Annotated in this window: 59 protein-coding genes and 2 pseudogenes (1 of these 61 cut by a window edge); 31 read left to right on the top strand and 30 right to left on the bottom strand. The window is 53.6% G+C overall.

Features of this window, described 5'->3' with window-relative positions; translation table 11 throughout:
* From cheW to otsB, 8 genes are all read right to left on the bottom strand, one after another.
* A protein-coding gene (gene cheW / locus EKL29_RS20230) for a chemotaxis protein CheW (protein ID WP_120453794.1) crosses the window boundary here: on the bottom strand, positions 1-388 show its 5' portion. The gene continues 110 nt to the left of window position 1, outside the view; 388 of the gene's 498 nt are visible here — the first part of the coding sequence; the start codon lies at positions 386-388; its stop codon lies beyond the left edge, outside the window.
* Between the two features lie 22 nt (positions 389-410).
* On the bottom strand, positions 411-2405 hold the full coding sequence (cheA, locus tag EKL29_RS20225; RefSeq protein WP_311779050.1) for a chemotaxis protein CheA: 1995 nt from the start codon (positions 2403-2405) through the stop codon (positions 411-413).
* A gap of 10 nt (positions 2406-2415) precedes the next feature.
* Positions 2416-3363, bottom strand: coding sequence for a flagellar motor protein MotB (gene motB / locus EKL29_RS20220; protein WP_120453791.1), 948 nt, complete (start codon positions 3361-3363; stop codon positions 2416-2418).
* Complete coding sequence (gene motA, locus EKL29_RS20215) at positions 3360-4247, bottom strand: flagellar motor stator protein MotA (RefSeq protein WP_120453789.1); 888 nt, start codon at positions 4245-4247, stop codon at positions 3360-3362. The genes motB and motA overlap by 4 nt, the downstream gene beginning before the upstream one ends.
* A 133-nt stretch (positions 4248-4380) precedes the next feature.
* Positions 4381-4959, bottom strand: coding sequence for a flagellar transcriptional regulator FlhC (gene flhC, locus EKL29_RS20210; protein ID WP_120453787.1), 579 nt, complete (start codon positions 4957-4959; stop codon positions 4381-4383).
* Positions 4960-5310 carry a flagellar transcriptional regulator FlhD gene (gene flhD / locus EKL29_RS20205; protein ID WP_120453785.1) on the bottom strand — a complete coding sequence of 117 codons (351 nt, stop codon included), beginning with the start codon at positions 5308-5310 and terminating at the stop codon, positions 4960-4962.
* Between the two features lie 972 nt (positions 5311-6282).
* On the bottom strand, positions 6283-7719 hold the full coding sequence (gene otsA / locus EKL29_RS20200) for an alpha,alpha-trehalose-phosphate synthase (protein ID WP_126690516.1): 1437 nt from the start codon (positions 7717-7719) through the stop codon (positions 6283-6285).
* A gap of 5 nt (positions 7720-7724) precedes the next feature.
* Positions 7725-8504 (bottom strand): trehalose-phosphatase, encoded by a 780-nt coding sequence (otsB, locus tag EKL29_RS20195; protein WP_120453781.1) that lies wholly within the window; start codon positions 8502-8504, stop codon positions 7725-7727.
* A 492-nt stretch (positions 8505-8996) separates the two neighbouring features.
* On the opposite strand from otsB, the gene pdxK reads away from it, so the two are divergent.
* Together pdxK and EKL29_RS20185 are read left to right on the top strand one after the other, a co-directional pair.
* Positions 8997-9839, top strand: a complete 843-nt coding sequence (gene pdxK, locus EKL29_RS20190) for a pyridoxine/pyridoxal/pyridoxamine kinase (RefSeq protein WP_126690515.1) — start codon at positions 8997-8999, stop codon at positions 9837-9839.
* A gap of 60 nt (positions 9840-9899) precedes the next feature.
* The gene (locus tag EKL29_RS20185) at positions 9900-10721 is read left to right on the top strand and encodes a substrate-binding domain-containing protein (RefSeq protein ID WP_126690514.1); all 822 of its coding nucleotides are present in this window, start codon (positions 9900-9902) and stop codon (positions 10719-10721) included.
* 60 nt (positions 10722-10781) lie between these two features.
* On the opposite strand, the gene EKL29_RS20180 is transcribed toward EKL29_RS20185, so the two are convergent.
* On the bottom strand, positions 10782-11342 hold the full coding sequence (locus EKL29_RS20180) for an NlpC/P60 family protein (protein WP_371315478.1): 561 nt from the start codon (positions 11340-11342) through the stop codon (positions 10782-10784).
* Positions 11343-11494: 152 nt separating this feature from the next.
* On the bottom strand, positions 11495-12406 hold the full coding sequence (locus EKL29_RS20175; protein ID WP_120453776.1) for a LysR family transcriptional regulator: 912 nt from the start codon (positions 12404-12406) through the stop codon (positions 11495-11497).
* Positions 12407-12521: 115 nt separating this feature from the next.
* Here EKL29_RS20175 and hpxD point away from each other — a divergent pair, with 115 nt between their 5' ends.
* The 4 genes from hpxD (at position 12522) to msrA (ending at position 15766) form a co-directional block, all read left to right on the top strand.
* Positions 12522-13553 (top strand): molybdenum cofactor-independent xanthine hydroxylase subunit HpxD, encoded by a 1032-nt coding sequence (gene hpxD, locus EKL29_RS20170; RefSeq protein ID WP_126690513.1) that lies wholly within the window; start codon positions 12522-12524, stop codon positions 13551-13553.
* A gap of 13 nt (positions 13554-13566) precedes the next feature.
* Complete coding sequence (locus tag EKL29_RS20165) at positions 13567-14532, top strand: PDR/VanB family oxidoreductase (RefSeq protein ID WP_126690512.1); 966 nt, start codon at positions 13567-13569, stop codon at positions 14530-14532.
* 41 nt (positions 14533-14573) lie between these two features.
* Positions 14574-15140, top strand: coding sequence for a flavin reductase family protein (locus tag EKL29_RS20160; protein ID WP_269950154.1), 567 nt, complete (start codon positions 14574-14576; stop codon positions 15138-15140).
* A gap of 92 nt (positions 15141-15232) precedes the next feature.
* Positions 15233-15766 carry a peptide-methionine (S)-S-oxide reductase MsrA gene (msrA, locus tag EKL29_RS20155; RefSeq protein ID WP_120453771.1) on the top strand — a complete coding sequence of 178 codons (534 nt, stop codon included), beginning with the start codon at positions 15233-15235 and terminating at the stop codon, positions 15764-15766.
* A gap of 67 nt (positions 15767-15833) precedes the next feature.
* Here the strand turns inward: msrA and EKL29_RS20150 are convergent, their stop codons facing one another.
* The 9 genes from EKL29_RS20150 to EKL29_RS20110 form a co-directional block, all read right to left on the bottom strand.
* Positions 15834-16916 carry an acyltransferase family protein gene (locus tag EKL29_RS20150; protein WP_126690511.1) on the bottom strand — a complete coding sequence of 361 codons (1083 nt, stop codon included), beginning with the start codon at positions 16914-16916 and terminating at the stop codon, positions 15834-15836.
* Between the two features lie 534 nt (positions 16917-17450).
* Positions 17451-18203 (bottom strand): L-cystine ABC transporter ATP-binding protein TcyN, encoded by a 753-nt coding sequence (gene tcyN, locus EKL29_RS20145; RefSeq protein ID WP_120453768.1) that lies wholly within the window; start codon positions 18201-18203, stop codon positions 17451-17453.
* Positions 18200-18868, bottom strand: coding sequence for a cystine ABC transporter permease (tcyL, locus tag EKL29_RS20140; protein ID WP_120453766.1), 669 nt, complete (start codon positions 18866-18868; stop codon positions 18200-18202). The genes tcyN and tcyL overlap by 4 nt, the downstream gene beginning before the upstream one ends.
* A complete protein-coding gene (tcyJ, locus tag EKL29_RS20135; RefSeq protein WP_126690510.1) occupies positions 18868-19668 on the bottom strand; it encodes a cystine ABC transporter substrate-binding protein in 801 nt (266 codons plus the stop codon). The genes tcyL and tcyJ overlap by 1 nt, the downstream gene beginning before the upstream one ends.
* Positions 19669-19775: 107 nt before the next feature.
* Positions 19776-20762: a D-cysteine desulfhydrase gene (locus tag EKL29_RS20130; RefSeq protein ID WP_126690509.1), complete on the bottom strand. Its 987-nt coding sequence runs from the start codon at positions 20760-20762 to the stop codon at positions 19776-19778.
* Positions 20763-21085: 323 nt separating this feature from the next.
* Entirely contained in the window at positions 21086-21589 is a 504-nt protein-coding gene (fliZ, locus tag EKL29_RS20125) for a flagella biosynthesis regulatory protein FliZ (RefSeq protein ID WP_048785856.1), read from the bottom strand.
* A 49-nt stretch (positions 21590-21638) separates the two neighbouring features.
* Positions 21639-22361, bottom strand: a complete 723-nt coding sequence (locus EKL29_RS20120; protein WP_120453761.1) for an RNA polymerase sigma factor FliA — start codon at positions 22359-22361, stop codon at positions 21639-21641.
* Positions 22362-22505: 144 nt separating this feature from the next.
* On the bottom strand, positions 22506-23471 hold the full coding sequence (locus tag EKL29_RS20115) for an HNH endonuclease signature motif containing protein (RefSeq protein WP_126690508.1): 966 nt from the start codon (positions 23469-23471) through the stop codon (positions 22506-22508).
* Positions 23472-23637: 166 nt separating this feature from the next.
* Positions 23638-24921 carry a FliC/FljB family flagellin gene (locus EKL29_RS20110; RefSeq protein WP_120453757.1) on the bottom strand — a complete coding sequence of 428 codons (1284 nt, stop codon included), beginning with the start codon at positions 24919-24921 and terminating at the stop codon, positions 23638-23640.
* Between the two features lie 338 nt (positions 24922-25259).
* Between EKL29_RS20110 and fliD the strand changes: the two genes are divergently transcribed.
* The 4 genes from fliD (at position 25260) to amyA (ending at position 29060) form a co-directional block, all read left to right on the top strand.
* The gene (gene fliD / locus EKL29_RS20105) at positions 25260-26681 is read left to right on the top strand and encodes a flagellar filament capping protein FliD (protein WP_120453755.1); all 1422 of its coding nucleotides are present in this window, start codon (positions 25260-25262) and stop codon (positions 26679-26681) included.
* Between the two features lie 18 nt (positions 26682-26699).
* Complete coding sequence (gene fliS / locus EKL29_RS20100) at positions 26700-27110, top strand: flagellar export chaperone FliS (RefSeq protein ID WP_120453753.1); 411 nt, start codon at positions 26700-26702, stop codon at positions 27108-27110.
* Complete coding sequence (gene fliT / locus EKL29_RS20095) at positions 27110-27478, top strand: flagella biosynthesis regulatory protein FliT (protein ID WP_120453751.1); 369 nt, start codon at positions 27110-27112, stop codon at positions 27476-27478. Before fliS ends, fliT begins: the two co-directional genes overlap by 1 nt.
* Positions 27479-27578: 100 nt before the next feature.
* Positions 27579-29060, top strand: a complete 1482-nt coding sequence (amyA, locus tag EKL29_RS20090) for an alpha-amylase (protein WP_126690507.1) — start codon at positions 27579-27581, stop codon at positions 29058-29060.
* 49 nt (positions 29061-29109) lie between these two features.
* Here amyA and yedD read toward each other — a convergent pair whose 3' ends face one another.
* Positions 29110-29586 (bottom strand): lipoprotein YedD, encoded by a 477-nt coding sequence (yedD, locus tag EKL29_RS20085; protein WP_120453747.1) that lies wholly within the window; start codon positions 29584-29586, stop codon positions 29110-29112.
* A 194-nt stretch (positions 29587-29780) separates the two neighbouring features.
* Between yedD and EKL29_RS20080 the strand changes: the two genes are divergently transcribed.
* Complete coding sequence (locus tag EKL29_RS20080) at positions 29781-30104, top strand: DUF6388 family protein (RefSeq protein ID WP_033749791.1); 324 nt, start codon at positions 29781-29783, stop codon at positions 30102-30104.
* Between the two features lie 342 nt (positions 30105-30446).
* Positions 30447-30686 (top strand): DinI-like family protein, encoded by a 240-nt coding sequence (locus EKL29_RS20075; RefSeq protein ID WP_120453746.1) that lies wholly within the window; start codon positions 30447-30449, stop codon positions 30684-30686.
* Positions 30687-30713: 27 nt separating this feature from the next.
* On the opposite strand, the gene EKL29_RS20070 is transcribed toward EKL29_RS20075, so the two are convergent.
* The 4 genes from EKL29_RS20070 to EKL29_RS20055 form a co-directional block, all read right to left on the bottom strand.
* Positions 30714-30980, bottom strand: a complete 267-nt coding sequence (locus EKL29_RS20070; protein WP_120453744.1) for a hypothetical protein — start codon at positions 30978-30980, stop codon at positions 30714-30716.
* A gap of 403 nt (positions 30981-31383) precedes the next feature.
* Positions 31384-32208, bottom strand: a complete 825-nt coding sequence (locus EKL29_RS20065) for a hypothetical protein (protein ID WP_126690506.1) — start codon at positions 32206-32208, stop codon at positions 31384-31386.
* A gap of 84 nt (positions 32209-32292) precedes the next feature.
* On the bottom strand, positions 32293-32568 hold the full coding sequence (locus tag EKL29_RS20060; protein WP_269950148.1) for a hypothetical protein: 276 nt from the start codon (positions 32566-32568) through the stop codon (positions 32293-32295).
* Between the two features lie 31 nt (positions 32569-32599).
* Positions 32600-32989, bottom strand: coding sequence for a hypothetical protein (locus tag EKL29_RS20055; RefSeq protein ID WP_120453738.1), 390 nt, complete (start codon positions 32987-32989; stop codon positions 32600-32602).
* A 139-nt stretch (positions 32990-33128) separates the two neighbouring features.
* On the opposite strand from EKL29_RS20055, the gene EKL29_RS20050 reads away from it, so the two are divergent.
* Positions 33129-33755, top strand: a complete 627-nt coding sequence (locus tag EKL29_RS20050) for a helix-turn-helix domain-containing protein (RefSeq protein ID WP_120453736.1) — start codon at positions 33129-33131, stop codon at positions 33753-33755.
* 333 nt (positions 33756-34088) lie between these two features.
* On the opposite strand, the gene EKL29_RS23145 is transcribed toward EKL29_RS20050, so the two are convergent.
* The 3 genes from EKL29_RS23145 to EKL29_RS20040 all read right to left on the bottom strand — a co-directional run bounded on the left by EKL29_RS23145 (position 34089) and on the right by EKL29_RS20040 (position 35851).
* On the bottom strand, positions 34089-34259 hold the full coding sequence (locus tag EKL29_RS23145; RefSeq protein ID WP_158618941.1) for a hypothetical protein: 171 nt from the start codon (positions 34257-34259) through the stop codon (positions 34089-34091).
* A gap of 515 nt (positions 34260-34774) precedes the next feature.
* Complete coding sequence (zinT, locus tag EKL29_RS20045) at positions 34775-35425, bottom strand: metal-binding protein ZinT (RefSeq protein WP_120453734.1); 651 nt, start codon at positions 35423-35425, stop codon at positions 34775-34777.
* Between the two features lie 108 nt (positions 35426-35533).
* Positions 35534-35851: a hypothetical protein gene (locus EKL29_RS20040; protein ID WP_126690505.1), complete on the bottom strand. Its 318-nt coding sequence runs from the start codon at positions 35849-35851 to the stop codon at positions 35534-35536.
* A 448-nt stretch (positions 35852-36299) separates the two neighbouring features.
* Here EKL29_RS20040 and EKL29_RS20035 point away from each other — a divergent pair, with 448 nt between their 5' ends.
* Entirely contained in the window at positions 36300-37304 is a 1005-nt protein-coding gene (locus EKL29_RS20035; RefSeq protein WP_126690504.1) for an acyltransferase, read from the top strand.
* Positions 37305-37727: 423 nt separating this feature from the next.
* Entirely contained in the window at positions 37728-38378 is a 651-nt protein-coding gene (locus tag EKL29_RS20030) for a hypothetical protein (RefSeq protein ID WP_311779049.1), read from the top strand.
* A 16-nt stretch (positions 38379-38394) separates the two neighbouring features.
* Here EKL29_RS20030 and EKL29_RS20025 read toward each other — a convergent pair whose 3' ends face one another.
* On the bottom strand, positions 38395-39204 hold the full coding sequence (locus tag EKL29_RS20025) for a polysaccharide pyruvyl transferase family protein (RefSeq protein WP_126690503.1): 810 nt from the start codon (positions 39202-39204) through the stop codon (positions 38395-38397).
* Between the two features lie 110 nt (positions 39205-39314).
* Here EKL29_RS20025 and EKL29_RS20020 point away from each other — a divergent pair.
* Positions 39315-41369, top strand: a pseudogene (locus EKL29_RS20020) (glycosyltransferase); the annotation flags it as partial.
* 2347 nt (positions 41370-43716) lie between these two features.
* The gene (locus tag EKL29_RS23585; RefSeq protein WP_148104578.1) at positions 43717-44067 is read left to right on the top strand and encodes a tyrosine-type recombinase/integrase; all 351 of its coding nucleotides are present in this window, start codon (positions 43717-43719) and stop codon (positions 44065-44067) included.
* Between the two features lie 35 nt (positions 44068-44102).
* Here EKL29_RS23585 and fliE read toward each other — a convergent pair whose 3' ends face one another.
* Positions 44103-44414: a flagellar hook-basal body complex protein FliE gene (gene fliE, locus EKL29_RS20010; protein ID WP_120453591.1), complete on the bottom strand. Its 312-nt coding sequence runs from the start codon at positions 44412-44414 to the stop codon at positions 44103-44105.
* A 233-nt stretch (positions 44415-44647) separates the two neighbouring features.
* Between fliE and fliF the strand changes: the two genes are divergently transcribed.
* The 14 genes and pseudogenes from fliF to rcsA form a co-directional block, all read left to right on the top strand.
* Positions 44648-46354, top strand: coding sequence for a flagellar basal-body MS-ring/collar protein FliF (gene fliF / locus EKL29_RS20005; RefSeq protein ID WP_126690502.1), 1707 nt, complete (start codon positions 44648-44650; stop codon positions 46352-46354).
* The gene (fliG, locus tag EKL29_RS20000; RefSeq protein WP_120453587.1) at positions 46351-47343 is read left to right on the top strand and encodes a flagellar motor switch protein FliG; all 993 of its coding nucleotides are present in this window, start codon (positions 46351-46353) and stop codon (positions 47341-47343) included. The genes fliF and fliG overlap by 4 nt, the downstream gene beginning before the upstream one ends.
* Positions 47336-48028 (top strand): flagellar assembly protein FliH, encoded by a 693-nt coding sequence (gene fliH, locus EKL29_RS19995; protein WP_126690501.1) that lies wholly within the window; start codon positions 47336-47338, stop codon positions 48026-48028. The genes fliG and fliH overlap by 8 nt, the downstream gene beginning before the upstream one ends.
* Positions 48028-49380 carry a flagellar protein export ATPase FliI gene (gene fliI / locus EKL29_RS19990; RefSeq protein WP_120453583.1) on the top strand — a complete coding sequence of 451 codons (1353 nt, stop codon included), beginning with the start codon at positions 48028-48030 and terminating at the stop codon, positions 49378-49380. Before fliH ends, fliI begins: the two co-directional genes overlap by 1 nt.
* Positions 49381-49406: 26 nt before the next feature.
* Positions 49407-49850, top strand: a complete 444-nt coding sequence (gene fliJ / locus EKL29_RS19985) for a flagellar export protein FliJ (protein WP_120453581.1) — start codon at positions 49407-49409, stop codon at positions 49848-49850.
* Complete coding sequence (locus EKL29_RS19980) at positions 49847-51118, top strand: flagellar hook-length control protein FliK (protein WP_126690500.1); 1272 nt, start codon at positions 49847-49849, stop codon at positions 51116-51118. The genes fliJ and EKL29_RS19980 overlap by 4 nt, the downstream gene beginning before the upstream one ends.
* Positions 51119-51247: 129 nt before the next feature.
* Positions 51248-51733, top strand: a complete 486-nt coding sequence (gene fliL, locus EKL29_RS19975) for a flagellar basal body-associated protein FliL (protein ID WP_120453578.1) — start codon at positions 51248-51250, stop codon at positions 51731-51733.
* 4 nt (positions 51734-51737) lie between these two features.
* On the top strand, positions 51738-52745 hold the full coding sequence (gene fliM / locus EKL29_RS19970; protein ID WP_033749825.1) for a flagellar motor switch protein FliM: 1008 nt from the start codon (positions 51738-51740) through the stop codon (positions 52743-52745).
* Positions 52738-53142 (top strand): flagellar motor switch protein FliN, encoded by a 405-nt coding sequence (gene fliN / locus EKL29_RS19965; RefSeq protein ID WP_120453576.1) that lies wholly within the window; start codon positions 52738-52740, stop codon positions 53140-53142. The genes fliM and fliN overlap by 8 nt, the downstream gene beginning before the upstream one ends.
* A gap of 5 nt (positions 53143-53147) precedes the next feature.
* The gene (fliO, locus tag EKL29_RS19960) at positions 53148-53546 is read left to right on the top strand and encodes a flagellar biosynthetic protein FliO (protein WP_120454200.1); all 399 of its coding nucleotides are present in this window, start codon (positions 53148-53150) and stop codon (positions 53544-53546) included.
* Entirely contained in the window at positions 53546-54277 is a 732-nt protein-coding gene (gene fliP / locus EKL29_RS19955; protein WP_126690519.1) for a flagellar type III secretion system pore protein FliP, read from the top strand. Before fliO ends, fliP begins: the two co-directional genes overlap by 1 nt.
* Before the next feature lie 26 nt (positions 54278-54303).
* A complete protein-coding gene (fliQ, locus tag EKL29_RS19950; protein ID WP_120453574.1) occupies positions 54304-54573 on the top strand; it encodes a flagellar biosynthesis protein FliQ in 270 nt (89 codons plus the stop codon).
* Complete coding sequence (fliR, locus tag EKL29_RS19945) at positions 54573-55358, top strand: flagellar biosynthetic protein FliR (RefSeq protein WP_120453572.1); 786 nt, start codon at positions 54573-54575, stop codon at positions 55356-55358. The genes fliQ and fliR overlap by 1 nt, the downstream gene beginning before the upstream one ends.
* A 635-nt stretch (positions 55359-55993) precedes the next feature.
* Positions 55994-56569, top strand: a pseudogene (gene rcsA, locus EKL29_RS19940) (transcriptional regulator RcsA); the annotation flags it as partial.
* A gap of 75 nt (positions 56570-56644) precedes the next feature.
* Here the strand turns inward: rcsA and EKL29_RS19935 are convergent.
* The coding region (locus EKL29_RS19935) for an IS1 family transposase (RefSeq protein WP_000675026.1) at positions 56645-56893 on the bottom strand (249 nt) is incomplete at its 5' end.

The following is a 56893-nucleotide window of genomic DNA, read 5'->3' as shown; positions in this document are numbered from 1 at the left end:
ATTCGGTAGACATGGTGACGGCGAACTCCGGCGCAGGACGGATCTGATCCTGCGTCAGCGACAGCACGTCAGAGACGCCGTCTACCACAATGCCGACCACGCGCTGTACCAGATTCAGCACGATAACCACGGTGTTATCGTTGTACTCGACGTCCGGCTGGGAAAACTTCACGCGCAGGTCGATAATCGGCACGATAACGCCGCGCAGATTGGTGACGCCTTTAATAAATTCCGGCGTATTGGCGATGCGCGTGACCTGATCGTAGCCACGGATCTCCTGCACCTTAAGAATATCGATTCCGTACTCTTCGTCTCCCAGCGTAAATACCAGGAACTCCTGGCCGACGGTTTCGCCGGCGATTTTGGTCACGGTTGCCATTCCAGTCATTTTTCTACCCTTTTGTTATCAGTCAGGCGGCCGCGCCGGCCACACGTTTTTCACGGTTGAGCGATTGCAGCGCCGACACGTCAACGATCAGCGCGACGCTGCCGTCGCCGAGGATGGTGGCGGCGGAGATGCCAGGCACCTTGCGATAGTTGCTCTCCAGGTTTTTCACGACGACCTGGTGCTGGCCAATGAGCTGATCGACCAGCAGCGCGTAACGCTTGCCCGCGCTCTGCAGAATAACGACGATACCTTGCGTCGCTTCGGTTTTCGCGCCCTGGACGTCAAACACATTCCACAGCTCGACCAGCGGCAGGTATTCGCCGCGCACTTCCAGCACGCACTCGCCGCCCGCCAGCGGCTTCAGCTCTTCGCTGCGCGGCTGCAGAGATTCCATTACCGCGTTGAGCGGCAGGATAAAGACTTCGTCCGCGACGCGTACTGACATACCGTCGAGGATCGCCAGCGTCAGCGGCAGCAGGATACGGATAGTGGTGCCTTTGCCCTGCTTCGAGGCAATTTCCACATGGCCGCCCATCTCCTGAATGTTTCGCTTTACCACATCCATACCAACGCCGCGGCCCGATACGTCGGTAACCTGTTCAGCGGTTGAGAAGCCCGGCGCGAAGATCAGCATACCGACCTCTTCGTCGCTCATGTTTTCGCTGACCGGCAGGCCAGACGAGAGCGCTTTGGCAAGGATGCGCTCGCGGTTCAGGCCAGCGCCGTCGTCAGAGACTTCGATACAGATGTTGCCGCCCTGATGTTCCGCCGACAGCGTCAGATTGCCGGTCGCCACTTTGCCCGCCGCCAGACGTTTTTCCGGCGACTCGATGCCGTGATCCAGACTGTTGCGCACCAGGTGCGTTAAGGGGTCGATAATACGTTCGATCAGGCTCTTATCGAGTTCGGTCGAGCTGCCGAGCAGCGTCAGTTCCACCTCTTTGCCCAGCTTGCTCGCCAGATCGCGCACCAGACGCGGGAAGCGGCTGAATACATACTCCATCGGCATCATACGAATCGACATAACCGATTCCTGCAGATCGCGCGCGTTGCGCTCCAGCTGGCCCATGCTGTTCAGCAGATCGCCGTGAGCGACCGGATCGAGTTCGCCGGAGCGCTGCGCCAGCATTGACTGGGTAATAACCAGTTCGCCGACCAGGTTAATCAGCTGATCAACCTTTTCCACTGCGACGCGGATGCTGCTCGATTCGCTGCTTTTCGCTGGCGCGGCGGCGCGTTTGGCTTCGCGCTTCGCAACCGGCAGTTCGCTGACGCTGGCGCTCTGAACCGGCGCGGCTTCAACGACCGGCGCAGGAGCGACCGGCGCAGGTTCAGCGACCGGCGCGGCTTCAGCGGCGTCCGCTTGCGGGAAGCGGATCTGCCCTTCTTCGATAACGAAGCAGAGTACCGCCACGATGTCGTCTTTACCGACGCCGTCGATAGTCGCTTCGAGAGAGTCGTTGCCCTTCACCACGTTGCTTAAGCTGCCGAGATTGCTCAGCTCTTCCAGCATCAGGTCGACCTCTTTCTCTTTGAGGTTGACCAGCTGCACGCGCAGGCCGCTGCTGGCCGGCGCTTCTGGCGCGGCAGCTGCAGCAGGCGCGGCGGCAGGTGTCGCGACCGGCAGGCCTTTCGCTTCTAACGCCAGCTGGCGCAGCGCTTCGCAGATGTAGTTAAAGCTTTCCGCGTTCGGCTCCTGCGCGGTTTTATAGGCATCGAGCTGTTCCTGCATAATATCTTTAGTTTCCAAAAACAGGTTGATGATGTCGGTGCTGAGCTGCATCTCGCCGCGACGAGCACCATCCAGAATGTTTTCCAGAATGTGGGTGGTTTCCTGTAATACCGTAAAACCGAAGGTTCCGGCTCCGCCCTTTATCGAGTGGGCGGCGCGGAAGATGGCATTAAGCTGCTCGGAGTCTGGCTCCTGGGGATCGAGCCCCAGCAGATGCTGCTCCATATCAGCTAATAGCTCATCGGCCTCATCGAAAAACGTCTGGTAAAAATCGCTGATGTCCATGCTCACGGGATCACCTCGGCTGTGAGGGGGCTGCTGTGTTTACCGGGCTGCTGCTTTGCGGCACAGGCGGCGCGGTAATCTTTTCAATGGCCGCCGGATCGCTCACCTGTACGGCGTCGCTCTCGGCGTTCTCTTTTTCAATTGCTGCTTCAGTGTCGTGGTTCAACACCAGCAGGCTGATGCGGCGGTTAACGGCATCGTTGCCGCCGCGGTTTTTCAGTTTCATGGTGTCGGCCATGCCCACCACGCGCAGCACTTTGCCGCCGTCGAGGCCGCCCAGCACCAGTTCGCGGCGCGAGGCGTTGGCGCGATCGGCTGAAAGCTCCCAGTTGCTGTAGCCGCGGTCGCCATTTGCGTACTGAAAATCGTCGGTATGGCCCGCCAGGCTGATGCGGTTGGGAATATCGTTTAGCAGCGGCGCGATGCCGCGCAGGATATCGCGCATATAGGGTTCGACTTCCGCGCTGCCGGTCTTAAACATCGGCCGGTTCTGGCTGTCGATAATCTGGATGCGCAGCCCCTCGTCCACCATGTTAATAATCAGATGCGGGCGCAGCGCCTTCAGACGCGGGTCCGCCTCAATCAACTGATCCAGCTTTTCACGCAGGCGATTCAGGCGAATGTCATCCAGCTTGCGCTTCTGCTCATCCATATTGACGACCTTTTTTACTTCGCCCTGGATACGGGTGGCGTCATCGCCGCCGCCCGGGATTGGGCTGTCGCTGTCGCTACTGCGCTTGCCGCCGGTCAGCGCGACCTTCAGCGGCGTTTTAAAATATTCGGCAATCTGCACCAGCTCCTGCGGACTGGAGATGGAGATCAGCCACATCACCATAAAGAAGGCCATCATCGCCGTCATAAAGTCGGCGTAGGCGATCTTCCACGAGCCATGGCCGCCTTCGTGGCCTTTATGCTTGCGCTTTTTGATCACCACTATGGGGCGGTTGCCGTGCTTCATGCATTTTCGTCCGAAGTCTGTTTAGCCGGATTTTTTGCGTTGCGTACGTGCTCTTCCAGTTCGCTGAATGACGGGCGCTCGGTGGAATAAAGCGTCTTACGACCAAACTCCACCGCAATCTGCGGCGCATAGCCATTGAGACTGGAGAGCAGCGTGACCTTAATGCACTGCATCATCTTGGTGGTCTCAGCGCACTTCTGGCGCAGTACCGACGCCAGCGGCGAAATAAAGCCGTACGCCAGCAGGATGCCGAGGAATGTCCCGACCATCGCGTGCGCTACCAGCGCGCCCAGCTCAGCGGCCGGACGATCGGCGGAGGCCAGCGCGTGCACCACGCCCATGACCGCCGCCACGATGCCGAAGGCGGGCAGACCGTCGCCAACCGCAGCTAAACTTTGCGCTGGCGCTTCGCATTCGTGTTCGTAGGTCTCGATCTCTTCATCCATCAGCGCCTCAATCTCAAAGGCGTTCATGTTGCCGCTGACCATCAGACGCAAATAATCGGTAATAAAATCCACTAGCTGTTTATCGGCGAGAATACGCGGATAATTAGCAAAGATTTCGCTTTGTGCCGGATCTTCAATATCGCGCTCCAGCGACAGCATGCCTTGCTGGCGCGATTTGGCCATCAGGCGATAAAGCAGCGCCATCAAATCCATATAGAGAGCTTTGTTGTATTTCGAGCCGCGCATCAGCTTCGGCAGCGATTTTAATGTCTTTTTAATCGACTTGCCGTTATTGCCGACTAAAAAAGCGCCAGCAGCAGCACCGCCGATAATTAACAGCTCGGAAGGCTGATAAAGCGCGCCGAGATGGCCGCCCACCAACATATATCCGCCCAACACGGATGCGACAACAACGATATAACCCAATAAGATCAGCACAAAAACATCCTTACGTCCGTAACGTGTTGGTGGAAGTTAAGCCAGAGAGCCGCAGGCGTTATTCAAATCGTGGGCAAAAAAAAAGCAGCGGGGGATACCCGCTGCTGGATGACTTTCCACGATGCGAACAAACTTAAACGGCGTGTTTAACCTGTTCATCCAGCAGTTGTGGAAAGGTATCGGCAGAATCTGCAGAAAGTTTACGTCTTTTTACCGCACGTGATGGCGGCTGGCACAGGCTGCAGACAAAGCTGCCGACCGGCTGATGCGCATGATTGATAAAACTGCCTTTGCAGCTTTTGCAGTCATCCAGTTCCAGCATGCCACTTTCAACGAATCGCACCAGGGTCCAGGCGCGCGTCAGCGCCAACAGCGGGCCCTCGTCCGATTGCGGACACTGCTCAAGATAGAGGCGGTAAGCTTTAATCACCGCATCGACGCCGGTTGCCATGCCGGTTTTCAGCATAAACTGCCAGGCGTTGCAGAACATAGAAGCGTGAATATTTTGCTCCCACGTCATAAACCAGTCGGTAGAGAACGGCAGCATGCCTTTCGGCGGCGGGCTGCCGCGCAGCTCTTTATAAAGTTTAATCAGACGGCCACGGCTTAACTGAGTTTCGCTTTCCAGCATTTGCAAACGTGCGCCCAGCGAAATTAATTCCATGGCGAGCTGAATATCGCGCGCTTCCTGGACAATGCTTTTCTCTGACATTTACATCGCCCTCTTTTTCGCCGGCGCTTCTTCTTTAGAAACATTACGCAGCAAACGGCTGGATAATAAAATTCCGGTGTGGATTTGTTGTAAATCATCCACGCGGGATTCCTGCGTCAGTCGATTAATAATGTTGTGATCGTTAAAGCGAAACTGACAAACCAACTGATTGGTTTCCGCTAACTTTACCATTTCAGGCAGAGTTAATTGCGACAATGCGTTAGCCATCTCTTCATCAATTCCGAGGCGAAACATTGCAGAAGCTTTTTCCTGGTTAATTAATCGCTGTGCAAGCAGTAAATAAGACAGGTTGATATCATAAATATGTTTGAGTAAATCAGATGTACCCATTTTTTCCATCCTGACAGACGCGACGTTAGAGCATCGCAGAAAAAACCCTCTGCGCTTCGGGTTGCTGGTTGTTAAATCTAAAGATGGCAAAAATTTACAGCCAAAAACCAAACGTACTCTGAAGTCTGCTTTATGTCTTTAGCGACATATTTACAGCGTTAGTCAAAACCCCAGGGCCATTCTTTTTTAAATTATTGCGCTCTTCCGTGACGTCTCTTTACATTTCTTTAAGACTATTCCTAAAACAACGCAAATCTATCCCGTCTGATTTGCACATACAACGACAGGAATGTGAAATTTTAGATAAAGTGTGATCTACATCACACTTTTAAGGCAAATTTTTTCCCCAACCCTTCAGTTCCGCTTTTACTTTGTCTGTTTTTTGTTCAATTTTGCTTTATTTCACTTATATTTCGTCCTAGAAATGGGCTTATTCCCCTTATGAACAGAATGTATCCCTTGGGTGGCGGCTCAGACGATCTATTATCTTTAACATTGCGCTTACCACCCTATAAGCAGCCAGATCGAACCTGTACGGCAGCACAAAACTCTAAAAAAGGCGGTCACCAACTATTTGAAAATTAATCACTTAGGGCAAATATTTCCTGTGGTGAGTAAACGAAGCGTAAAGAGAGGCAGCGAAGAACCGGCGCATTTCAGCAACGAATCGTTAACGCTTAACAATGGACGTAAAGCCGGGGACAGTAGATGTAACAAGGGGTTACATTAGAGATATGAATGAATGGCGGATTTGACACTTTTATGACTTCCAACTATCGGCATCTCGCCGCCAGACTTTAGGCCTGCGTGTACAAAAAAAGCGTTTTTTTGCATGAATGATGGATAAAGCAACAAATGCCGCTCTGTGTCGGGGTTTAGCGATAAAGGGATGCTTTAGCGAGGCTGGAGAGAATGAGGCGGTAACGGGATAAAGAACAAACGGCGGCCCGTATCGACAGGCCGCCGTGACAATCAGGCGAGTTTAGGGAAGGTCGCCACTTTATTGACTGTACTGTGATCTTCGCTACGCGGCGGAATAGCCCACAAATCTTTCAGGAAGCTCTCACGCCAGTGCGTAATATCATTCTTACGCAGAACCGTCATCATATCGTTGTAGCGCGAAATACGCTCTGTACGCGGCATGGTCAGCGCCTTGTTCAAGGCCGCTGCCACTTCGTCGCGATCGTATGGGTTGACGATCAGCGCCGAAGTCAGCTCGTTGGCGGCACCGGCAAAACGCGACAGTACCAGCACGCCCGGATCGTCCGGGTCCTGCGCGGCGATATACTCTTTTGCCACCAGATTCATGCCGTCGCGCAACGGCGTTACCAGCCCGACGTCGGTCAGGCGGAAGATCTTCATCAGCAGACGACGGTCAAAGTGCTGATTGAGGTAGTAGAGCGGCGTCCAGCCCAGCGTGCCGAACTTACCGTTGATGCGCCCCGCCTCGGTTTCCAGCTGATGACGAATATCCTGATAGGCCTGCACATCTCCGCGCGAGGTCGGCGCAATCTGCGAATAGCGGATTTTGCCGCGATGTTCCGGGAAGTTTTCCAGCAGCGCTTCATACGCCAGGAAACGCTCCGGCAGCCCTTTCGAATAGTCGAGGCGCTCACAGGCAATGATATTTTTCGCATCGCCCAGTTCGCGTTTCATCGCCGCCATTTTGGGCGGCAGCGGACCTTCGGCCATCTCTTTGATGCTGTCCGGCTCGATACCGATAGGATAGACCTCGGTCATAAAGGTATTGCCGAAGGCGCGGTGCTTCTTCTCGCCTTTATTCTGCAGCTGCGTCAGCTGGCTCAGACAGTCGAGGAAAGCCACACGATCCGATTCCGTCTGGAAACCCAGCAAATCGTATTCGCACAGCATCTCGAGCAGCTCTTTATGCGGAGGCAGCGCGTTGAAAATTTCCGGCGTTGGGAACGGAATGTGCAGGAAGAAGCCAATGCGGTTATTAATGCCCTGCTTACGCAGCGCAGCAGCGAACGGCAGCAGATGATAATCGTGGATCCACAGGGTGTCGTCCGGCTTAATCAGCGGCTTCAGGCGCTGTGCCAGCATCTCATTGACGCGGCAGTAGCCGTCCCAGGCTTCGCGCTGGAACTGCACCAGATCGAGACGGTAGTGGAACGCGGGCCAGATTACGGTATTGGAGAACTGACAGTAGTAGAGATCGTAATCGTTCTGGCTCAGCGGCAGCGCGGCGTAGGAGATGCCGTCATGTTCTGCCTGTACAAGTTCGTCTTCCTCTTCTCCGGAAAATTCGCTGATTTCCCCGTTCCAGCCAAACCACAATCCTCCGGTGGTTTTGAGCGCGTCAAGAATGCCGACGGCGAGGCCGCCTGCGCTGGCTTTTTTCCCATCAGGAATGGCTACTCGGTTAGATACGACCACTAAACGACCCATAACCTTTACTCCTTACCGACGTTGTCTTGTTTTATTTGTAATAGTAATCGCTCCAGCCACGCATAAACCGCCTCGACGTCTGACAGTCGATAGCGCGCCTGACTGGAACCTTGTCCAACCTTTACGGAAATGCCCTGCATGGCGTTTACAGCGATAAATCCTTTCTCATCCGTCAGATCGTCTCCGACAAATACCGGGATTCGACCGGTAAAAGGCGCTTCGCGCATAAAGGCGCGTACGGCTTCGCCTTTATCTACTCCCTGCGGTTTTATCTCCACGACGCATTTTCCCGGCTGAAGCGTCAGTGCCGGGAAGCGCTTCACGACCTGTTCGGCCAGGTCGAGTACATCCTGCTCATGCTGCATCGCCTGACGGTAATGCAGCGCGAAGGCCATACCCTTAGCCTCGAGTAGTGTGCCTGGCCAGCGTGCCATCGCCTCTTGCAACTGCTGCTGCAACGCCTCGGCGACTTCCGGCTCCAGACTGATTTGGTGCAGCTCGCCCTGCGCATCGCGACGCTCAGCGCCGTGTACGCCTGCAGCGGGCGCGATAAGGGGCGCGGCCAGCGCGTCGAGCTGCGCAATCGGTCGGCCCGATACCAGCGCCAGCGCGCCGTGACAAAGGGATGACAGCTGTTGCAGCTGCTGACGTACGTTTTCCGGAATGAAAACCGCGTCAGGCTGCGGCTGAATAGCGGCAAGGGTGCCGTCTACGTCAAAAAAGAAGGCATAAAGACCGCCGCTTAGCGCAGGAAGCGAGGCATGTTCATTCGCCGCTTGGGTCACGTGTCTTCTCCTGTTGTTGATTCGGGCGCGTCCGATTCGCGGCTTGTCAGGTCAGAGGCCTGGCTCGTCAACGCGCCATAGAAAGTAAGATGTTTTAGCGAGGGTGATTGTCTGCGGACCAGACAGCCGGAACGGCTGAGCATGGGTTAACGTGCAGGGCAAAAACTGCGGATACCAGCAAAAAAATTCGGATAGAACGCCACTACGTTTTAAAACCTTCACAGACATATCAACCTGACTGAAAACATCGTCGCGATTAAGTGTAGTCGGCCTTGTCATATTTGCCAGTTGTGCGGCATTTTTTGCGTATCCGCAGCCGATTATCCTGTTTTCGCCGCGGCCCTTCCCCTGTCGCTATCCCCCGTCATACCCGAGCTGTCAGCATTAAGGGAAGCGGCAGAAAAAGCGTGCCTCCCGACGAAACAGGCGCTCGCCGCAACCCGCTGCAAGCGCTGTATACTGGGGCAATGGAGTGCTAACAAGGAGAGCAGTATGTTTCAGGTATCCGACGCCGCGGGCGGCGAAATTATCGATGTTATCTCTGTTCAGTCTCAGGTTGTTTATGGCAGCGTCGGCAACAGCATCGCCGTGCCCGCGCTGCGTCGCCATGGGTTACAGGTGGTGGCGGTGCCTACGGTGCTGCTGAGCAATACGCCCCACTACGCCAGCTGCTACGGCGGCGAGATCCCTCAGCCCTGGTTCGAGGGCTACCTGACCGCGCTGGCGGAGCGCAACCTCGACAGCGCCGCGCGCGCCGTCGTGCTGGGTTATCTGAAATCGACCGATAAGGCGGTGACGCTGGCGCGCTGGCTGCGGCTGATGCGCGAGAAAAATCCCCAGATGCCGGTGATTATCGATCCGGTGCTGGGCGATGACGACAGCGGGTTCTATGTCGATCCGCAGCTGGCGACGCACTATCGTGAACAGCTTGCGCCGCTGGCGACAGGGCTGACGCCCAACCGCTTTGAGCTGGGCTGCCTGTGCGGCGTGCAGCTGGAGAGCGACACGGAGATTATTGACGCCGCGCGCTCGCTGCTCGGCGCGCGCACCGAATGGGTGGTGGTGACCAGCGCCACGCGCGATGAGGCGCGTCGCAGCATGCAGGTGTTCTGCGTGACGGCGAAAGAGACCTTTATCACCGAGCATCCCCATTACGACAACCCGCCCAAAGGCACCGGCGATCTCTTTACCGCTGAACTGACCGCCGGCCTGCTGGACGGGGTGCCGCTCAATAAAGCCGTTGAGCAGGCGAGCCTGTTCGCCCAGCAATCGGTGCTGGCGACCCGCACGCTGGGCATGCGCGAACTGCAGCTGGCGCGCGCAGAGGCATTGTGAAACCCGGGCGATTTCCTTTATGGTACAGAGACCTCTACTCACCTTAACAGGGTCTTCTGAATGTATAACAACACCTGTAAAACAGTCGGCGTGCTGAGCACGGATTTCAGCCATCCGCAGACGGCGGCGCTGCTGCAGGAAGTTAACCGGCAGCTTAACGCGCGCGGCTGCGCGGCGCTGCTGGTCGACGCCGCAGCGGACGATCGCGCGCGGCAGCTGGCACCGCTGCTGAGCGCCGCGATTCACCTTTCCGGTCGCTTCAGCGCTGCGTTTTGCGCCGCCGCCGGGCAGATTCCGCTTATCGCGCTGGACGAGTTGAATCTGGATGGCTTCGCCGCCGGCGCGGAAATGGGTCAGCTTCTGCTGGCGCAGGGCCACCAGCGTTTCGGCTATCTGCAACAGGCGACCTGCGCCGATCCTGCGCGCATTGACGGCTTCAGCAGCGCCCTGGCTGCGGCGGGCAAAACGGTGGATCAGCACTTAACCGCAGCGGGGTCGGGAGATGACCGCGACAGCGGCTATCAGGCGATGATGCACTATCTGAAGCGCGCCCGCGCAGCGGAGCGTATTCAGGCGCTGTTCTGCGATAACGATCTGCTGGCGTTTGGCGCATTGCAGGCGGTGCGCGATTTTGGTCAGGGCGCGCACGTCGCCGTTACCGGATTCGGCGACAGCGACGAGGCGAGCGCATCGACGTGGCATCTGACCACCTGGGCGCAGCCGCGCGCGTTGCTGGTTACGGAAGCGCTTAATCGCCTGCTGCTTAATCGCGCAGAGGAAGATGGTGCCTGGCGTCGCGGTGAACTGCGCGTGCGCCACTCTCATCAGGGCAAAGCGGTACTGGGCGAAATGGGCCAGTGCGGCTGCGCCATTCGTCACTAATTAAAAAGCCCGCCAACAGGCGGGCTTTTTACCACTGAATCGCTCATCGCGACGGCGCGGTTACTGACGTGCCAGCGCTAAGCCGCTGCCCTTATTAAGGGTAATCTGCGCGTTATACTCTTTCGGCAGTCGCCGCGCCTGGTAAAAGACTTTTTGCCAGTAAGGATTGTCGAGCGCGGAACGCACGACCCCCTGACTGACCGAAGCATGGAAGAAGTGCTGGTCAGTGTCATAGAAGCCGACATGCATACCGCCCTTGATGCGGAAAAAAACCAAATCGCCCGGCTGCAGATCGCGCGGGGCGATGCGTTTGCCCATCTTCAACAGTTCCGTGGTGGTAACGCGATCCATCGGCAGGTTGAAGCGGTCTTTCAGGGTTCGCCAGACAAAACCTGAGCAGTCGACGCCGGAAAGTTCGGTACCGCCCCACTGATATTGCGTGCCGTGCCAGGTGTGCATCTGATCGTGCAACGCCGCCACGACTGGAATGAGATCGGGCTGATCGCCCATGCTCCCATCGCTGACCTGCGTATCGTTCTGTGCGGATGTATCGGTAGAATGACGGGAACAGCCGCCAAGCAGAAAAGCAGAGGCTAACACAAGCGTCAGCAGAGGTCGCAGAGTCATCATCGTGTAAGGTGAAACCCTAAGCAGGTTGGCGTGGTAGAGGACTTATAGCCTAATTACGGTTTCCACTAAACCTGCCAGGATGCCGCTTTACGTTAATTTACAAAAAGTGCGTTATTCGCTGATTTTAAGACAAATACTGGCGCTCAGCGCGGCGCGCCCAATGACTCGATAACGCCGGTCAGCTGCTGGATAACCTGCTGAGCGGCGCGTGACAGCTGCCGCGCTGGCGCGCAGCATAACGCCAGCGTCAGGGGCCTGACGTTGCTGTCGCGCAGCGGCACGAAGCTGAGCACGCCCCGCTCTACCTCATCCATCACGTCCAGCAGACTTAGCATGCTGATGCCGCTGCCCTGCCTGATCAGCGATTTGATCAGGCGAATGTCGTTACAGGTGATCACGTTTTCCGGCTGCAGACTATGGCGGCGGTAAAGCATCTCAACTCGCTCATGCACCACCAGCGGCGGGCCGGGAATAATATGCCGCTCGGCACTGAGCTGGCCGGTAGAGAGCGTATCGCGCCCGCTAAGCGCATGCCCGGCGGGCAGCACGACGCCAATCGGCAGCTCTGCAAAGGCCATCACGCTCAACCCCGCCTGCCCCTGCGGATCCAGCACCAGCCCGGCATCCAGCTCCGCCAGCCGCACCTGCTCGCTAATCTGCGCGCTGTCATGCACGCTGAGATCGAGGCGCAGCCAGGGGTGCGTCTGCGCTATTTGCGACAGTGCATCGGCAATCGCCCCTTCGTTCAGCGCCTGAATCAGGCCGAGACTGACGTGCCCGCGCCGCAGTCCCTGTATCTCATCAAAACGCTGGCGGGTACGCTGATATTCCCGCTGCCAGCGACGCAGATCGTCCAGCAGCAGCTCGCCCGCGCTGGTCAGGCGCATACCGTCCGGCAGGCGCTCAAACAGCCGCATACCAAGCTCCTCCTCCGCCTGCAGGATCTGCCGGTTAATCGCTGAAGCGGAGACGTGCAGCTGTTCCGCCGCCTTGCGTAAGCTGCCGCTGCGCGCCAGCTCCAGGAAATAGTGTGAGAAGCGTGAAAAAGGCAGCATGGGGCACCTGTACTGTTTAACGCAACACCTGACTGAAAAAACGATGATGGATCGTTGCACCCTGCTCTGTCCACAATGTTCGCATCACCCCTTACTTTTCAGAAAGGTCATCGCCATGAAACAACCTGCGCCTCCAGCCCATTGCACGTTTGAACCCGACGACTGGTTGCGACTGGCGCGCTGCTGGCATCCGGTGGCGCGTCTCTGCGACGTCGGCCCCTCGCCGATGAAAGCGGTACTGCTTGACGAGCAGCTGGTGCTCTATCGCATTAATGAGCAGATCGTCGCCGCGAAAGATGTTTGTCCGCATCGCGGCGTGCCGCTGACGCTCGGCTTTCACGACGATCACGGCATTATCTGTCCTTATCACGGTCTCCGCTTCGGCGAGGATGGCCGTTGCAATCGCATTCCCTCCAGCCCCAGCCAGCCGGTGCCCGCCAAACTCAATCTCATCAGCTTTCCGGTAGAGGTGCGTTTTGGACTGGTCTGGGTCTGCCTGGCGCCGGACGCCGACAATCCTGCCGCGCTGCCGCAAATGCCGCACTGGCACGACGCTGGCTTCCAGCAGATCAACTGCCCGCCTTTTGACGTCGCCGGGTTTGCCGGACGTCAGGTGGAGGGGTTTCTCGACGTGGCGCATTTCGCCTGGGTGCACAGCGAAACCTTCGCCGACCCAGACAACCAGGAAGTTCCGCCCTACAACCCTGTCGAGACGGAGTATGGCTTTACGGTTGACTACTGGAGCTCCGTATCCAACTTTGCGGCAGGTTCGGATCAGCAGGCGCCGGAAGGCTTTCAGTGGCTGCGTCATTTTGAGATGTATTTGCCCTTTACCGCCACGCTGACGGTGCATTTTCCCGACGCGGCGCGGCTGGTCATTATGAATGCCGCCTCGCCGGTCTCGGCGCGCAAAACGCGTATGTTCGCGCCCATCGCGCGCAACTTCGACCTGCACATACCGGTTGAGGATGTACACGCCTTTAACCACCGCGTGTTCGAAGAAGATCGCCTGATGGTGGAGACGCAGATGCCAGAACGTTTGCCGCTCGATCTGACGCTGGAGGCGCATATCCCGGCCGATCGCAGCTCTATCGCCTACCGTCGCGGCCTGAAGAAGCAGGGCTACGGCGAATTTTTCCTGGTCTAGCGAGGTAAATGAGATGACAACCTTTACGGTGATTGTCGATGGTCTGTCGCGCCAGGGACGTCATGCCGTTGCGCTGAGCCTGGTGCGCGACGACGGCGAACCACTGCCGCGCTGGGAAGCAGGCGCGCATATCGACCTGCAGCTGGGCAACGGCATGGTGCGGCAATATTCGCTGACCGGCTCGCCCATGCGCCAGGATCGCTATCTGATCTGCGTCGGGCTGGCGGCCGATTCGCGCGGCGGCTCGCGCTATATTCATCAGCAGCTGCGCCTGGGCCAGCGGCTCACGATTTCCGCGCCGCGCAATCTTTTTCCGCTGGTGGCGGCGCAGCGGGTGGTGCTTATCGCCGCAGGCATCGGCCTGACGCCGCTGCTGGCGATGGCGGCGCAGCTCGACGCCGACGGCGTCCCTTTTTCGCTGCACTACTACGTGAAGCAACGCCAGGACGCCGCCCTGGCGCGCCATCTGCTTCATCCCTTCCGGCACGGCTATGGTGAAATCCTGTGCAGCGCCGAGGGCAAGAGCCCGCGCCAGCACCTGCCCGAGCCGCTGCGCGCGCCTGTGAGCGGCGCGCATCTCTATCTCTGTGGCCCGCAGGGCTTTATGACGCATCTGCAACAGCAGGCGCAGGGGCTGGGCTGGCGCGCAGAGCAGGTGCATACAGAGGCCTTTAGCGCCGCCCTCCCGCCGTCCGCGCAGGAAAATGGCGAGAGCTTTACCGTCACGCTGGCCTCCACCGGCGCCAGCTGGCCAGTGCCTGCGGATAAGACTATCGCCCGCGTGCTGCTGGAGAATGGCGTTGATGTGCCGCTCTCCTGCGAAATGGGGCTGTGCGGTGCCTGTCTGACGCCGGTGCTGTCAGGCGAGGCGGACCACCGCGACACCGTCCAGTCGGAGGAGGAAAAATCTGCGCCGCGTCAACAAATCGCGCTCTGCTGTTCGCGCAGCCGCAGTAAAGCGCTGGTGATCGACCTGTAGCTTCTACACTTAATGGCATCGCCCCGAAACAAGGAAATGCCATGAGTCCACGTCTGCACAAAACCGCCTTTCCGGTCAGCAAGGCGCGCAAATATCTGGAGCCAGGCCCGGTGCTGCTGCTCAGCTCGCAGTTCGGCACGCACAGCGACATCATGACCCTCGGCTGGCATACGGTGCTGGAGTTTTCGCCGTCGCTGGTCGGCTGCATGATCTCCAGCATGAACCACAGCCATGCGCTGATCCGCGACAGCGGCCAGTGCGTGCTGAACGTACCCTCGGCGGATCTGATTGATAAGGTCGTCGCTATCGGCAACAGCCACGGCGACAAACTGGATAAGTTCGATGCCTTCGATCTCACTCCCGGGCCTGCCAGCGTAGTGAACGCCCCGCTGATTAACGAGTGTTTCGCCAGCTTTGAGTGCCAGCTCTATGACGATTCAATGGTGGATAACTACAACCTGTTTATTTTCGAAATCGTGAAGGCGCATGTCGCTGACGAGCCGGAGTTTCCTCCTACGCTGCACTATACCGGCGAGGGCCGCTTTACCATCATGGGCGACCGCGTGCTTGATCGCAGCGGGCAGTTTAAACCGGAGATGCTGATTTAGCGTCTCGCAAACAAATCTCGCCATGCGCAGGTTGAAAAGGATCGCCGCCGTCCTTACTCTCTCTTACTCGACCTCGACAGGAGTTAAGCATTATGGCAATCGAATACGCAGTGATCGCAGGCGGCTGTTTCTGGTGTACCGAAGCGGTTTTTAAAGATGTGATCGGCGTGGAGTCGGTTGAAAGCGGCTATACCGGCGGTGCGCGCCCAAACCCGACCTATGAGCAGGTATGCAGCGGCGCGACCGGTCATGCAGAAGCGATTCGCATAGGGTTCGACCCCGAAAAAGTGAGCTATGGCGATCTGCTGGATATCAGCTTCGCCACTCACGATCCTACCCAGCTTAACCGCCAGGGCAACGACATCGGCACGCAATATCGTTCTGCCATCTTCCCGGCTACGCCGGAGCAGGAAGCGGAAGCGGTCGCCGCCATTGCGCGCGCGCAGCAGGACCATCAGGATCCGGTTGTCACGACTATTGAACCGCTGAAAGAGTGGTATCCCGCCGAGGCGTACCATCAGGACTACTGGGACGGCGCTGGCCAGCGCAACGGCTACTGTATGGCGGTGATCCCGCCGAAACTGCAGAAGCTGCGTAAAAGCTTCGCTAACCGCGTAAAGAGTTAAGCCAACAGCGGGCCTGAGGCCCGCTGCGCTGTGTTCGACATCAGCCCCGCCTGCGCGGGGCTTTTTTTCAGGCTGCGGAGCGGGCGCGCTTCAGCCCGATCAGCGTTGGGAAGATAAACAGCGACTGCCCCAGACCGCGATTGGTCACCGACCACACCGCTACCGAACAGAGCGAACAGAGGCCGACTATCGCCACCGGATAGAGGCAGGCCCACAGAAAGGAGAACCAGGCCTGTTCAAACAGATGATGGCGCTGGGCGAACAGAATCGCCGACATGCCGAAGAACTCAATGAAAATGCGGTGAATGACGTAGATTTGTAGCGTATTACGCCCTATCCAGTTCATAAAGCGCATGCTGAAGCGTTGATTGAGCCAGCGGCAGACCGCCACGCTCACCAGCACCGCGATGATGCACATAAACAGGCTCTTATCGAGGCCGAAAATAACATGGATGCCAGCAAGCGCCGCCAGTATCGCCCAGGGTGTCCAGTTTTCACGACGCCACTCGCTCAGGCGCAGCATTACCGGGCTCCAGAATACGCCCAGCAGGAAGAACACAAAATATTGCGCGACGCTCTGCGGTCCCCACATGGGAATAATTTTTTCGACAGCAAGATAATTAAGGATCACGGCGATCGCTAACAGGGCCACTTTATGCTGGCGGAATATTTTGGCGCAGAGGAAATATAAGCCAAGCCCGTAGAGATACCAGGAGGTGCTCATCGCCATAAAGGTGAGCTTTAAAAATTCAAACAGCGAACCGGCATAGGCGGCGTTCAGGTTTTGAGAAATACGCTGCCCGGTAATTTCAGTCGAGATGCCGGTAATAGACCACCACTGAATAAAGCCCCACAGAATGTAGAGATAGAAAAGATTGGTGATACGGCTGGTAAAGACCTGCTTCCAGGGGCGGTTTAGAATGCCGTTGGTGGCCAGCAGTCCCGATACGAAGAAAAAGGCGGGCATACGTAACGGCGACAGCACAGTATTAAACTGCACCCACATTTCCGCCGGTATCCAGCCGGCAGAGAGATACTTCAGGGTGCCTTCAAAGCCGGGCAATACAGTGTGATATAGCACGACCAGCAGTATGCAGGCGCCCTTTAGGGTATTGATCCATGATATTTCATCTGACTTGATGTTGCTCATGATTTGACTCCTGCTGTGTAGGTCAGAAATTTAAAGCGGAAAGAAAAAAGGGAATGAAACTTTTAGGATTATCTGGCGATTATTCGCTATTCCCTTGCCACTGACTCTAGCGAAACTCTTAAAAATATTGCGCTGGCCCTGAATTAACAATCCTTTACGCGTTTCGCTTTTTCTTTACTTTCAGGATGCACGCTATTTTTTAGTTAGCTGTTAATGACTAAACAGGCAGAGTGGGAATTATAATGCTCGTTATTTGCCGGGGTAAATAGGAGTAACCCTAATGCAGAAAAGCCAGATATTGGTATATTCAAAGCTGCAATAATTAAAGACTTTGCACCAGATTGTTTAAGCGTAAATAAATAATTGTGTTAACGCGCGGGAATAATAGCGGCCAGGCACTTATCTTTGCCTTCCGCACCTGTTACAACGCGGCACGCGTGACCGCTGAGCCAGGATGGTCAGGATGGTCAGGATGGTCAGGATGGTCAGGATGGTCAGGCACAGCAGATATACGCCTCCGCAGAGGCGTATCCATTACTGATTAAGAAATTTATCCAGGAACTGGCGAGTACGCGCCTGCTGCGGGTTGCTGAACAACGCTTTCGCCGGGCCTTGCTCAACGATGCGGCCCTGATCCATAAAAATCGCCCGATCCGCCACGTCGCGGGCAAAGCTCATCTCATGGGTGACGATGACCATGGTGCGTTTCTCCTGCGCCAGCGCGCGGATGGTGTTGAGCACCTCCCCCACCAGCTCGGGATCGAGCGCCGAGGTCGGCTCGTCAAACAGGATCACCTGCGGACGCATCGCCAGCGCACGGGCGATGGCGACGCGCTGCTGCTGGCCGCCAGAAAGCCGACGCGGGAAACTGCTCTCCCTGCCCTGCAATCCGACTTTCTCCAGCAGCGCGCGGGCGCGCGCCTCAGCTTCCCCTTTGGGTTCGCCTTTAACGATGACCGGCCCTTCAATAATGTTTTCCAGCACCGAGCGGTGAGGAAACAGATTGAAGTTCTGGAAAACAAAGCCGACCTGCTGGCGCAGCTGACGCACCTGCTCTTTCTGCTTCGTCTGCGCCAGCCTGGCGTCGATAGCGATCTCCCCGACTTTGATGGTGCCGCTGTCTGGCGTCTCCAGCAGGTTGATACAGCGCAGCAGCGTCGTTTTCCCTGACCCGCTGGGACCGATAATCGCCACCACTTCGCCCGAGGCGACCTCCAGGTCGATGCCGTGCAGCACTGTCTGGCCGTTGAAGGTTTTCACCAGTCCGGTGATCTCAATGGCGCTCATTTCGCCTCCTCATCCTGACGATTGACCCGTTTTTCCAGCCGGTTTTGCAGCGCCGACAGCAGCGTCGCCATTACCCAGTAGATCAGTGACGCCGCCAGGTACATGGTGAAAACCTCCAGCGTGCGCGAGGTGATCAGCTGCGCCTGACGGAACAGCTCCGGCACCTGAATGGTCGCCGCCAGCGAGGTATCCTTCACCAGGCTGATAAAGCTGTTGCCGAGCGGCGGCAGCGCCGTACGCGCCGCCTGCGGCAGGATCACCCGGCGCAGCGTCTGCCAGCGGGTCATGCCGATACTTGCCGCCGCTTCCCACTGGCCGCGCTCAATGGCCGCAATCGCGCCACGCAGCGACTCCGAGGCGTAGGCGGCGGTATTGAGCGACAGGCCAATCATGGCAGAGGGAATGGGATCGAGTTCGATGCCGAACTGCGGCAGGCCGTAGTAGATCATAAACAGCTGGGCGATCAGCGGCGTGCCGCGAAAGACCGAGACGTAAAAACGGGAGAGCAGGCTAACCGGCCAGAAGCGCGACAGCCGCATCAGCGCCAGCACGAAGCCCAGCACCAGGCCGAAAAACATGCCGCCGATGCTGAGCTGCAGCGTAAAAAGCGCGCCTTTTAATAAAAAAGGTGCTGAATCCAGCACCAGTTTGAGACTTTCCTGCATTACTTAGTCACATCCGCGCCGAACCATTTTTCAGACAGTTTGGCCAGCGAGCCATCTTTCTGCATGGCAGCGATCGCCTGATTGACTGCGTTGAGCAGATCCTCGTTGCCTTTGCGCAGCGCCACGCCGGAGGCGAGACGTGAGAATGGCGCGCCCGCTACCGCCATGGTATCGCCGGTTTTCTTCACCAGATCCAGCGCGGCCAGACGATCGACCAGGATCGCATCCAGACGACCAGAGCGCAGATCCTGATATTTAGTCGGGTCGTCGTCATAAGTACGAATATCGACGCCTTTTACGTTGCTGCGCAGCCACTGCTCATAGTTGGTGCCCAGGCCAACGCCGACTTTTTTACCCGCCAGATCTTCCGGCTTGTTAATGGTGCCCGCTTTGGCTTTCATCGTCAGCGCCTGCACGCCGGAGATGGTATAAGGCGTGGAGAAGTCATACTTCTTCTGGCGCTCGTCGGAGATGGTCACCTGATTGATCACCACGTCGATGCGTTTAGAATCCAGCGCCGCCAGCATGCCGTCCCATTTGGTCGGCTGCAGCCTGGCTTTTACACCCATATGCTGCGCCAGCTGCTGCGCGAACTCTACTTCGAAGCCGGTCAGTTTGCCGTTTTCATCCTGAAAGCTGAACGGCGGATAGGTGCCTTCCAGACCAACGCGCAGCTCACCTTTGTCTTTGATCTGCGCCAGCAGGTTTTCCGCTGCGTGCGTTTTGATGTTAACGCCGACAATTAGCGCCGCCGCCATCACGCCCATCGCCAGATGGCGACCAACACGAGAAAAAATCATATCTACCCCATTTATTAGTATGTGATGTGTGTTGTCAGGCAGCGCTTACGCGCCGCCCGGTACTGCTTCAGTAACTCGCGCAGTATAAACGTTTTTTTTCCGACTGCTCAGACCGAAGGATGATAAGCAAATAACGCTGGCGCACCGCCGGTATGCACAAAGAGCAGCGGACCTTCGCGACGGAAGCGGTTCTGGCTGATACCGTCCAGCAGGCCGGCCATCGCTTTGCCGGTGTAAACCGGATCGAGCAAAATGCCTTCCAGGCGGGCCAGCAGTTTGACGGCTTCCATCCCCTCTTCGTTTGGCTCGCCGTAGCGCGGTGCAAAGTAGTCGTCCCACAGCGTAACGGGCGCGGTGCTGGTCAGTTCCAGCTTGCCTATCAGCTGCTGACGCAGGCTGTCTACCACCGGCAGCTGCTGCTCCGTTTTACGCGAAACGGTAACACCGATCACCTCCGTTTGCGGCAGCAGCTGCTCCAGCCCGACCGCCAGCCCGGCATGGGTGCCTGCGCTGCCGGACGCCACCACTACGGCGGCGTAATCGACTACGCCTTCGCTCTGATGGGCAATTTCCTGGGCGCATTCGATATAGCCGAGCGCGCCCAGCCAGTTCGAGCCGCCAACCGGGACAACATAAGGACGAAAACCCTGCGCTTCAAGGCGTTCCGCCTGCGCCGCCAGCTGCGCCGCCGGATTGCTCAGCGCCTCTACCAGCACGATTTCACAGTCGAAGAGGCCCAGCAGCAGTCGATTGCCGTTGCTGAGGTAGTTCTCCGCCTCGGTGCCGATCGGGTTTTCCAGCAGCGCGACGCATTTCAGGCCAAGCTTTGCCGCGACGGCGGCGGTCTGACGTACGTGGTTAGACTGGATAGCGCCCGCCGTCAGCAACACGTCAGCCCCTTCGCGCAGCGCATCCGCTGCCAGGAACTCTAGTTTGCGCAGTTTATTACCGCCAAGGGCGATCGGCGTGACATCGTCACGTTTGATGAAAATATCGCGACCGACATAGTCAGAAAGGCGCGGCAGATGCTCCAGCGGGGTCGGCGCGCCGAGCAGCTCAAGGCGTGGATACTGGTGAAGATGATGTAAAGACAATGCGGCCTCCGGGGCTGTCACAGTAATCTTTACAGTGTTGCAGAAGTTGCGCGAAGGATCATCTGCCTTCGCGCGTAAAAGAAGAGGTCACCTGATGCTTACGCATTTTTAAGCGGCGGTCTGCCGCACGGGGACATACTTATGACTATCGCACAACCGCTCCCTCGTGACAGGAACGGCTTCCCGTCGGTACAGGTTGCGCTGCCTGCTTCGCAGGTAACCGCCTGGCTAAGTGCGCCGCGGCGGCATACTGAATGCTTCGCTGGTCTCTCTGACGCGTCCCCACCTGAGCGGAGACGATCAGCGTGCCAGCGCTTCGGCAGCTAGCTGCGCTGCCACCCCAAAAACTGGTCATATTTGCGCAGCGCGATGCGGTAGTTATTATTGCCCGCATCAGGCAGATCATTCTCCAGGCACTCATGCCAGCTGTTGCCGCTTAAGCGGTCAGCCGGGAAATTTTTGGCCTTAAGCATATCGTCCAGACGACGCAGCCGTACCACATATTCGCGGATAGTGCTGTGGCTCATTTCCGTCTGCTCAAACAGGTACTGCTTGAACGCCATAATGTCGAAGTAATTAGGATGCGTATTGCAAAAAATATCACTACAAAAACGGCACAGCGCGGTCAGTTCTGGCTGTAATTTCAGCCACAGCTGCTCATCAATCATCTGGTCCATGCGCGCAATGGCCTCTTTATTGATGATCTGACCGCGAAAGACCAACGCCATGCGGTCCAGCACTTTGCCACAGTGTGAACAGTGGCTCTGGCTATGTTTGTAGTCTTTAAGATAACGGCTTAAAGGTCTGGCTTTGGATTTGGCTCCCATTGCTGAGTCCCCGGTTTTATTATTTTTAGATCGCCAGGAACTGAAGCCGTCAGCGCGCTCCCGTAAGTCGGGCACGCAGGCGTTTTATCGCCTGACTGTGCAGTTGACTGACGCGTGATTCGCCCACGTCGAGTACCGCTCCAATCTCTTTCAGGTTCAGTTCTTCCTGGTAGTACAGTGTCAGCACCATTTTTTCGCGATCGGGTAAGGCTTCGATCGCTTCAATGACGCGTTCACGCAGATTCCCTTCAAGTAGCTGATGCAACGGGTTGGCCTCTTCATGCCCTTCCGTGACCAGCTCCGCGCTGTCGCCGTGTTCTTCTCGATACTCGTCGTAGGAGAAGAGCTGGCTGTTATTGGTATCCAGCAAAATTTGCCGGTATTCTTCCATCGAAACATTCAGCCGATCGGCTACTTCCTGCTCGGTGGCTGCACGCCCCATCATCTGCTCGACCTGATGCATCGCACCCGCCACTTCGCGTGCGTTACGTCGCACGCTGCGCGGCGCCCAGTCACGGCTGCGAAGCTCATCCAGCATTGCGCCACGAATGCGCTGCACGGCGTAGGTGGTGAATGCTGTCCCCTGCAGAGCGTCGTAACGCTCCACAGCATTCAGCAAGCCAATGCCACCGGCCTGCAGCAGATCGTCTAGCTCAACGCTGGCTGGCAGACGAACCTGCAGACGCAATGCTTCATGGCGCACCAGCGGGACGTAGCGCTGCCAGAGCGAATGTTTATCCATCACGCCTTCGGCGGTATAGAAATCGTTCACGTTGACTACCCTGCGTTAATGAAGTTATCGGCAGGATTATCCAATTCTGTAGGGGGGATTGATTGGGTGAATAGGCGGGCAAAAGCGAGGTTATTTCATTTTTGTTATGTCAGAGAGCGGATTGTTCCGCTCTCATAAGGGCGCTTAACTCAACGCGCCCAGCCGCTGCCGCGTGGCGAGCGGAACCGCCTCCCACAGGGCGCAGACCTGCCCCTCCAGCGCCTGGTAATAGGGGCTAATGCTTTGCTGGATTTCTGCGTCAGGATGGAAACGTATCTGCCCTGAATCACCATCGATGCTTATCATTTTATTGATAAACAGGCGCTGCAGATCGCTGCGCAGGAACAGGCCATTATCGACGCTGTTGTCCGCCAGGCCGCCCTCCTCATTTTGCCGCCTGTCGATATGGCACGCCTCCACCCAGGGCCAGCTGTGACGTTCGGTAAGACGCGTGCCGGTTATGACGCAGCCGCCGTAGCGCGCTTTAACCGCCGCCAGAAACTCCGCCTGGCTGGCGCGCTGCAATACGCTGGCTTTGACGCGCCGCCCGACCTCCATGCCCGCCATCACCGCCGTTGGCACCTTATGCTGCGGCGTACTCAGCACCACAATAAACTGGATGCGGCGCGAAAGCGGAAAACAGGGATGCATCTGGGGATCGAAAAGCTGCCAGTACGCCTCGTTCTCATCCTCGCGCATCAATACCAGCTGATAACCGCGGCTGGCGAGCAGGTTCTGCGCGGCGGCGGAGTGGGGATCGATCATGGCGTAGACCCGGCTCTCGCCCATGACCTGCCAGAGATTGTCGCGCTGCGCCTCGCTGCGGCGAAAATAGGCGAACGGCTCCTGCGACTTCAGGTAGTGCTCGAAACGGCGCAGGTAGTTTTTGCGTTCGTTATCGTCGGAGATAAACAGGAGATCTTCCAGCGAACTGTTGCTCTCTTCACCGGCGAAGATCGCGCGAATGCGTAGAGTACGGTGGCTGGTGGACGGGCTCAGCAACCCGCGCACGGTAAGCGCCTTTTCGTCGGGATGCTGCTGCGCGTAACGCAGCGCGATCTCGTCGAAGGCCAGCTGCTCGCCGGGTAACAAGTCATAATTGAAGCGCATAGACACTCCAGAAAAAGAAAAATCGGGCTAAAAAAGTTGTGATGTTCTGTAGGAAGTTATCGGCAGCGCGGCGAGGATCTGTAACAGGATGGTGACGGATTCGCTGCTTTTCAGCCATAAAAAAACCCCGCCGAAGCGGGGTTTCAGGTCGTTCACCAGAGGGCGATTAGCCCTGCAGCAGAGACAGAACCTGCTGCGGAACCTGGTTAGCTTTCGCCAACACGGAGTTACCAGCCTGCTGGATGATCTGTGCTTTAGACATGTTTGAAACTTCGGTCGCGTAGTCAGCATCCTGAATACGAGACTGTGCTTCAGACAGGTTAGTCGTGGTGTTGTTCAGGTTAGTGATAGCAGAGTCCAGACGGTTCTGCACCGCACCCAGGCTTGAACGGAAGGTATCCACTGAAGAGATAGCCTTGTCCAGCAGTGCCAGCGGGTTAGAAGTCGCTGAACCAGTGTGCAGGTTGGCGTTGCTAGCAGAAGCGATGTCGCCGATGTTGCTGGCTACGGCAGTGGTACCCGTTGCGCCGCCATCTACGATTGCGCCTGCAGCCGTGTTGTAATCTTTGCCCTGAACGGTGACATAACCCTGCGCAGCGCCAGTTGAATCAGCACCTACTTTAACGAACTGACCAGACATGGTACCCGCGGTCACGCCGTTTGCAGTGTCGGTGTATGACACGTCGGTGGTGTTCAGAGAAACGTTACCAGTGGTATCGTCTACTGATACTGCATAGTTGTCGCTGCCTGAAGAGACGACGTAGGTAGAGGTCGCCGCACCCGCTGCAGTCTGCACGTTTTTCAGTGACAGTGAGCTTGCGTCCACTTTCAGTGCAGTAGCAACGCTTGACAGGTCAACATTTTTCAGAGAACCGCTAGCACCTACCTGAGTAATGGCATCGCTGGTTTTCAGCGCGTTTTTAGAGACGCTGAAACCGCTCAGGCCTAAAGTAGATGAGTCAATTTTCTTCAGGTCGATGTCGATGGTCTGGCCATCGTTAGCGCCAACCTGGATAGACATTTTGCCGTCTTTAGCCAGTACGTTCACGCCGTTGAACTGAGTCTGACCAGATACGCGGTCAATTTCGTCCAGACGTGATTTGATTTCGTCCTGGATTGAGGACAGGTCGGAATCAGAGTTGGTGCCGTTCTGTGCCTGTACGGTCAGTTCACGTACACGCTGCAGGTTGTTGTTGATTTCTGACAGCGCGCCTTCAGTAGTCTGCGCAGCAGAGATACCGTCGTTGGCGTTACGTGAAGCCTGAGTCAGGCCGTTGATGTTAGAAGTAAAGCGGTTGGCAATTGCCTGACCAGCAGCGTCATCTTTAGCGCTGTTGATACGAAGACCAGAAGACAGACGCTCGATAGAAGTAGACAGAGCGGACTGGTTCTTGTTGATGTTGTTCTGAGTGATCAGCGAGAGGCTGTTGGTATTAATGACTTGGGCCATGATAAATATTCCTGTTAATCAAGTCTTTCGGTTAAGGTGTGGGCTTCAACCCGCCGGCTTCAGCGCCGTCAAAGTTGTTATCGTCTGCCCTTAAACAACCTTTAGAATTTTTTTAGTACCAGGTGAAATTTTTTTCCTTCAACCTGTCACGCTTATCTTTATCGCCCTCGCCTGCGACTTCTTTAGAAGAAAATCTCCCTTTTTCTAGCCTTAGAAATACCCTTCTCTATATGCGCTATTCCCTTTATCGCGCCGGCAGGAATAACTTTAAACTTTCCCCATTCGCCGCCGATAACCCCGGTATTCACTCTCCGTGTCGACATGATAAGGAAACAAGCATGGCAAGTATCTCTACCCTGGGTATCGGTTCAGGCCTGGATTTAAGCAGTATTCTTGACAGCATGCAGACGGCGGAAAAAGCCGCCCTGACGCCGATCTCTAACCAACAGTCTTCTTATACCGCCAAGTTGAGCGCCTACGCGACGCTGAAAAGCGCGCTGACCACCTTTCAGACGGCGAACACCACGCTGAATAACGCGGACCTGTTCACTGCCACGACGGCGACCAGCAGCTCCAGCGCATTTAGCGCCACTACCTCTGGCAGCACCGTGGCGGGTAAATACACCATCAGCGTGTCGCAGCTGGCGCAGGCGCAGACCCTGACCTCAGCGGTACAAAGCAGCAACACCACGGCGCTGGGCGACAGCTCGGTCAGCAGCCGCACGCTGAGCATTGCGCTGGCAGACGGCTCCAGCAAAGATATTACGCTGACCAGCGACCAGACCTCGCTGACCGGTATGCGCGACGCCATTAACGGCGCCGATGCAGGCGTCACCGCCAGCATTATCAAAGTCGCGGACGGCAGCTACCGCCTCTCAGTCACCTCTGATAAAACCGGTTCGGATAATGCCGTCAGCAGCATTAAAGTTACCGGCGACAGTACGCTGCAGGGCATTGTCGGCTACGACGCCAGCGCCAGCAGCAATGCGATGACGGAAAGTGTGACGGCGCAGAACGCCAAGCTGACCGTTAACAATATCGCTATCGAAAACAGCAGTAACACCATCAGCGACGCGCTGGAAGGCATTACGCTGAACCTGAGCGACACCACCAGCGGCAACCAGACGCTGACCGTCGCCACCGACACCTCTAAAGCCAGCAACGCCATCACCAGCTGGGTGTCGGCCTATAACACGCTGCAGGACAGCTTCTCCAGCCTGACCAAATATACCGCCGTCGATGTGGGCGCCAGCTCGCAGGACAGCAGTAACGGCGCGCTGCTGGGCGACAGTACGCTGCGCACTATCCAGAGCCAGCTGAAAAGCCTGCTGACCAACGCCTCCAGCTCTTCCACCTTTAAAACCCTGGCGCAGATCGGCGTGACTACCGATCCCACCACTGGTCAGCTGGATCTGGACTCCAGCAAGCTGAACACCAGCCTGACCTCGAATATGGCGGGCGTGAAAGAGATGATTATCGGTGACGGCAAAACCACCGGCGTCGCCACCACTGTCGCCAGCAACCTGACCAGCTGGCTTTCCAGCACCGGCATTGTGCAGTCGGCGACTGATGGCGTCAGCAAGACGCTGAACGACCTGACCGCGCAGTACAACAAGGTAAACGACCGCATTACTGACACTATTGCGCGCTTAAAAACCCAGTTTACCCAGCTCGACGTGGTCATGAGCTCGCTAAACCAGACCAGCAGCTATCTGACGCAGCAGTTCGATACGTCAAGCAGCTCCAGCTCCAAGAGCTGATTTTACTAAGGAGTGATCATGTACACCGCAAACGGCACACAGGCCTATGCAAAAATCGGCGTCGAAAGCGCCGTGATGAGCGCCAGCCAGCAGCAGCTGGTGAATATGTTGTTCGAAGGTGCGCTCAGCGCGCTGGTACGCGCTCGTCTGTTCCTGCAGGACGGCAACATTGAGGGCAAAGGTCTTTCCCTCTCTAAAGCCATTAACATTATTGAAAACGGGCTCAGGCAAGGTCTCGCAGAAGAGAGCGGCGATGAGCTCACCACCAACCTGCTTTCGCTTTACGCCTATATGGTGCGGCGCCTCCTTCAGGCGAATTTACGTAATGACGTGGAGGCCATTGTTGAGGTCGAAGCGCTGCTGCGTAATATCGCTGATGCCTGGAAGGAAGTTGCCCAGCCTCAACCTCTGATTCAGGACGCCGTTTAATGATACTAGCACCGCAACTGATTACCATTTACCAGCAGTTACTCGATCTCAGCCAGCAAATGCTGCGTCTTGCGGCCGAGGGCGAATGGGATGATTTGATCAAAAAGGAAGTTGATTACGTCAGCGCGGTGCAACGGCTGGCGCGATCGACCGAGGCTGCTTCGCCTTCTGCGCAGGCGCAGGAGCAGCTGCGTCCGGTACTGCGCCATATCCTTGATAATGAAAGCGAAGTGAAGCGCCTGCTGCAGGAGCGCATGAACGAGCTTTCAACGCTGGTTAACCAGAATACCCGCCAGAAATCAGTGCTCAACGCCTATGGCAAACAGGGCAGCGTGATGGTGCCGATGGAAAACCAGCCCCTCTCCTGATTCTGAAACGCACCGCGAAGAACAAAAGAGTTGTTCTGCCGGTGCGTCTTTTTTTGCGTCGTGCTCCATACTTGCTTTTTTTCCCGCTGGAGCGCAGCAGATGCACAATCCGACGTTATTGCAATTTTTCCACTGGTATTACCCGGACGGCGGCCAGCTTTGGCCTGAAGTCGCCGAAAAAGCCGCCTGGCTGAGCGAGATCGGCATCACCATGGCCTGGCTGCCGCCTGCGTATAAAGGCGAATCGGGCGGCTATTCCGTGGGTTACGACAGCTACGATCTTTTCGACCTGGGCGAATTCGAACAGAAAGGCAGCGTCGCCACCAAATATGGCGACAAGCAGCAACTGCTGGCTGCGGCGGACGCCCTTCGCACACACAACCTCGGCGTACTGTTGGATGTGGTGGTCAACCATAAAATGGGCGCGGATGAGAAAGAGCGCGTGCGCGTCAACCGCGTCAATCCCGATAACCGCGACGAGATCAGCGAAGAGGTGATCGAGTGCGAAGCCTGGACGCGCTTCAGCTTTCCGGCGCGTGCGGGTAAATATTCAAAATTCGTCTGGGACTATAAGTGCTTTAGCGGCGTCGACCATATCGAAAACCCGCATGAGAACGGCGTTTTCAAGATAGTTAATGACTACACCGCCGACGGCTGGAACGATCAGGTAGACAGCGAGCTGGGTAATTTCGACTATCTGATGGGCGCGAATATCGATTTTCGCAACAACGCCGTACGCGAAGAGCTAAAGTACTGGGCGCGCTGGGTTATGCAACAGGTGCCCTGCACCGGGTTTCGTCTTGATGCGGTGAAACATATTCCCGCCTGGTTCTATAAAGAGTGGATCGAACATATTCAGGAGGTCGCCGACGAGCCGATGTTTATCGTCGCCGAATACTGGTCGTTCGAGACTGACAAGCTGCTGGAATATATCCAGCAGGTGGACGGCAAAACCCTGCTGTTTGACGCGCCGCTGCATCTGAATTTCCATCAGGCGTCAACGCAGGGCAGCGACTACGATCTCAGCCAGGTTTTCGCTAATTCGCTGGTACAGGCCGATCCTTGGCATGCGGTCACGCTGGTCGCCAACCACGACACTCAGGCGCTGCAGTCGCTGGAAGCGCCGGTAGAAGCCTGGTTTAAGCCCCTCGCCTATGCCTTAATCTTGCTGCGTGAACAGGGAGTGCCAACGGTGTTTTATCCCGATCTGTTTGGCGCCAGCTATGAAGATGAAGGCGGCGACGGCGGGACGCATCGCGTCGAGATGCCTGCTATTGCAGAACTGGAGGCGTTGATTCGGGCGCGTCAGCTTTACGCCTGGGGGGCGCAAACGGATTATTTCGATCATCCCAACTGCGTGGCGTTCAGCCGCAGCGGCACCGCTGAGCAGCCGGGCTGCATTGTGATTATGTCGAACGGCGACGAAGGTGAAAAAAACGTAGCGATGGGAGAAGGCTTTGCCGGTAAAGCATGGCGCGACTATTTAGGCCATCGCGAAGAGACGATTACCGCGGATGAACAGGGCAGCCTCGTCGTGCGCTGCAACGGCGGCAGCGTCAGCGTCTGGGTAGTGGCAGAGTAGCGTTAAGCGCCTTATTCCGTCGCGTCTGACGGAATAAGGCGTGGTGCCATTACTGTTTTTTTTCGTTCGCCCGCGTAATGTCGGACTTCAGGATGTCCGGCTCGATATTCTGGATCACCGCCGCTTTCGGCTGTCGGGCCACTTCAGCCAGCGCCTGCTGGCACTCTACCGTCGGACGTTCAACCCGGCGCAGCGTCAAACCGTCATAATGCAGTTCGCTTCCTTCCAGCACCAGTGGCATGACGCGCGACTGGCGGTTGACGTTAACGTAGTCGCCGCTGAGGCGCGAAAGTTTGCCCGGTTTGGCGATAACACGCATCCACTGACGGCAGTCCAGCGTGCTGCCGTCCGCATTCACAATCAGGCTGCCCAGCGCCTGATCGCTGCGTAAGCCGCTCTGCGGGCCGACGGTTTGCCAGTTGCCCTGCAGACTGGCGGGGGCGGGCGTCTGCACCGCATCCTCATAGCTGTTAATTTGCGCACAACCGGCCAGCGCCAGCGCGGCCGTCAGCATCCACTTTTTCATCGTTAATCCCTGAGATCGCTTCAATGGCGGCTAAGTTATAATTTTTCGCCTGCTTTCCGCAAGCAATCTACGTTCTGCTTCGCGCCGCGCGAAGACTTTTTTTCTTCCGCTTCTCTCCGGAACGGCGTCCTGACAAGCCCAGGCCGGTGAGTTACACTGGCGCGCTGCACCACAATAACTTTTCAGGAAACTTTATGAAAACGCCAGAAGCCTATTACGCGCAGGCGCGCGAGATGTTCTTTACCGCCCACGCCGATTTTCAGGCCGCGCTTGATGAGCTGACAGAAAGCGATGCGCGCCACGCCAATATGTCGCTGCGCCAGCTGCGCGAATGGCATGCCGAACGCATTTATGCTGCCTTTTTGCGTCAAAAAAATCTTGATGGCATGATATTTTCTATCCAGCTTGCTGAGCCGGATAAAGCCGTGGCCGCTGAAGCGATTGAAAACTACCTTAAATCTCATGCGGAATCGCTGGGTATGACCTGGGAAGAGTTCTGCATTAAGAACGAACTCTGACTTGCCGAGAGCGGCAACACCTCCAACCAGTAAAATAATTCAGGATTAAATTGTACAAGCTCGCAAAACTTGTATAAGTTTACTTCACGACTTCGGTCGTGATTGTCCTTGAACGAATGGTGCGCTTGCACCGCCTCTGGAGGTGTTGCTGGATTTCCACCTCCAGAGGTTTAATTTTTTTATCCTGCTGCAATTTCTTCCTCGCCCTGTTTTGATCACCGCCTGCCACAAATTTGCGTATGACGCCAAAAAAAAACCTTCTGACGCGCCTGAGACGCTTGTCACTGGTTGGATTTACAGTATGATGTGCCAGCGAATTTCTTCCCTGTATGGAATACCAGTATGTTTGTGGAATTGATTTACGATAAGCGTAACGTAGCCGGCCTGCCAGGCGCGCGCGAAATGATTTTGCGGGAGCTGGAAAAGCGCGTACAGCGCGTTTTCCCGGAGCTTGAAGTGCGCGTAAAGCCGATGGAGCGCAACGCGATCGAAACCGATATGAGTAAAAATGATAAAGCGACGCTGGCGCGCATCATCGAAGAGATGTTTGAAGAAGCGGAAATGTGGCTGGTGGCCGACTAAGCGCGACGACCACCGGCTGGAGCAGGGTTACTTCTCCTGCTCGCTGTGGTTAACCGCAATCTCCATGTCCTGGATTGCGGCGTCTAAGTCATCCAGCAGCGTGCCCTGTTTGTTCAGCAGCGCATCAATGCGTCCGGCAAACTCTTTATCTTTATATTCGCCAGCATCAAATGCGAGCCAGTGGCTGGAGAGCGTTTCGGTATTGGTTTGCGCATAGTGGCGCATCTCTTTCAGCTGCGAGGTTACATCGCGCAGGTAGTCAGTTTTGCTTTTCGTTTCCACTGAATCACTCATGCTGTTTTTCCTTCTGCTGTTTTAACCAATAATTATCTCGCGTGAATGATTAAAGGTAGTGGATTATAACGAAACCGCTTTAAGAATGTTCGCAAGTTGCCCCTGAGGATACCCGCAGCCAGAGAACCACGGTGCGCTCGCTCACTCCTTTTTGCCCCTGTTAAGGGCTATGCATGGCCGCAGTTAAGGGGCATCCCAGAGAAAGGCACAGCCCGCTATCAGAACGGGTATCTTATGTATGTTGTCACGCCTGCACCCTCCCCGCCGCCAGCCAGCAACGGAACAGAATCCCTTCAGGCGCTTTAACTTTTGCAAGACCGTCGGGGCGACCAAAAGCGCCGCCTTTTTTTGCAAAAAAACAGGGGACCCGCTGTCCCCTTTTGATATTACGCACGCTCAGTTATCACAGATATTTACGTGCCAGTTCAAACAGCTCTTTCCTGGCCGCTGCTCCAAGGCGCTCAATTCCCTGCTGGACGAAATCAAACGCGGCGTTGAAATCTTTTACGCCTGCGCTGAAGTCATCTTGCTCCGTTTTCGCCGCTGGTTGAGCAGACGCCTGCGCGGTGGATGCGGCTGCGGGCGCTGACGCCTGTACAGCAGCGTTGTCAGCCTGCGAACTGGTCTGCCCGGCAGCGGCATCCGCCACGGATGTCTGCGCCTGGGACTGCGCGTTAGCGGAAGTATCTGCCGCCGCTGGCTGATCGGCGGACTGAGCGGCAGCGTTCGAGGGCGTGCTCTGATCCGCAGGCTGCGCCGAGGCGGCAGCGGCCGGGGCTGCGCTCTGATCCGCAGGCTGCGCGGAGGCGGCAGCATCCGGGGTTGCGCTCTGATCGGCAGGCTGCGACGAGGCGGCAGCATCCGGGGTTGCGCTCTGATCGGCAGGCTGCGACGAGGCGGCAGCGTCCGGGGTTGCGCTCTGATCCGCAGGCTGCGCGGAGGCGGCAGCATCCGGGGTTGCGCTCTGATCCGCAGGCTGCGCGGAGGCGGCAGCGTCCGGGGTTGCGCTCTGATCCGCAGACTGTGCCGGGGTGTGCTGCGCCGTCGCGTCAGGAGCCACATGCGTTTCTCCCGGCGTCTCCTCTGAAGTTGCTGGCGCAACCGTTGAGGGAGAGGTTAAGCGCTGCAGTTGCGGATCGGTGGGCACATTGCTGTCCGGTACAGCAAACTGCGGCAGCGTGGCGTCACTGTTTTGAGCGGTTGAGTTAATGATGCTGGTATCAGTCATAGCAGACTCCTTCGTGATGATAAACGATCGGAGGGCGTGAACACCTTCCCCAATCAGGTTAAAAATTCGCATAGGGCTCTCCTGTTACGGCTTTACAGAGGACTCATCCTGTATAACAACCTGCTTAACCTTGTCGGCCGTCTGTGCGGCGGTCCGATCGGGCAGCGCGTCCAGCTTTCGCTGGAGTGCGGACACCTGCTTCGACAGCTGATCAACTTTGGCTTCGCGTCTGGCGGCAGATTCGCGGGACTCCTGCCGAATCTCTTCAACGCGCCGATTGGCAGTACTGCTGACGTATAAAAAAAGAATGGTCATCACAATGCATACCATCGACATGCCCAGCATCAGCACGCCCAGCATGAGCTTACGTTTGTGAGTCGCCGGTCTTATTTCACTGTGTATCTCTGCCATCGTTACGATCCTCCAGAGTGGAAATTAGCCTGTCGATTTCATTGCGGAACTTGCTGTTTTGATCGGCATCGGTCATTGCCACCAGGATGCCGAGTGCGTTTTTGATCAGACGCAGATCGGTCTCAAGGGTGGAAATCCGCCGCAAATTCGTGTCGTGCCGTACTCGCAAATCATCATTCTCCTGACGGAGCAACGCGTTACTCTCCTTTAGCAACAGCACCTGCTCTTTGTAACTGGTAATGATTTCTCCACCGGCACGATTGCTGGTGACAATAGAGGCAATGCCTGCAATGAGCGGCTTCCAGAAAAGCGCGGCCGCTCCGCCCCCAAGAACTAATGCGCCAACACTGGTAATCAGACTACTTTCCATGCCTCACCTCTGTGCTCGACGGGTAACGGCTGCTGACGTCAGGCGTACAACGCAAAGCGCCTCCCTCGCTGCAACTTAAGATTGCTTAAATTCACAGCTTAAGTATACTTAAGTCTGGCTCTCAGGAGATGTCAAGACGATGGAAAAAGAAACAACAGGTGAACGTATCCGCTTCCGCCGTAAGGCTTTGAATTTGACGCAAAAAGCAGTAGCGGAAAAAATTTCGGTTTCCCATGTGGCGATATCACAGTGGGAAAAAGAGGAGACACTGCCGCGCGGTGAAAATCTGCTGCGGCTCGCAGAGGCGTTGGGTTGCGCGCCTGCATGGCTGGTTGACGGCGATGGACCGGTTTTTACTGTACAAAATCAGACGCAAACCGGCGTGCCCGTACTTGAAAGGGAGCAAATTTCGCTATGGCTATCAGAGGCTAATCAGGTTGAAATTGCGAGGCGTGTGCAAACAGATCGCGACTACTCTACCGCCAGCTTTGCCGTGCTGCTGTGGGACAACGCGCTGTCGCCGCAATGCCTGCGCGGCGATCTGCTGATTATCGATCCAGAGTTACCGCCCCAGCCCGGAGAGCTGGTGCTCGCGCTAAATGGCGACAGCGATTATGTGGTACGCAAATATCGCGCGCGCAGTCAGGACAGCTTTGAACTGGCACCGCTCAATGAGGATTACCCGCTGTTGCGCTCGTCTGAACAGGCGCTGTCTGTGCTGGGAACCCTGGTTGAATGGCGACGCTATCGTGACACGCAGCAATAACAGCGCAGAGGAAAAGAGCGTGAGAGAGAATTTACCGCTTCGCTCGAACTTTCGTTACGGATTAGCGTCTGACTTACTATGTGGATTACTCCATGTAACGATTTTCACCCGCCTCGAGCGGGTCTTTTTTTGCGTAATAAGAATTTCCTGTGACAGATAACCCGCCTGACCATTTCCTTATTTTCGACCCGGTGAGAAGATGACTATGCGCTATGCGCATTGCTTTTACGTAATGTAAACGAGAGTTCTGCTCTACTGGGCTTGCCCGCATTATGCGGGCAATTTTTTGCGTGTGCCGCTATGAACAAAGCCGTCCGCAGACGGCTTTAGCATTCAGGGATTAAGATTTTCATCCTCGTCTTCATCCTCGACGTCATCTTCCTGGTACTCGTCATCTTCTGGCATCTCGTCCTCATCCCCGCCGGGTATATCTTCTATGCTGCCTGGCACCTGGCCATCGCCGGGGATGGGATCGAGATCATCGGGACGTTCTGACATACGCACCTCCATTTACCCTTATTGGGTATATCTAGTTTAGCGCTGTGACTATTTATCATGCGTCTAAAATCACCGAAACGTGAACGAAGCGTAAAAGGTAAAACATTACGGCTCTGCCGTTTGGCTTTTTGTATAAGCCATGTTCCGCTTGTTGTATCACCTCATCTCGTCCCACTTTATTTGTTAAATTCATACTCATTATTTGACGGATCGCTTTATAGCTTCTTGAATGAAACAGAGGCCAACAAGGGAGGTAAATAACATGACTGAATTACTGCACATCATCTCTGTCAGCGCTATCGTCGCCGGGATATATTTAATCGATTAAAAGAATGGTTACGTAAGGGTAATATTTTTATAAATTTCCCCCGCAGTCGGCACCAATGCTCTGGAGCCTGGCTTCATCGCAGAACCTGACATAGCCTGGCCTGCGACGAGCTTGTAGCTTGACATATCTGTCTGAGCAGTTTGCATTAATTTTTAAAGCTTGTTCTGCGTGACTATTTTAATCTGTATTTAAACTATGAATGATGCAGCATTTCGTCAACGACCTGCTGTTGCGTTAACTGATACGGATAATAGGTTGGCCAGTTATCCATTTCGTCCAGCAGTGCCTGTTGAGAAACATTGCCGGTAAATATATGGAAATGGCTCGATTTGCGCGGTGCGATAATATGATCGCTAAACTGGACATATTTAGGTGCGGTACTGTTCGCGTCATTACATTCGAACAGGTAGCGAACCCCTTTATTGCCAGAGGCATAAGTCAGGATTTTGTGCCCTGCATAGCTGTAGTGACAGGCTGACACGCTGCCGCCGCGGTGAAACTCAATAACGCCATTTTCGATGCCCATTCGATCAATATCGGTAGCATAGCCTTTGCGATAATAGGCTTTATATTGCTCTGGACTTTTGTGCCCGTCTTTTTGCGCTTTCTTCACAAAGACCGGATCAAGTTTGCCTTGCTGCAACAACGGATAAACTGAGTCCCATACCCCTTCCCAGTCCGCCAGCGTGCGATCCCTGACATCTTTATTGTCGAAAATGCCTTCAGCCGCTTTCTGCTCCATTTGCGACAGCGCCGGGCCGTGTGAGTGATGCCCGTGCGCCATAACCTGCCCACTGATCGTCAGCATAACCAATACGGTTAAAGCCTGTTTTTTCGCCACCATTTTACCCTCCATAAGTGAAAGAGTGTAAAATGTTATGATATAACATTTCATAAAACAAGCTTTACACGCTAAAGCGTATGCAGGCTGGATGGCAAACTTGCTTAGCTCTTAGCGGGCGCTACATTTTACGTCGCGTAGCGTCTGCAGCTGTGACAGCCGCGATTTCGCTTTTTCACTGGCATTATGGCGCGCAATCCCGTTGCCGATCCCGAAGTCGCCCAGAAAGCCCATCACCGTACGATAGTCAAAGCTGCTGGTCTGTTTGATCTCCTGCTGGATACCGTGCGTTTTGGCGATCTCGCGCTCAAGCGCCTGACAATCCAGCGCCACCGCTTCCTCATCCGTAACCGCTGGCGCCTGGGGATACTGTTTTGTCGCGCATGCGGAAAGCATCAGCACGGCTGTGATTAAGACTAATTTTTTCATTGTGGTTCTGCTTCGCCGTGTCTGGAGTGAGGGACGTAAACCTGCCTGCGCAGTATTGCTGGATCAGGCTGATGCACGTTAAGTCCGGGTTTAGCAGAAGCATACTGCGAGGTCTGTTTCATCAATCTGGCGAACAGGGGGTGTTTTGGGGGATTTTTTGAAACAAGGAGGGGTTAACGGCACACAGGTGCCCTCTTCCCCAGCTACGCGTCTGCACAGCTCACCTAAAAATCAACAGAGAGCAATATGCAGAGTTGATTGCAAGTACGGATTCTTTAAAAGCATTCCTTGACAATCCTCAAACATTTCTTAGTATCACGCTTAACCTTCACTTACAGATTTTTAACAAATGACCTTTAAGCAAAGTATCCGTTTCGTTATCCGACTAAGCGATTTTAGGTTGACTATTTTGATGTTGATCACTAAGTAAAAAAGAAAAGGATAAATAATGAAAAGGCGTACTGGTTATGATATTTTTCGTAATCCTGATTATGCTGTTGATATCTTTTTTATATTGTCGGGCATTGTACTTTACCATTCATATAAAGATAAAGTCGGATCCGGTTCCATGTCTGGCATCGAGTTTTTTGTGATCCGTATTTTCCGCCTTTATCCGTTACATATCCTTGCAGTTTTATTAGTTCCAGTTGCTCTTTGCATATCAACTGGGCATTTTTTCCCTGAATGGTTAGGTAAAATCACCCCATGGAATATCGTCGGCGATCTCACTCTAACAAATTCTATTGGAATCGGATTCATACCAAAAACCAACGTGCCTAGCTGGTCCATATCTGTTGAGTTATTTGCTGGAACCCTGACTTTGCTTCTAAGTTTCATGCATAAGGTGCTTCCATGGATAACAGCAGTATTCGGAGTAGCATTAGGGCTTTACTTCAATATCGATGTAAAAGGCGCTTCTTATGCTGCATTTCCTTTCTTGAGTGATGGCGTTATTCGTTGCATGCTATGCGTATCGTTTGGTATATGTGCATATCAAATAAGCATGCGGTTTAGTATATGGATAAAACAAAATGAGAAAGTAATTGCTGGTACAATATTTTCAATTTTTATGCTAACGTTGATAATTCTTTTCGGTATGTCTCTCAGTCTACTCGCTTACCTTATCATTACACCTCTTGTTGCCCTCGCAATAGCAGCAATGCCGCATATAGAATCGGACTGCAAAAATTTCTTTGAATCAGACAAGCTAGTTTTCTTGGGTCATATTTCATTCTCGCTTTATATTATCCATACCCCTATAATTTATTCATTGCTGTGGCTGAAAGGCAACTCACTTAATGCCAATATCGTTTATGCAACTATCGCTATTGCAATCGCCGCAGGACTTTCTGTTCTGTCATTGAAATATATTGAACTTCCCTGCTACGTTTATGGGAAAAGATTCTGCAAAGAATTTTTCCTGCCCGGAGTAAAAAAACAAAGATCTCTTTGAGTAAGCGCCCCAAATAGTCTTTTAATATAAAATGGAAATTTCTTTAATGAAACCCTGGCTGCTTTTGTTAGTTCCATACTCTCCCCCGCTCCGATTAGCGCGCATTAAATCTGTCACAACCTTGGAACTTTTAAATGAAAATACACTCAATTTAAAGTTACTTAAAGATCATAAAAGAGGTGTATCTATCACTTGAAAAGCTCAAAAAGAACATAAGGTTATGATGACATAGGAATATTTCACATTTATTCACATTAATTAGAAACATATCACATGTATACCTTACGCAAATTCCCTTTCAAAACGAAAGAGATGTCATCAAAAATTAACTTTTTTACCCTACCCCTTGACAACATCATTTTATTGCTGAATATTTGTCATTTTACCATACTACGATTTAATATTAACATTTCAGGAAAAAAAATGAGCAAAATCTATAGTGAATTTGAAAGCATTGGTGATAATTGCGAGTTTGCATTCTTTCTCAGAGATTCTGGGTGTGATGATGGAAGCATTTTTCGCTGGACCCTTATTAAAGACTACGAAAGTTTTTTGCGATTAATAACCACTAACTTTAAGGATATATATAAATACGAAAATCTTACTCCATCTTGGGAAGACATGGTCTTAGATAAATCTTGTGGAATTTGTTTTCATACAGAAATGTATAGTGATAACATTTCTGGTTGCTGGCGCTGGAGATTCCCCGAAAATAAAAATAGGGACATACACAAAAAAGAACTAGAGAAAATAAATTATCTTGTTGAGAAATTTAAAAAAGGCCTTTCGTCCGGGAATAAAACATATGTTTTAAAAAACAACTCTAACAATCTTGATGACTTGGCTTTAAAGATAGCTCAATATTTTAAGGAGCAAGGAAATTGTAGCCTTTTATATGTAAAAAAATGTGATGAGACAAGTAATACTGGCAGGATTCATCAACTCACAGATAATCTCTATGAAGGCTATATTGATCGTTTTGCTGAATATAGTCGCGCTAACGATTTCTCGCGTTTTGGATGGGAGTTACTATTAAATAACTATCAGCAAATCAAGAAGTTTGGCAGCGCTTAAAGCGCTGCGAATATTTTCAACCTGCAGATAAGAACACAGTCTTGGGGTAACGGTTTAGCAAAGAGTATTTATAGACTGATTCGTTCTTATAATAAGAGTTAGGAAAGAAGTTAACTTCCTTGCCTAACAATGAGCCCAAGATAGCAACATGAAGCCTGTCAGTGTTAATAGTATCGTACTCCTCCAGGAAATTAATCATGCATCTTGATGAATTTCTGGCTAAATATTCATTATCCCAGTAATCCCCATTCCAGGTTAAGGAGATATCATGGTTGTTTTCTTTATAACTTTTTGTTAAGGATTCAGAATCAGTACGATAGCAGTTGGCTACTCCCTTAAAAGGGTCCACATATGAAAGATATGAAGGCAGATCTAAATAAAATGCCATATCGTCAGCCAGGAAAACACTCTCCCCAGCTATGTAACCTAATGACAATATATATTCATAGGATATATTCTCACGGCAAAATACCAAAAACTTGTTAACACCTCGTTTAAAAAACTCTTCATATCCCTTAATAGTTGACGGCATTATTACTATCTTAGAAAATTTCTCTTGATTTCTTGATATAAATTCCATCCCTTCGGCGTATAGGCCCTCAATCAGGTTACCACCGCCACCAAATATTAAAACATCTTTGTTGGGATCATAGTGGTTTGATACACGATACTGCTCATAGTTTAACCCGTGCTGCTTAAAAAAATCATACGTCGCGGAAGCGATAACTCCGTCCCCAGCATTGCCTGGGTTAGCCTTGTAGACAAGATTGTGCTTGGAATGATAAAATTTTAATAAAGATTCAAGGTCTAAATCGTAAGATGTCATTTTTTTACCTTACTGGCTGATGTACAAGTGGCTTTCGGTACGTTTTAGCAGCAGAACTTTTAAACTTAAAACTTTTCATTTGCAGCATATCTCGCTCAGGAAAATTTACAATGAAGAAGATTCTTATTATGACACCGGATATTGAAGGTCCGGTCAGAAATGGTGGTATTGGAACAGCGTTTACCGCATTAGCCACTACGCTAGCAAGTAACGGATTTGACATTGATGTTTTGTATACGTGCGGTGATTATTCTGAATCTTCCTCTAAGACCTTTAATGAATGGTCGCTTTACTACAGCCAGCATGGTGTTAATCTTTTAAGCACCCAGCTAAACAATGAAATTAGCATTGACGCGCCCTACTTCAGGAAAAAAGTTACTCCCTTTTCTTGTGGTTGAAGGAAAACAATATTTACGACATTGTTATTTCATGTGAATGGCAGGCAGATTTATACTATTCATTACTAGCAAAAAAACAAGGATTAAATTTTACAAAAACAAAATTCATCGTAAACACTCATAGTTCTACTTTATGGTCTGACGAAGGAAATTACCAATTACCTCATGATCAAAACCACCTAGAATTATATTATATGGAGAAATGTGTTACCGAAATGGCCGATGAGGTTGTTAGTCCATCACAGTATCTTTTAGACTGGATGAAAGGTAAAGGCTGGATTCTACCAGAAGCTAATTGTGTAATTTTAAATTGTGCTCCTTTTCAAGGTTTTGAAAAGAAAGAAACTATAGGCCATTCTGAAAGCAAAAATGCCTCAACTGCAAAAATAGAGTTGGTTTTCTTTGGCCGCCTGGAGACCAGGAAAGGGCTTGATATATTTCTACGTTCTTTAAAGAATTTAAGTAGTGATGATAAAAAGAATATATCTGCTATTACATTTTTGGGTAAAAATGTTAACTTGGGCTCTATAGACTCTGAAACGCATATAAGAAATAGTACGCGACGCCTGGAGTTACCAATAAACATAATAACAGATTATGACCGAACTAATGCAAATGAGTACATTAAACGAAAAAACGTACTTGTTATAATTCCATCATTAGTTGAAAACTCACCATATACTGTTTATGAATGTCTAATTAATGATGTTAATTTTCTTGCTTCTTCGGTAGGCGGCATTCCAGAATTGATACCAAGGAAAAATCATAATGAAATACTATTCCAGCCTAACCCGGTAGATCTTTATGGAAAAATTCATTCCCGATTAAAGAAATTTAGATGTGATACTCATCTTATTGTTGACCCTAGAGAAACAGAAATTAACTGGATACAGTTAATAAACAAAGAATTTAGCGATACATCTAATTCTATTGAAGAGGGTGATTTGCCTTTAGTAAGTATATGTATAACACATCACGATAGGCATCACTTATTGCAGCAAGCTATAGCTTCAGTAAAATCGCAAACTTACCCAAATATTGAAGTAGTAATTGTTGATGATGGAAGTGTTGAGGAAGAATCACACAAGTTCCTTGATTTATTAGAGCCCGACTTTAATACAAGGAACTGGAAGATTATACGCAGCTCCAACAATTATTTAGGGGCAGCGAGAAATCTTGCGGCTAAGCATGCTACGGGTGATTTTTTACTTTTCATGGATGACGATAACGTAGCAAAGCCACATGAAGTCGAAACGTTTGTAACTGCCGCTATAAACTCAGGTGCGGATATTTTAACCACGCCTAGTGATCTTATTTTTAGTGAAGAATACCCATCTCCTTTTAGAAAAATGACTCACTGCTGGCTCCCGCTTGGTCCTGATTTAAATGTTGCAAGTTTTAATAATTGTTTTGGTGATGCAAACTCTCTAATCAAGAAGGAGACATTTACAAATATTGGTGGGTTTACAGAAGATTATGGATTGGGTCACGAGGACTGGGAGTTTTTTACAAAGGCTGTTTTGAAGGGACACTCTCTACAACTTGTTCCGGAGCCTTTGTTCTGGTATCGAGTTGCAAATTCAGGGATGTTGCTAAGCGGGAATAAGGCAAAAAACAATTATAGAAGTTTCCGTCCATTTATGGATGAAAATATTAAGTACAATTTTGCCTTAGGTTTAGTGCCAGCCTACATGCAAAAAATTTCCGAATTAGAGTCCGAAATTAATAGATTGCAAAGTATGAACACCTCTCATTCACTTGGTAACAAAATAAAGAACCTTCAACATAATATTGAAATGCTGACCTCACAGCAACAAAGTGGCTGGGCTCACGATCGCTTCAATGTCTTGAATAATAAAATGGACTTACTTATTTCACAGCAGGAAAACGGATGGGCACACGATAGATTTAATGTGTTAAATGATAACATTACCCGCATCCACCTTGACATTATAAAAAACAAGCAGTCTATTCCTCGCAAAGTCTTTAGAAAAGTGAAAGCTGTCTTGAATAAGATAGTACATTAATAATTAATGAAAGACGTGCCCAGCATGTGCTGGGCTTTTATTATAAATTACACCTATCCCATCAGCGTAAATGAGGCTTGTTAGCAAATCTATAATTGAAAAGACTAAAAAATAAACGAGCTGCATACTCAAACACAACTACATCTACTTTCCAAAAGCATCCAGTATATTTTACTGAATTAATACACCTCCATTTTATTCAGATATAAATTATTTTTATAGCTTGAATTATCCTTAAAAATCCACGCTCCCAACTTTAGCCTATATAAATCTACGATCTATTGCCTTATCTCCTATAATCTTTTCAAAGAAATAGGGTTAAAAACGTTCCCTTTAAAAGCAGTCCGCCTTAAAGCTAAGAAGGTATCAGCTTTTCAAAATCAAGAAGGTTACTATCAACAATCGAGCCAGGAATAACTTGCCAGCATTGGCGGTTCAGCTGGTTAAATAACTTTATTAAATTTACGAGCTCAACATTAAGTGTACTCCTCAATTAAAACACTATTATCTTTTCTCGCAAGCTTATTAGTACAGATACATATATAACGTGCTAATCGCTCTCTGCCGGAGCGAATCCCAAATTAGACTTCAGCCTGATAGAGGATGCAAACGCGCAGGCAAATAATTTATCAGGTATGTAGATACTCGATGAAGTAAAAGAGTGAAATCAAGAAGAAGATTTACACAGGGAAATTCAACAAATTTGCGCATCTATGTTCTACACCAAAGTGCTTTAAAAATTAATTATTAATTATCTTGTTAGTTCTATTTTAATTACATACCCATAATTTCACCCAGAAATTATGTTGACTTTGTTTATTTATATGGTTTTAAGTTTTATGAAAAGCATACCGCAAGGCGCATTTCATATGTCCGATGATATTAGGTGCTTTGCGTTATTTTTTGTGCTACATGGACGTTACACAGTTCAGAAGTACACCTTTAGATAGCCGGGCGGTAAAGCTCTTTAAAACCATGAATTGTCACGACTGCCTTTCTCTGCAAGATAATGCCCACCATTCCTTTCCCCGTATCGTTTCGCAATCAGCAATAATCAGTATTGATATGAACGGTATCACTAACATGTGATAGTCATCTTTCTGAAAAGCAACTTCATCGTTTGGGTTAATGCGTTACACGCTTTTTAAGATGATAAAACTAGCTGGCATTTCGATGCAGACGCTATGCGATATGCGATATGCGATATGCGATATGCGATATGCGATATGCGATATGCGATATGCATTAATATACATTGTACAGTTATACGCGATACTTATCGAAGCCTGAGCTGGCCACAAATTTCGTTTTCACAATATATATTATAGAGTGCCCCCAGTTTGTTATCTCTGTTAGCACTTGACTCAAAAAATGCCTGATAACGCCGCATCCTACGGTTTCCTTGGCCGGGTGTCCAGATGTAATGCAGCTTTTCAGCTACAAGCGGGAATTATTAGTTGTTACGATTTGACGACGGCTACCAAATTTGGTTGCGTTCTAAAATGCGTGGGCAATCTTATAATAGCAAAGCATGATGCTTACCCTGCCCAGGTTTCTGTATTTAAATCAGCTCTATCATGCGCAATTTTTGGTAAGCCGTTGCATTTTACGCTTTTGTAAGGGGGCTTTATGCAAAATTTTTTGAAAAGTATTGGCGTGAGTGATTAAACTGCAGTGAACCAACCCGTAATTTCCTTAAGATGAGAGCGGTCTAATTCTTCTCTTTCACCGGCGCTTTTTTATAATGGTTCTGAAATTTATCTTACTTATTGATGTTAAGGTCAAACCGATAGAACACCAATATATGGTCACTGGCGATCCTGACAGAATTAAAGCACGGAGATTTATGCGTGCTAGCCTGAGAAAATATAGACCTTGAAGCGAAAGCGCTGAGAGTATCCCACAACCCAGCAAGGTTATTTGCCCACCAAACTTAAAAGCGGGCAACAGGATCATATGTTCGAATGCAGTGATAAAGGTTCTCCGCAATCAGCGTAAGCTAACAAAAATGTTTCTTCAGACCTCATTTACCTTTCACCTTTCACCTTTCACCTTTCACCTTTCATACCAAAGAGTATGGCGAAGGAATAGACGATCAGAAAACATTCGTATTCAACGCCAGCCTCGATGCAGTAAACGGCAGGTCAGGCGCTTACTATTCGACGGATTCACTTGGGCAAATATGGAACGGTGCGCTAAGGCGTGCAGGTCTTCGCCACCGTAAGGCATACCAGTCCAGGCACACATATGCATGCTGGTCACTTTCTGCCGGAGCAAACCCCAACTTCATCGCCAGTCAGATGGGGCATGCAAATGCGCAGATGGTGTATCAGGTATACGGATCCTGGATGAAGGAAAATGACGAAGCACAAAGGAGCATCCTCAACGAAAAACTGAACGAGTTTATCCCATCCATGCCCCACACCAAAGCGATCTAACCTTTAATGATATATTTATTAGTTAGTTAGCTTACCTACACCTGCATATTCATAATATCAGTATAAGCCGCCACCAGCTTGTTCCTGACCTGAATGCCCATCTGCATTGAGATAGAAGACTTCTGCATATCCACCATCACATCGTTCAGCGCGATGCCGGGTTTACCCATTTCAAAATCTTGCGCATGGGCGCGTGCGGTGTTCTGGGTGTCGCTGATCTTATCCAGCGCCGCTTTCATCGTGGCAGCGAAATCGACCGGCTGTGTCGCATCGCTGCTTTTGTTACTGGCCTGCAGCGAAGTCAGCTGAAGCTGCTGTAAAACGCCGTCAATTGCCTGAATGGACATGCAGTTACCTCATTAAGCGAAAGGGTTAGATTTTCTACGCTCAAAAAGTTAGCACATTGTCAATGAGACAAAGGCGCTAAATAACTGCAAAAAACCCGGCTTTTTCGCCCATCGAATTTTGCGATAAAGAAAATAATGCCATGCATTGAAGTGGAATTTCTTTTACGCAGTGTCAGGGAGTCTGTTTTGTCACCACAACAAACCCGGTCAATTATGTCAGGCAGGAATCGGTCATGAATGCGAGTGCAGCCGCTACACAGGATTCAGCAAAAAAAGGCTTCAGTGACCTTATCGCTCGCCTGCGCGCTAATCCGCGTATCCCCTTAATCGTTGCCGCCGCCGCCGCGATCGCCATCGTGATGGCGCTGGTGCTGTGGGCGAAAGCGCCCGACTACCGTGTGCTGTACAACAATCTCTCTGATGAAGATGGCGGCGCGATTGTTACCCAGCTTACGCAGATGAACATCCCCTATCGCTTCGCCGATAATGGCGGCGCGCTGATGGTGCCGGCGGAAAAGGTGCACGAGCTGCGCCTGCGCCTGGCGCAGCAGGGTCTGCCGAAAGGCGGCTCTGTTGGCTTTGAGCTGCTCGATCAGGAGAAGTTCGGCATCAGCCAGTTCAGCGAACAGGTCAACTACCAGCGCGCGCTGGAAGGTGAGCTGGCGCGCACCATCGAAACGTTAGGGCCGGTGAAAACGGCGCGCGTGCATCTGGCGATGCCGAAGCCGACGCTGTTCGTGCGCGAGCAGAAATCCCCTTCCGCCTCGGTCACCCTGAACCTGCAGCCGGGTCGTGCGCTGGATGAAGGCCAAATCCAGGCCATCGTGCATATGGTCTCCAGCAGCGTGGCAGGCCTGCCGCCGGGCAACGTCACCGTGGTCGATCAGACCGGGCGCCTGCTGACGCGTTCCGACAGCGAAGGCCGCGATCTCAACGACGCGCAGCTTAAATACACCGCCGAAGTAGAAGCGCGCTACCAGCAGCGCATTGAAGCGATCCTGAACCCGATTCTGGGCCAGGGCAACGTGCACGCGCAGGTAACGGCACAGCTTAACTTCGACAAGAGCGAGCAGACCGACGAGAAATATCAGCCTAACGGCAGTCCGAGCAGCGCCGCGATCCGTTCGCGCCAGACCAGCACCAGCGACCAGAGTGGCAGCCCTTATCCGGGCGGCGTGCCGGGCGCGCTCTCCAACCAGCCAGCGCCAGCCAACACCGCGCCGGTTAACGCGCCTAACGGACAGAATGGCCAAAACGGCCAGCAGAACAACGCGAATAACGGCAGCAGCACCAGCACGGCAAACAGCAACGTACCGACCAACTCGCGCCGCGACGATACGGTGAACTACGAGCTGGACCGCACTATCCGCCATACCAAAATGAACGTTGGCGACGTGCAGCGCCTTTCGGTAGCGGTAGTCGTCAACTATCGCACCGACGACAAAGGCAAGCCGATCGCCCTTAACGAACAGCAGCTGAAGCAGGTAGAAGATCTGACCCGCGAGGCGATGGGCTACTCACAGCCGCGCGGCGACAGCGTCAACGTGGTTAACTCCGAGTTCACCGCAACCGATCCAAGCAGCGGCGACCTGCCTTTCTGGCAGCAGCAGAGCTTCTTCGATCAGATGATGAACATCGGCAAATGGCTGCTTATCGCTCTGGTCGCCTTCATCCTCTACCGCAAAATGGTGCGTCCGCAGCTGATGCGTAAACGCGAAGCGGAAAAAGCCGCCGTGGAAGCGGCGACTCAGCGCGCCGCAGCCGAGCAGCAGGAAGAAGCCTACAGCGTACAGCTCAGTAAAGATGAGCAGGATCTGGAGCGTAAGTCTAACAACCGCATGAGCGCCGAGGTGATGAGCCAGCGCATCCGCGATATGTCCGAGAACGATCCGCGCGTCGTCGCGCTGGTTATCCGCGAATGGATGAGTAAAGAACTATGAGTCTGACCGGAACTGAAAAAAGCGCCATCCTGATGATGACCATCGGCGAAGAGCGCGCCGCCGAGGTGTTCAAGCACCTTAACCAGCGTGAAGTGCAGCATCTGAGCGGCGCGATGGCGAATATGCGCCAGGTGTCGCACAAGCAGCTCACCGAAATTCTGCGTGAGTTCGAGACCGATGCCGAACAGTTTGCGGCGCTCAGCCTCAACTCCAACGAGTACCTGCGTTCGGTGCTGACCAAAGCGCTGGGCGAAGAGCGCGCCGCCAGCCTGCTGGAGGATATTCTCGAATCCCGCGAGACCACCAGCGGTATGGAGACGCTCAACTTTATGGAGCCGCAGGCCGCCGCCGATCTTATCCGCGACGAACATCCGCAGATCATCGCCACTATTCTGGTGCACCTCAAACGTGGCCAGGCGGCGGATATTCTGGCGCTGTTCGACGAGCGCCTGCGTCACGACGTTATGCTGCGTATCGCCACCTTTGGCGGCGTACAGCCGGCAGCGCTGGCGGAGCTGACCGAAGTGCTCAACAACCTGCTGGACGGCACCAACCTCAAGCGCGCCAAGATGGGCGGCGTGAGAACCGCAGCGGAAATCATCAACCTGATGAAAACGCAGCAGGAAGAAGCGGTTATCGAAGCGGTGCGCGACTTCGACGGCGAGCTGGCCCAGAAGATTATCGACGAGATGTTCCTGTTCGAGAACCTGGTGGAAGTGGACGACCGCAGCATCCAGCGTCTGCTGCAGGAAGTGGAGTCCGAGCAGTTGCTGGTCGCGTTGAAAGGCGCGGAACAGCCGCTGCGCGAGAAGTTCCTCAAGAATATGTCGGCGCGCGCCGCAGATATCCTGCGCGACGACCTTGCCAACCGCGGACCGGTACGTATGTCTGCGGTGGAGAACGAACAGAAAGCCATCCTGCTTATCGTCCGTCGTCTGGCGGAATCGGGCGAGATGGTGATTGGTGGCGGCGAGGAAACCTATGTCTGATGCCTTTTCCGCCCGCCCGTGGCAGCTCTGGCAGCCTGATGATTTAGGCCGCAGCAATGAACCGGAACCGGAGATCCTGCCGGAGCCGGAGATGTTCGAGTCGGAAGCCGACGAACAGCAGCAGCAGTTCGAGCGCATGCAGCAGCAGGCGCGCAAAGAATCGCAGGCGCAGGGTTATAACGAAGGCTATCAGCAGGGCTTCGCCGAAGGTCAGAAAGCGGGCTACGACGCCGGTTTTCAGCAGGGGCTGGCCGACGCGCAGCAGCAGCAGGCGCCGCTTCAGGCGCGTATGCAGCAGCTGGTTACCGAGTTCCAGCATTCGCTGGAGGCGCTCGACAGCGTGATCGCTTCGCGTTTGATGCAGCTGGCGCTTGAAGCCGCGCGTCAGGTGATCGGCCAGGCGACCGCGGTGGACGGCAGCGCCCTGCTGCGTCAAATCCAGCAGTTGCTGCAGCAGGAGCCGATGTTCAGCGGCAAACCGCAGCTGCGCGTCCATCCTGACGATCTGCAACGTATTGAGCAGACGCTCGGCCCGACGCTGGATCTGCACGGCTGGCGTCTGCTGGCTGACGGTACGCTGCATCCCGGCGGCTGCAAGCTGAGCGCCGAAGATGGCGATCTCGACGCCAGCGTGGCGACGCGCTGGCAGGAGCTGTGTCGCCTCGCTGCGCCAGGAGAGTTTTAATGACCTCACGACTGTCACGCTGGCTGGGCGCGCTCGACGCCTTTGAAACCCGCATCGCGCAGGTGCAGCCGGTGCGCCGCTATGGCCGCCTGACGCGCGCCACCGGTCTGGTGCTGGAGGCGACCGGCCTGCAGCTGCCGCTCGGCGCGACCTGCGTTATCGAGCGCAACGACGGCAAAACCCTGACCGAAGTCGAAAGCGAAGTCGTGGGCTTCAACGGCCAGAAACTGTTTCTGATGCCGCTGGAAGAGGTCGACGGCATTCTGCCCGGCGCGCGCGTCTATGCGCGCGACAGCGGACACAGCGGCAAACAGCTGCTGCTCGGCCCGCAGCTGCTGGGCCGCGTGCTCGACGGCAGCGGCAAGCCGCTCGACGGTCTGCCGTCGCCCGATACTAATTACCGCGCGCCGCTGATCACCCCGCCCTTCAACCCGTTACAGCGCACGCCGATTACCGACGTGCTGGATACCGGCGTACGCGCCATCAATGCCCTGCTCACCGTGGGGCGCGGTCAGCGTATGGGCCTGTTCGCCGGTTCCGGCGTCGGCAAAAGCGTGCTGCTCGGCATGATGGCGCGCTATACCCAGGCCGATGTCATCGTGGTGGGACTGATTGGCGAGCGCGGCCGCGAAGTAAAAGACTTTATAGAAAATATTCTCGGCGCTGAAGGCCGGGCACGTTCGGTCGTCATCGCCGCGCCCGCAGACGTTTCGCCGCTGCTGCGTATGCAGGGGGCCGCCTACGCCACGCGTATCGCGGAAGATTTCCGCGATCGCGGCCAGCATGTGCTGCTGATCATGGACTCCCTGACGCGCTATGCCATGGCGCAGCGTGAAATTGCGCTGGCCATCGGCGAGCCGCCCGCCACCAAAGGCTATCCGCCTTCGGTGTTCGCCAAACTGCCCGCGCTGGTCGAACGCGCCGGCAACGGCACGCACGGCGGCGGCTCAATCACCGCCTTCTATACCGTACTGACGGAAGGCGACGATCAGCAGGATCCTATCGCCGACTCGGCGCGCGCCATTCTCGACGGCCATATCGTGCTGTCGCGTCGGCTGGCCGAAGCGGGTCACTATCCGGCGATTGATATCGAGGCATCCATCAGCCGCGCCATGACCGCGCTGATCGATGAGGATCACTATGCGCGGGTGCGCCAGTTTAAACAGCTGCTTTCCAGCTTCCAGCGCAACCGCGACCTGGTCAGCGTCGGCGCCTACGCCGCTGGCAGCGATCCGATGCTGGATAAGGCGATCCGCCTCTATCCGCAGATGGAAGCCTTTCTGCAACAGGGCATTTTTGAACGCAGCCACTACGACGACGCCTGCCTGCATCTGCATGCGCTGTTCGGCTAACGGCGGCGTAACGCGAGGAGTGAGCGATGAAAAGCGCCAGTGCTATCGACACGCTGCGTGATTTAGCCGAGCAGGATCTGGAAAAAGCCGTGATCCACCTCGGCGATATGCGCCGCGGCGTGCGCCAGGCGGACGAGCAGCTGAACATGCTGCTCGACTACCAGGATGAGTACCGCAACAAACTGAACAACGATATGTCGGGCGGCATCGCCACGAATCGCTGGACCAACTATCACCAGTTTATTCAGACGCTGGAAAAAGCGATTGAGCAGCACCGCGCCCAGCTCAACCACTGGAACCAGCGGCTGGAACAGGCATTAACAAGCTGGCGTGAAAAGCAGCAGCGCCTTAACGCCTATCAGACGTTAATCAGCCGCGCGGCGGACAACGCATTACGAGTAGAAAACCGTCTCGATCAGAAACGGATGGATGAATATGCCCAACGGGCCGCATTGAGGAAAGGCGAATGATTACGCTGCCAAACATTGTCACCACCGCCAGCGCAAAAGGTGATGTGAACAGTTCAGATTCCGCAGACCTTTTGCACAGCGCCAAATCGCTGCCGCAGGGCTTTCTGACTGAGCTGGGCAACCGCCTGCTGACGCTGGCGAAACAGCAGGGAAATACCACGCAATCCGCTGAAAGCGTAGAGGAAAGCCAGGACGCTTCCGCGCCGACGGGCCAGCTCAACGCGCTGCTGACCGCTTTAGACAAACCCGGCAGTCTGGAGGCGCTGTTGACGCCGGAAAATATTAAAGCCGCCACCAAATCCGCCGATGATAAGGATAAGGCGAGCGCAGAAACCTTAACCAGTAGCGATGCGCAGACGATGCAGGCGCTGTTCGCCATGCTGCCGGTGTCGCCCGTTGCGCAGAGCAGCGCGACAAGCGTCACGACTGCGACGGCGTCGTCCGGCAGCGAAACGCGCCGCAGCGCGGCCTCGGACAAAGTGCTCTCTACGCTGAGCCAGGCGTTAGGCAGCTCGCTGGCGCAAAGCCAGCCGCAGCAGGCTTCAACCCCTGCACACGCCGAGGCGAAAACCAGCCAGGCGGCCCTGACGACGACGGGCGCGGCAGCGAGCACCGCGGCGACCAGCACCGCGCCGCTCACGCTGGACAGCAGCTTTCAGCAGGTATTGAGCAGCTTCAGCAAGCAGGATGAGAAAAGCGCCTCGCTGACGCAGACGGACAGCACCGCGCTGACCAGCGCGCCGCTCAGCAGCAGCACCGCGCCGCTGATAACGCAGACCGCATCGGCCACGACCGATACGCCATCGACGCCGATGCTTAACGCTCAGCTGGGCAGCGACGAATGGCAGCAGGCGCTGAGCCAGCAAATCGTGATGTTCAGCCGCAACGGCCAGCAAAACGCCGAACTGCGACTGCATCCGGCAGACCTTGGCGCGATCCAGATTAGTTTGAAACTGGATAACGACCAGGCGCAGATCAATATGGCCTCCAGCCACAGCCACGTCAGGGCCGCGCTGGAAGCCGCCCTTCCGCAGCTGCGTACCGCGCTGGCGGAAAACGGCATTAACCTGGGACAGAGTCAGGTAAGCAGTGACAGCTTCGCGCAGGGCCAGGGCTTCCAGCAGCAGCAACAGGAGGCACGCCGCGACGGACAGCACGGCACCTTCTCTCTCTCCCAGGATGACGATAGCGAGATAACGCCGATCGCCGTTCCCGCCGCCTTACAGGCGCGCATCCTCGGCACCGGCGCTGTCGATACTTTTGCCTGACAGCGACAAACGCTGAAGGTAAGCGTAAAACCCGCGTCTTTTCTTCCCATTGTTTGACTTAAGACGCGGGATAATCTGTCCAGGCAAACCGAGAGGTTTGCCAATAATTCACAGGAAGTTACTGCAAAAATGTCTGATAACGCGAAAGCAAAAGGCCGCAAACGTTCACTCTTAATTCCGGTGTTACTGATTGTAACGCTGGCCGCTTGTAGCGTGGCAGGTTATGCAGCCTGGCGAATGATGAATAAACACGATAGCGATAAGCCGGAAGCTGCGAAAGTTGAACCACCGCCCGCTCCCGTCTTTTTTGCGCTTGATACCTTTACGGTCAATCTGGTCAATCCTGACAACGATCCTGACCGCGTGCTGTACGTAGGTTTTACCCTGCGTCTGCCGGATGAGGATACCCGTCGTCGGATGAATGATTATCTGCCGGAAGTGCGTAGCCGTCTGCTGCTGCTGCTCTCCCGTCAGAGCGCCGCCGCCCTGGCGTCGGAGCAAGGTAAGCAAGCGCTGATTGATCAGATTAAGCAGGTGCTGTCACCTCCGCTGGTGAAAGGACAGCCTGCGCAGGTGGTAACCGACGTGCTGTTTACCGCCTTCATTTTGAGGTAAATCAATGGGCGATAGCATTCTCTCCCAGGCTGAGATTGACGCGCTGCTTAACGGCGACAGTGACAGCGCGGTAGATGAAAAGAGTCAAAGCGGGCCGGAAGGCGACATTCGTCCTTACGACCCTAATACCCAGCGTCGCGTGGTGCGCGAGCGTCTTCAGGCGCTGGAGATTATTAACGAGCGTTTCGCCCGACATTTCCGTATGGCGCTGTTTAACCTGCTGCGCCGCAGCCCGGATATCAGCGTCGGTGCGATCAAGATTCAGCCGTACCATGAGTTCGCCCGCAATTTGCCGGTGCCAACCAACCTGAATCTGATCCACCTGAAACCGCTGCGCGGAACCGCGCTGGTGGTGTTCTCGCCCAGTCTGGTGTTTATCGCGGTAGATAACCTGTTCGGCGGCGACGGACGCTTCCCCACTAAGGTGGAAGGTCGCGAGTTCACCCACACCGAACAGCGCGTTATCCGCCGCATGCTGAAACTGGCGCTGGAAGGCTACAGCGACGCGTGGAAGGCGATTTATCCGCTGGATGTGGAATATGTTCGCTCCGAAATGCAGGTTAAGTTCACCAATATCACCACCTCGCCGAACGATATCGTGGTCAACACGCCGTTCCAGGTCGAGATTGGTAACCTGGTGGGTGAATTTAACATCTGTATTCCGTTCTCGATGATTGAGCCGCTGCGCGAACTGCTGGTCAACCCGCCGCTGGAGAACTCCCGCACCGAGGATAATCACTGGCGCGAAAACCTGGTGAAACAGGTGCAGCATTCGGAACTGGAGCTGATTGCGCATTTTGCCGAAACCTCGCTGCGTCTGTCGCGTATTTTGCAGCTGAAGCCCGGCGATGTGCTACCAATCGAGAAACCGGAGCGCATTATCGCGCACGTTGACGGCGTCCCGGTGCTGACCAGTCAGTACGGCACCATGAATGGCCAGTACGCCCTGCGTGTCGAGCATTTGATTAACCCGATTTTGAATTCGCTGAATGAGGAACAGCCCAATGAGTGACAGCAATAAACCGTCCGACGACATTTCTGCGGACGATCTGTGGGCTGAGGCGATGAACGAGCAGGCCGCCACCAGCGCGCCGCAGAGCGACGACGTGTTTAAAACGTTCGAGAGCAGCGCCGCCGCCGGTTCACTGCAGGACATCGACCTGATTATGGATATCCCGGTCAAGCTCACCGTTGAGCTGGGCCGCACTAAAATGACCATCAAAGAGCTGCTGCGTCTGACGCAGGGTTCCGTGGTGGCGCTGGACGGTCTGGCTGGCGAGCCGCTGGATATCCTGATCAACGGCTACCTGATCGCCCAGGGCGAAGTCGTGGTAGTGAATGATAAATATGGCGTGCGCATCACCGATATTATTACGCCGTCTGAACGTATGCGTCGTCTGAGTCGCTAAGTATGATGAATACCCAGTCTCACGCGCTGCAACCCGCGGCGCCCGCGGCACCGGCTATTTCAACCGGTTCCGTCGTGACCCAGGTCAGCAGCGTGCTGGCCGTGATTGTACTGCTGATCCTCGCCTGCGCCTGGCTGGCGCGCCGTCTCGGCTTTGCGCCGAAAACGGTGAGCAACCAGGCCCTGAAGGTGAGCGCCAGCGTACAGGTCGGCCAGCGCGAACGCGTGGTGATTGTGGATACCGCCGAGGCGCGCCTGGTGCTGGGCGTCACGGCGGCGCAGATTACCCATCTGCATACGCTGCCACCGGTGGCGCCAGATGAGCGCGCGCCCGCTTCCGCCGCGCCGCAAGATTTTCGTCAGCTGTTACAGAACCTGGTTAAACGTCCCGGAAAACCCCAATGATGCGTCGACTGCTTCCTCTTCTGGCACTGCTGTTGCTGGCGCCAGCCGCTCACGCCCAGCTGCCGGGCCTGGTAAGCCATGCGTTGCCCAACGGCGGGCAAAGCTGGTCACTGCCGGTGCAGACGCTGGTTTTCATTACCTCGCTGACCTTTATTCCGGCCGTGCTGCTGATGATGACCAGCTTTACCCGCATCATCATCGTGTTCGGCCTGCTGCGCAACGCGCTCGGCACGCCTTCCGCGCCGCCGAATCAGGTGTTGCTCGGCCTGGCGCTCTTCCTTACCTTCTTTATTATGGCGCCGACCTTCGACAAGATTTACGACGAGGCGTATTTGCCCTTTAGCCAGGACAAAATCAATATGGATGTGGCGCTGGAGAAAGGCGCGCAGCCGCTGCGCGACTTTATGCTGCGCCAGACGCGCGAAGCGGACCTGGCGCTGTTCGCCCGCCTGGCGAATACGTCGCCGATCGAAGGACCAGAAGCGGTGCCGATGCGCATTTTACTGCCCGCTTACGTGACCAGCGAGTTAAAAACCGCTTTCCAGATTGGTTTTACCGTTTTTATTCCGTTTCTGATTATCGACCTGGTGGTCGCCAGCGTGCTGATGGCGCTGGGGATGATGATGGTGCCGCCGGCAACCATCTCGCTGCCGTTCAAACTGATGCTTTTTGTACTGGTGGATGGCTGGCAGTTGTTAGTCGGCTCCCTGGCGCAAAGCTTCTATTCCTGATTATTCCGATTCCCCCGGAGAGATAAATGACGCCAGAATCCGTAATGGCAATGGGCCAGGAAGCGATGCGCCTGGCGCTGATGCTTGCCGCGCCCCTGCTGCTGGCGGCGCTGGTCAGCGGCCTGATTATCAGTCTGCTGCAGGCCGCGACTCAGGTTAACGAACAAACGCTTTCATTTATTCCGAAAGTGCTGGCCGTCGCCGCGACGGCGGTTATTGCCGGGCCCTGGATGCTGAATCTGGTGCTGGACTATATCCGCACCCTGTTTACCAACCTGCCTTATATGATCGGCTGATGGTCACGCTCGACAGCAGCCAGCTGGTTCACTGGGTCAGTCAGTTTTTCTGGCCGCTGGCGCGTATGCTGGCGTTGTTCGCCACGGCGCCGCTGCTGAGCGAGCGCGCCATCAGCAACCGTGTGAAGATCGGTCTGGCGGCGCTGATTACCTGGATAATGGTGCCGACGCTGCCCTCGGTTGAGGTAACGCTGTTTTCACCTGCCGGTTTCTGGCTGCTGCTTCAGCAGATGCTGATTGGCGTTGGCCTGGGGTTCACGATGCAGCTGGCATTTGCTGCGGTGCGCCTGTCCGGCGAGGTGATCGGTTTACAGATGGGGCTCTCTTTCGCCACCTTTTTCGATCCCGGCAGCCGACTCAATATGCCGGTACTGGCGCGTTTTCTCGATATGCTGGCGATGTTGCTCTTCCTGACCTTTAACGGTCATCTGTGGCTGATCTCATTACTGGCGGATAGTTTTCATACGTTGCCGATCGGCGGGCAGCCGTTAAACGCCAATGCTTTTAATGCACTGGTCAAAGCGGGCGGATTAATTTTCCTTAATGGCATGATGTTAGCGCTACCCTTAATCGTCTTGCTGCTTCTGATAAACCTGGTACTGGGTTTGTTAAACCGTGTTACACCTCAGCTGTCGATTTTCGCGGTTGGCTTTCCAATTACCTTAACAGTGGGAATTTTGACCATGGGGTTGATGATGCCACTGGTTGCGCCCTTCTGTGAGCATCTGTTCAGCGAAGTCTTTGATTTGCTCGCCCAGTTTCTTTCGGAACTGTCTCACCCCTGATGATTAAGTATCTCACTATCTTTCTGAAGTGATACTTAAGCCACTTAAAACATTCTGTGCATTTTTCAAACCAGTTTTCTCAGAAATCAACTAAGGAAATTCTGATAAATGAGAAGTAACTCTGAAAATTATTCTTATTAAACCCCGCTTCAAGTATTTTATTTCACAGATTCCCGGCATCGCTAACTCAGTGGAATCGTTGACAAAATCGGCAACAGATTGTTTTCGAACAAAAAAAATCCTTTAACGATTTTTCTTGTCAGGACCTTTTTTTTCCGGCATTGTCAACACTCGCTGAAACGTCACACTTTCGCGAATCAAATGTTTTTAAGAATCGTCCTATCAGAATTGAGTGTGTTATGCGCGATAGTGACGGGGCTCTCAAAACAGGGTGTTATGCACGCTTATTGCAAACCGCCAGCGATTCCCGCTATCACTGGAGGGATAAGTGACGTCAAGGCAGCACAAAAACAACTTTGCAGAAACGGGTCAGGGAAGAATACTTTTGGCAGGCGTATGGCCTGTCGCCAGACTGCTGAGCAGAATAAAAAAGTGTCTTAGAAATCTCTCTCGTACCGCAACGCGTAATTCATCGTTGATTTAAACGGATAACAAATTGGTGAGGGTCGCTAAACATGCCAACGATTATTATGGATTCATGCAACTACACACGCCTGGGATTATCGGACTATATGTCCTGTAAGGGAGTCAAAAAGAAAAACATCTTTTCCGTCTCCGATATTGAGCAATTACAGCAACGCTGCGAACAGTTAAAACCTGGCGTAGTGTTTATTAACGAAGAATGTTTTATTCATGAATCGGATTCCAGCGACCGCATCCGAAGCATTATTATGCAGCACCCGGAAACGCTATTTTTTATCTTTATGGCGATTTCTAATATCCATTTTGAGGAATACCTCTACGTTCGTAAGAACCTGATTATTACGTCAAAATCGATAAAAACAACGACACTGGACTCTTTACTCAGCACCTATTTGCAGAAGAAGCTCAACGCATCCACCCGTATTTCTTCAGGTCTGGATGTACACCCGCTGACATTAAGTCAGACTGAGTCGAATATGCTGAAAATGTGGATGTCAGGTCATGACACCATTCAAATTTCAGACAAGATGCAAATTAAAGCCAAAACCGTCTCGTCACATAAAGGCAATATTAAGCGCAAGATCAAAACCCATAATAAGCAGGTTATCGGTAATGACTCCAACTTATTGATAGTGTTTTATGTTCAGATAATGCCCGATGACTTTGTCGGTAATGACTCCAAATTATTGATAGTGTTTTATGTTCAGATAATGCCCGATGACTTTGTCATGCAGCTCCACCGATTTTGAGAACGACAGCGACTTCCGTCCCAGCCGTGCCAGGTGCTGCCTCAGATTCAGGTTATGCCGCTCAATTCGCTGCGTATATCGCTTGCTGATTACGTGCAGCTTTCCCTTCAGGCGGGATTCATACAGCGGCCAGCCATCCGTCATCCATATCACCACGTCAAAGGGTGACAGCAGGCTCATAAG

The organism is Pantoea sp. YU22 (genome assembly GCF_003970755.1).
Lineage (GTDB): Bacteria > Pseudomonadota > Gammaproteobacteria > Enterobacterales > Enterobacteriaceae > Pantoea > Pantoea piersonii.
The sequence above is the reverse complement of the archived record's forward strand: the minus strand, read 5'-3'. Positions and strand labels throughout refer to the sequence as shown.

Coding starts and splice junctions, on each gene's coding strand:
- fliH (WP_126690501.1), top strand. CDS start 47,336: ATGTCTGATGCCTTTTCCGCCCGCCCGTGGCAGCTCTGGCAGCCTGAT.
- EKL29_RS20055 (WP_120453738.1), bottom strand. CDS start 32,989: ATGGAAAGTAGTCTGATTACCAGTGTTGGCGCATTAGTTCTTGGGGGC.
- fliO (WP_120454200.1), top strand. CDS start 53,148: ATGAATACCCAGTCTCACGCGCTGCAACCCGCGGCGCCCGCGGCACCG.
- fliD (WP_120453755.1), top strand. CDS start 25,260: ATGGCAAGTATCTCTACCCTGGGTATCGGTTCAGGCCTGGATTTAAGC.
- EKL29_RS20050 (WP_120453736.1), top strand. CDS start 33,129: ATGGAAAAAGAAACAACAGGTGAACGTATCCGCTTCCGCCGTAAGGCT.
- cheA (WP_311779050.1), bottom strand. CDS start 2,405: ATGGACATCAGCGATTTTTACCAGACGTTTTTCGATGAGGCCGATGAG.
- tcyN (WP_120453768.1), bottom strand. CDS start 18,203: ATGAGCGCCATTGAGATCACCGGACTGGTGAAAACCTTCAACGGCCAG.
- zinT (WP_120453734.1), bottom strand. CDS start 35,425: ATGGTGGCGAAAAAACAGGCTTTAACCGTATTGGTTATGCTGACGATC.
- EKL29_RS20175 (WP_120453776.1), bottom strand. CDS start 12,406: ATGCTGCCTTTTTCACGCTTCTCACACTATTTCCTGGAGCTGGCGCGC.
- tcyJ (WP_126690510.1), bottom strand. CDS start 19,668: ATGATTTTTTCTCGTGTTGGTCGCCATCTGGCGATGGGCGTGATGGCG.
- yedD (WP_120453747.1), bottom strand. CDS start 29,586: ATGAAAAAGTGGATGCTGACGGCCGCGCTGGCGCTGGCCGGTTGTGCG.
- fliQ (WP_120453574.1), top strand. CDS start 54,304: ATGACGCCAGAATCCGTAATGGCAATGGGCCAGGAAGCGATGCGCCTG.
- pdxK (WP_126690515.1), top strand. CDS start 8,997: ATGTTTCAGGTATCCGACGCCGCGGGCGGCGAAATTATCGATGTTATC.
- EKL29_RS20075 (WP_120453746.1), top strand. CDS start 30,447: ATGTTTGTGGAATTGATTTACGATAAGCGTAACGTAGCCGGCCTGCCA.
- EKL29_RS20040 (WP_126690505.1), bottom strand. CDS start 35,851: ATGAAAAAATTAGTCTTAATCACAGCCGTGCTGATGCTTTCCGCATGC.
- EKL29_RS20060 (WP_269950148.1), bottom strand. CDS start 32,568: ATGCTGGGCGTGCTGATGCTGGGCATGTCGATGGTATGCATTGTGATG.
- EKL29_RS20025 (WP_126690503.1), bottom strand. CDS start 39,204: ATGACATCTTACGATTTAGACCTTGAATCTTTATTAAAATTTTATCAT.
- EKL29_RS20160 (WP_269950154.1), top strand. CDS start 14,574: ATGAGTCCACGTCTGCACAAAACCGCCTTTCCGGTCAGCAAGGCGCGC.
- EKL29_RS20185 (WP_126690514.1), top strand. CDS start 9,900: ATGTATAACAACACCTGTAAAACAGTCGGCGTGCTGAGCACGGATTTC.
- fliP (WP_126690519.1), top strand. CDS start 53,546: ATGCGTCGACTGCTTCCTCTTCTGGCACTGCTGTTGCTGGCGCCAGCC.
- fliR (WP_120453572.1), top strand. CDS start 54,573: ATGGTCACGCTCGACAGCAGCCAGCTGGTTCACTGGGTCAGTCAGTTT.
- motB (WP_120453791.1), bottom strand. CDS start 3,363: ATGAAGCACGGCAACCGCCCCATAGTGGTGATCAAAAAGCGCAAGCAT.
- fliS (WP_120453753.1), top strand. CDS start 26,700: ATGTACACCGCAAACGGCACACAGGCCTATGCAAAAATCGGCGTCGAA.
- EKL29_RS20065 (WP_126690506.1), bottom strand. CDS start 32,208: ATGACTGATACCAGCATCATTAACTCAACCGCTCAAAACAGTGACGCC.
- flhC (WP_120453787.1), bottom strand. CDS start 4,959: ATGTCAGAGAAAAGCATTGTCCAGGAAGCGCGCGATATTCAGCTCGCC.
- hpxD (WP_126690513.1), top strand. CDS start 12,522: ATGAAACAACCTGCGCCTCCAGCCCATTGCACGTTTGAACCCGACGAC.
- fliN (WP_120453576.1), top strand. CDS start 52,738: ATGAGTGACAGCAATAAACCGTCCGACGACATTTCTGCGGACGATCTG.
- EKL29_RS20115 (WP_126690508.1), bottom strand. CDS start 23,471: ATGCGCTTCAATTATGACTTGTTACCCGGCGAGCAGCTGGCCTTCGAC.
- EKL29_RS20070 (WP_120453744.1), bottom strand. CDS start 30,980: ATGAGTGATTCAGTGGAAACGAAAAGCAAAACTGACTACCTGCGCGAT.
- tcyL (WP_120453766.1), bottom strand. CDS start 18,868: ATGCAGGAAAGTCTCAAACTGGTGCTGGATTCAGCACCTTTTTTATTA.
- fliJ (WP_120453581.1), top strand. CDS start 49,407: ATGAAAAGCGCCAGTGCTATCGACACGCTGCGTGATTTAGCCGAGCAG.
- fliM (WP_033749825.1), top strand. CDS start 51,738: ATGGGCGATAGCATTCTCTCCCAGGCTGAGATTGACGCGCTGCTTAAC.
- flhD (WP_120453785.1), bottom strand. CDS start 5,310: ATGGGTACATCTGATTTACTCAAACATATTTATGATATCAACCTGTCT.
- fliL (WP_120453578.1), top strand. CDS start 51,248: ATGTCTGATAACGCGAAAGCAAAAGGCCGCAAACGTTCACTCTTAATT.
- EKL29_RS20080 (WP_033749791.1), top strand. CDS start 29,781: ATGAAAACGCCAGAAGCCTATTACGCGCAGGCGCGCGAGATGTTCTTT.
- EKL29_RS20035 (WP_126690504.1), top strand. CDS start 36,300: ATGAAAAGGCGTACTGGTTATGATATTTTTCGTAATCCTGATTATGCT.
- fliT (WP_120453751.1), top strand. CDS start 27,110: ATGATACTAGCACCGCAACTGATTACCATTTACCAGCAGTTACTCGAT.
- amyA (WP_126690507.1), top strand. CDS start 27,579: ATGCACAATCCGACGTTATTGCAATTTTTCCACTGGTATTACCCGGAC.
- fliG (WP_120453587.1), top strand. CDS start 46,351: ATGAGTCTGACCGGAACTGAAAAAAGCGCCATCCTGATGATGACCATC.
- fliF (WP_126690502.1), top strand. CDS start 44,648: ATGAATGCGAGTGCAGCCGCTACACAGGATTCAGCAAAAAAAGGCTTC.
- fliZ (WP_048785856.1), bottom strand. CDS start 21,589: ATGGGAGCCAAATCCAAAGCCAGACCTTTAAGCCGTTATCTTAAAGAC.
- otsA (WP_126690516.1), bottom strand. CDS start 7,719: ATGGGTCGTTTAGTGGTCGTATCTAACCGAGTAGCCATTCCTGATGGG.
- EKL29_RS20150 (WP_126690511.1), bottom strand. CDS start 16,916: ATGAGCAACATCAAGTCAGATGAAATATCATGGATCAATACCCTAAAG.
- msrA (WP_120453771.1), top strand. CDS start 15,233: ATGGCAATCGAATACGCAGTGATCGCAGGCGGCTGTTTCTGGTGTACC.
- EKL29_RS20165 (WP_126690512.1), top strand. CDS start 13,567: ATGACAACCTTTACGGTGATTGTCGATGGTCTGTCGCGCCAGGGACGT.
- EKL29_RS19980 (WP_126690500.1), top strand. CDS start 49,847: ATGATTACGCTGCCAAACATTGTCACCACCGCCAGCGCAAAAGGTGAT.
- EKL29_RS20030 (WP_311779049.1), top strand. CDS start 37,728: ATGAGCAAAATCTATAGTGAATTTGAAAGCATTGGTGATAATTGCGAG.
- fliE (WP_120453591.1), bottom strand. CDS start 44,414: ATGTCCATTCAGGCAATTGACGGCGTTTTACAGCAGCTTCAGCTGACT.
- fliI (WP_120453583.1), top strand. CDS start 48,028: ATGACCTCACGACTGTCACGCTGGCTGGGCGCGCTCGACGCCTTTGAA.
- EKL29_RS20110 (WP_120453757.1), bottom strand. CDS start 24,921: ATGGCCCAAGTCATTAATACCAACAGCCTCTCGCTGATCACTCAGAAC.